A 53703-nucleotide genomic window follows, 5' to 3' on the forward strand; every position below is an offset into this window, starting at 1 on the left:
CGCGTTGTGCGGGCGACCCGTGCGTCGCCCGCACGGCCAGCGAGAGCTTCGCTCTCGCCCTGCTCACGTCACGCGCCACCACCGCGCGGTGCGGGGCGGTTGCGGTCACAATTTGCCAACGAACGAGATGCTGTTGCCGTCGCGGTAGCCGTCGATTCTGAACGGATCGAGACGCTGTCCTCGTCAGCCCAAACAGCCCAGAACGACCTAAACGGCCACCGTTTACTTCAGGGGAGCCGCCGAAGCCGAAGGTATGACGATGGACACCTACACTCTCGTCGTCCGGGAGACCAGCACACACGACGGTATCGACGCCGACGTGATCGACGAGGACGGCCTCGTCGAAGAGAGCACCCAAGTCACTTACAGCGACTACGACGTGATGGCCGAACGCGACAACGGTGGGCCCGAACGAATCGAGGAGGAGTTTACTGTCGACGCCCGGAGCATCGATATCCAGCTCGAACGCGACGAGCGGACGTTCGTGTTCCGCGCCATCGCGGACAACGAGGACGTCGCCCGGATCGAGGTGTCCGACTCGGTCTGGAACCTCGCGCACACCTGAGCCGCGGCTCAGATCCGACCCGTCGTCCCGCTCAGACGCCCTGCCCCATCAGGTGGCTCCGGAGCACGTCCGGCGCCTTTGTCGCTGCTTCGGTGTTGACGACGACCACCTCGTCGTCGGCGCCGATGGTGCCGTCCTCGGCGAGCGCCCAGAGCCCCGCCGCGGCGACGCCGCCAGCCAGTCCGATTTCTACCGTCTCCGTCGAGGCCACCGCAACCGCGCTCTCCAGTGCCTCGTCGTCCTCGACCGTGAGCGCGGCGCCGCCGGTCTCCCGGATCGCCGCGAGCGCGAGGTCGCCACCCGGCGGGTCCGCGACTTCCAGTTCGCCGACGATGGTGTCGGGGGTCTCCCACGGCTCGGTCTCGTCGGCGCCGTGTTCGAACGCCGCCGCGATGGGTGCACAGCCGGCAGCCTGCACGGCGTAGACGGGTGGCAGGTCGTCGATGAGCCCCAGCTCCACACACTCGCGCAGGCCATCGACGACGCCGACAACCAGTTCGCCCGTACTGGCTGGGAGGACGAGCGCATCGGGCGTCTCCCAGTCTCGATCCGCGAGAACCTCGTAGGCGACGGTCTTCAGCCCGTCGTGGCGGTAGGGGGAGGAAAACGCCCCCAGATCGACGTAGTCCGACTGCAGTTCGCTCTCGAGCGCGTCGACGGCGTCGCCGAGCCGTCCCGGGACGACCTTCATCTCGCCGCCGTGGACGTTCACCATCGCCTTGTTCGAGAACGGCGAGCGCGTCGGGACGAACGCGTAGGAGCGCAGGTCCACCTGCCCGGCGTAGGCGGCCATCGACTGGCCAGCGTTGCCCGGGGAGGCGCAGGCGATGAGTTCGGCGCCCGCGGCGTCGGCAGCCGTCACCGCGGCGGAGAGCCCGCGATCCAGTACCGAGCCAGTCGGATTCCGTGCCTCGTCCTTGATTTCGACGCCCGCGACGCCGAGTTCGTCGGCGAGTCGGGGGGCATCAACGCTCGGCGTGCCACCCTCTGCCGCGGAGAGCGCCGAGTCGGCGTCGAACGGGAGTACGGCGTCGCGGTCCCACGCGCGCCGGCCCGTGCGGACCGATTCGGGGTTGACGGCGTCGAGGTCGTACTCCGGCACTCGGGGTGCGCCGCAGTCCGGGCACGGCCCCGCGCCGGAGATGGCTTCGGGGTCGGCGTCATCAACGGCAAGACTGGCGTCGCAGTCGGTGCAGGCGAGTCCGACGAACGCGTCGCTGAACATGGCCCGAGGATAGAGCGCGGTCGGGAAGGGCCTGCCGGAACGCGGCGGACGCGGGGCTTTTCAGTCGGTCGGGAGAACGACGGACGATGCCCTCCCGTGACGCGCCGCCGTCGCCCCGGCAAGCGGTCGTCGCCGCCGTTCAGTGGGCGCTGGCGCTCGGCTTCGTCGTGGACAGCGCCGTCGACCTCCTCACGGGCTACTCCGCGTTGACGGGCCTGACGGGCAGTGGCGCCCTCCCACCGTCGGACCAGTGGCTCTACGCCGCGCCGGCAGCGGCGCTCGTCGGCGCCGTACTCGGCTATCGCTGGCTCACCGAGGGGTTCGGATCGCGCTCGGTGTCGGCCCATCGACGCCGCGTGCGGTTCGTCGTTGCCTTCCTCGCCGCCGTGCTGGTCGGGAGCCTCGGCCTGCTCGTCACGGCGGCCTGGCTCGGTCCGCTCGGAACGGCGCAAGGGCTCGTCGTCGGCGCCGCGTTCGATCTCGCGCCGCTGGCCGTCGCCGGTGTCGCCGGCTACCGCCCCGAGTGGCTCCCGTCGCCGCGGACTCCGGCAGGCCTTTAGCCGAACCGGGCCAACCGTCTGGCTATGTCAGGCGTGCGCGTGGCTGGCGTGGGGCTCACCCACTTCGGCTCGCACCCAGAACGGACCGGCCGGGACCTGTTCGCGGAGGCGGCACTCGCCGCCAAGGAGGACGCCGGCGTCCCGCTCTCGGATGTCGAACAGTTGAACGTCGGCAACTTCGCCGGCCCGCTTTCGGAGGGGCAGGGCCATCTGGCCCCCCTGCTCGCGGAGGCTGCGGGACTGACCTGCCCGGCGACACGCTACGAGGAGGCGTGCGCTTCGGCGGGCGTCGCCGTCCGGGAGGGCGTCCGGACCGTCCGCTCGGGGGAGGCAGACGTGGTGCTCGCCGGCGGTGTCGAGCGGATGACCAACCACGACACCCCCGAGGTGACGGAGTCGCTCGCTATCGCCGCCGACGAACTGTTCGAGGTCCGCGCTGGCGTCACGTTCCCCGCTGCCTACGCGCTGATGGCGACGGCCTACGCCGACGCCTACGGTGTCGACGAGGACGACCTCAAAACGGACCTCGCCAACGTCGCCTCGAAGAACCACGACAACGCCATCCCCAACGAGTACGCGCAGTACCAGCGGGAACTCACCGTCGAGCAGGCGCTGGACGCGCCGCCCGTCGCCGAACCGCTGGCGCTGTTCGACTGCTGTCCGATCACCGACGGCGCCTCGGCCATCTTCCTCGTGAGCGAGGAGTACGCCGCCGAACACGATCTCGACGCCGGTGTCTCCGTCGTCGGCACCGGACAGGGCGCGGACCGCATGGCGCTGCAGGACCGCGAGCATCTCGCTCGCACGCCAGCGGCCGACGACGCAGCCGCGATGGCCTACGACGACGCGGGCATCGACGCCGCCGACGTGGACGTGGCGGAGGTCCACGACTGCTTCACCATTGCGGAGGTGCTGGCTATCGAGTCGCTGGGGTTCTACGACCCCGGCGAGGGCCTCGGCGCCGCCCGACGCGGCGAGACCCGCGCGGACGGCGACCTACCGATCAATCTCTCCGGCGGCCTGAAGGCGAAGGGCCACCCGGTCGGCGCCACGGGTGGCTCACAGATCGCGGAGATGACCCGACTGCTCCGGGGTGACCACCCCAACAGCGACAAAGTCGACGACGCCGAGGTCGGCGTCACCCACAACGCGGGTGGGACGGTCGCCTCCGCAGTCGTTCACGTGCTGGAGGTGGCGGAATGAGCGACGCTGGCTTCGACGAGTGGCTCCACGCGTTCGTGGCCGACGACGGCTACTACGTCGAGTGCGCGAACGGGCATGGCTACCTGCCGCCGCGGCGTATCTGCCCGGACTGTGGCTCGACCGAGTTCACCGAGGAGTCCCTGCCCGAGTCGGGCGTCGTCGAGACGATTACGACTGTCCACGTCCCGGCGCCGGCGTTCAAGGCCGACGCGCCCTACGACACCGCAGTCGTCGACTTCGGCCCGGCGCGGATTACGGGGATCGTGGTCGACGCCGAACCGGGAAGCATCGAGATCGGCGACGCGGTGGAGGCCGACGTGGGTGCGAGCGAGACGACCGGGAAGGACGTGTTGGTTCTCAGATCGGTATAAGGGGTTTCTAGCGGGCAATTCCCGCTCGGTCGGATGGAAGTACCTATCAGTCCCCGAACTGATTCGTGACTCACGATGCCTTCCCCCCTGCGTGTTCTCGTGATGACCGCTTTCGGCCCGGCAGTGGCGTCGGACGGGAGTGGGGAGCTCGGGCGCTGGATCGACGGCTATGGGGAGTTCGAACGCGAGGTGTCGGTTCCTGGGGCGCCGACAGCGATCAGGGTCACCGACCACGGCGTCGGCGTCACCGCGACCGGGATGGGACCGACCCACGCCGCCGCGAGCACTACCGCCTACCTTCTCTCCGACGCCGTGAACCCCGAAACGACGTACTTCCTCACGGCCGGGGTCGCTGGCGTTTCGCCCCACGCGGGAACGGTCGGCTCCGTCGTGCTCGCGGACCACATCGTCAACTGGGACGCCAAGAAGCGATACGGCAAGGGGACGAGCGTGGAGCCGTGGGGTTTCGGCCCGGCTCACGCCTACGAACTCGACCGCGGGCTCGTCGACGCCGCGGAGGACGCGGCTCGTGGGGTCGATCTCGAGGACACCCCGGATGCACGAGCCCATCGCGAACGGTACACCGCTGCTCCCGCGGTCGATGCTCCAGCTATTGAGAGGGGCACTTCCGTCGCTGGTGCCGACTTCTGGTACGGCCATACGCTGGCGAACGAGGTTGACTCCCTCGTCGATTACCACGGGGCGGGGAGCTACGCGACGACTGAGTGTGAGGGGTTCGGGAGTGCCGTCGCATGTGACCGGTTTCAGGCGCTGGACCGCTACCTCAGCGTTCGCGCGGCGTCGAACTTCGACCGCCCGCCTCAGGACGAGGACGCGGCCGGCGAGTGGCGTCTCAAGGGGCCTGCCTTCCGGAACGCGTACCGCGTCGGGCGCGTAATCGCCGACGAGATCGCCAAGAACTGGGCAGATTGGCGGGACGGGCCGCCCGATCGGTGACCGACCCGGAGGCCGATGGAGGATGTTGTGAGAAGTTTGGGCTCTTTCTTGTGGAGCGTGGCTCCGGTGGTGAGTGTGAATCGCCGGAGGAACAGCTCCGCGGCAGTATCTCGATGCTTAGTCACTTGTGACCGCACCACGATCCCCCCGCGGCGGCAGTGGCGCGAGACAGTCGTCGCTCCGTCGACGACTCAGCGCGAGGGGTGAGCGACCGTACGGGAGCGAACCGGCTGGGGAGGGTCGAGGCCGTGCGGGGCGGTGCGGTCCACGTGGCCAAGCTCACTCCGCGGTACCGTTCGCGGCTGAAGAAACAGTTCCCAAACTCACACCGAGAAAGCCGGCGTACTCCCCGAAAACGACCCAGAGACGCGACTACTCCTCGTCTTCGTCGTCGCCCTCATCTTCGTCCTCCTCGTCCGTTTCTTCACTCGCCTCATCCTCCACCTCGTTCGGATCGTACTCCCGGATCACCGAGAAGTCGTCCGGAAGCTCACCCTCCAGCAGATACGTCAACAGCGCGTCGGCACGTTCGACGTGGGGCAGCAGCTTCGCGCGGTCGAACACGAGTAGCTCCGCACCCGCCGCCCGGGCCAACTCCTCGCCCTGCTCCACCGGCGTCAGTTCGGTCTCCCGACCCCAGACGATGGTCGTTGGTACGTCGAGATCCGCGAGCGTGCCGCCGAGGTCAAGGTCGCTGTCGAGATCGCCCGCGAGGAACGCCGCGGGGGCGAAGCGCGCGTTCTCCTGGTGGGCGGTCTGCCACTCGTACTCCGCCCACTCCGCCTCGGGGCCGGCGGGGTCGGCGTAGCCGTGGTCGGCGTTGAAGTACTCGATAGCTGGCTCGGAGGTGACGAGGTTGAACAGGGTCTCGCCCACGAGCGGCGTGCGCACGAGTTCGCGCACCCACGCGCCGCCACCGGGCCCGGTGCTGGTCGTCGGGCAGACGAGCACGAACCGCGAGACGTCGACGTGCCGCGCGGCCGCGACGGCGTAGGACGCCGAGAGCGAGGAGGCGAGGACTGCAGGGCCTTCCCCGTCGTCGGCCGCGTCGCCGGCATCCGACCCGCCGGCGGCGTCGCCGAACTCGCCGAGGAACGACTCGACGAACGCCTCGTACAGCGCGGCCGAGTAGCGGATCGGCGGCCGGTCCGAGCGGCCGTAGCCCGGGAGGTCCGGGGCGATCACGTGGTACTCCTCAGCGAGCTCGTCAAACACCGCGCGCCACTCGCCAGAGGAGCCAGCGGCGTTGAGGCCGTGGAGCAGGACGAGGTCCGGGTCATCCGGGTCGCCCGCCTCGGTGTAGGCGACGTTCATGCCGCGCCAGCGGTAGGTGCGCTGCATTCCGTCGAGCGCGGGCGGGAGGTCGCCGGCGTCACGCCGGAGGGCGGCGTTGGTGACCGCGGCGGCGCCGATACCGAGGGTCGCGAAACTCAGGGCGCGTCGGAGGTTCATTCAGTTCGACCAACGGGTCCCGGGGGCTTAACTCCACAGTTCCGCGCCACCACATCGCCGCCACCGGGGCGTTTTTGACGCGTCGAAACCAAGCGTTCGGTATGCTGAGCGACGCGATGGAGGACTACCTCAAAGCGATCTACGTCCTCCAGCGTGAGGAGGGTGCGCCCGTCTCGACCTCCGCGGTCGCGGACTACCTCGACAAGACCCCGCCGACGGTCACCAGCATGATGGAGAAACTGGCCGACCGGGGGCTGATCGACCGCGAGAAGTACCGCGGCGTCGAACTCACCGAGGAGGGCCGGACCGTCGCGCTCGAAGTGATCCGGCACCACCGCCTGCTGGAGGCGTACCTCGCGGAGCACCTCGACTTCGACTGGTCGGAGGTCCACGACGAGGCCGACACGCTCGAACACCACATCAGCGAGGCCCTCGAACGCCGGATGGCCGAGGCGCTGGGCGACCCGGCGGTCGACCCGCACGGCGACCCGATCCCCGCCGAGAGCCTCGATCCCGTCGACGAGGAGGCCGGCGACCGCCTGAGCGGTTTCGCGGAGGGCGACCGCGTCGTCGTCTCCAGAGTTCCCCACCGGGATCAGGCCGAACTCGACTACCTCGCGGAGGCGGGGCTGATGCCCGGCACCGCGGTCGAAGTCGTCGACGTGGCGCCGTTCGGGATGGTGACGGTCCGCCTCGAGGACGGCGACGAGCAGAGCCTGCCAGAGGACGTGGCCGACGCCATCCGGGTCCGGCAGGCCATGGACGAGGTCGCCTGAGCCGTGCCCGGCGCGCTGCTCCCCCTGCAGTCGGGGCTCGACGCCGTCGTCTCCCGGTACGCCGAGCACGGGCCGCTGGCGGCCGCCTTCCTCGCGAACCTCCTCGCCACGTTCGGTGATAAGGGGCAACTGGTCGTCATCACGCTCGCGACGCGCTATGACGCCAAGGCGGTCTTCTTCGGCGCGATGGGCGCGTTCACGGTCTGGTCCGCGCTGGAGGTCGCGTTCGGCCAGTACGTCGTCGCGATACTTCCCGCCGGAGTGGTGACGATGGTCGCCGGCGGCCTGTTCCTCCTGTTCGGGCTCTGGACGGCCCGCTCGGCCGTCAAGGGCCTTCGGAACGGCGAGCGCTCCGGCGCCGTGGCCGTCGGCGCCGGCCTCGACGTGGGGCTCTCGGGCTGGCTGATACCGGACGCGCTACTCGCCCGCGCCGGCCGCTACAGCGGCCTCCTGACGGGCTTTCTGTTCGTGCTGTTCGCGGAGTTCGGCGACAAGACCCAACTGCTGACGATCAACCTCGCGGCAACGTTCCCCGACGCGCCCGTCTCGGTGTTCGTCGGCGTGCTCGGGGCGCTGGCGCTCCGGACCGGCGTCGACGCCGTCGTCGGCGGCAAAGTCGAGGCGGTGCTCCCGACCGCGTACATCGAGGCCGGGGCCGCCGTCGTGTTCCTCGCGTTCGGCCTCGTGGTGCTCGGGGCGCCCGCTACCGTCCTCTACGTCGCCATCGCGGCCCTGATCGTCGCTGCGGGCGTCGGTCTCGCCCGCCGACGCTGAACCGGGCGGTTTTTCGCGGTTTCGCCCCTTCATCGGGTCGTGTTCGATGTCGTTCCGACGCTGCTGGCCGGCGCGGTGTTCGGGCTGGCGCTGGCGGCGCCGCCCGGGCCGATGAACGCCGTCATCGCCGAGGAGAGCGTGCTCCGCGGCTGGACGGCCGGGCTGAAAGCCGGCCTCGGCGCGGGGCTTGCGGACTTCGTCTTCTTCCTGCTGGCGCTCGGCGGCGCCGTCCGTATCGTCGACCAGTCGACGCTGCTGAAGGGCGTGCTGTTCGGCGTCGGCGGGCTGTTGATGCTCTACTTCGCCTACGGCGCCGCGAAGGGAGTACAGGCCACGTTCGCGCCGGACTCCGTGGACGCGGAAGTCAAGACGGCTGGGGGTAGTGACGACGCCCCCGAGTCGCCCGCTAGCGTCGATGTCGGGGGACGCAGTCCATCGGGCAGTCAGCCGCTGGCTGATGATCTCGGCGAGTCGACGGGCTTCCGTCGTGCGTTCGCGCTCGCGCTCACAAACCCCTACCAGATCCTCTTCTGGCTGACCGTCGGCGTCGGCCTGCTCGATCCCGGGCAACTGGACGTGCTGGCGGTACTGCCCGTCGTCGGCGCCGACCTCGCCGGCTTGCTGGTGGTCGAAACGGGGAGCGCCGCACTGATCGTCGGCCTGTTCGGCGGCATCGGCCTCTGGCTGGCGTGTTTCCCGGCCGCGCTGGTGCAGGCCGGGCGCCGGACGGAGTCGTTCGCACCCGCGGTCGCGGCCGCCAGCACACTCGTGCTCGGGGGGTTCGGCGTGACCTACCTCGTCGAGGCGTGGCGGCTGCTGGGCTGAGTCGGGCGTCGCGAACCGCTTTTCACCCCGCGGCGTGACCCCAACTGCATGTTCGACAAATCGACGTGGATCCGCCTCCCGCGGAACGTCGTCGTCGGCCACGGCGCGCTCGACGACCTCGGGGCCGCCGTCGACGAACTCTACCTCTCGGGCAGCCCCCTGATCGTCACCAGCCCCTCGCCCGACGACATCGTCGGCGATCAGGTCCGGAGTCAGCTCCCGTCGCCGGAGACGGTCATCGTCGCCGAGGCCGGCTTCGATCAGGTCCAGAACGTCATCGACGCCGCGCAGTCGATGGACGCGGGCTACATCGTCGGCCTCGGCGGCGGCAAACCCATCGACACCGCGAAGATGGCCAGCGACGAACTCGACGTGGGGTTCGTCTCGGTCCCCACGGCCGCGAGCCACGACGGCATCGTCTCGGGCCGCGGGTCGATCCCGGAGGGGGACACGCGCCACTCTGTCGCCGCGGAGCCGCCGCTGGCGGTCGTCGCCGACACTGAGGTCATCGCCGACGCGCCGTGGGAGCTGACGACCGCGGGCTGTGCGGACATCATCTCGAACTACACCGCGGTCGCGGACTGGCAGCTCGCCCGCCGGCTCAAGGGCGTCGAGTACTCGGAGTATGGGGGCGCGTTGGCCCGGATGACTGCGGAGATGCTCGTCGACAACGCCGACCTGATCCGGCCGGGACTGGAAGAGTCGGCGTGGATCGTCGTGAAGGCGCTCGTCTCCTCGGGCGTCGCGATGTCCATCGCCGGCTCCTCGCGGCCCGCATCGGGCGCGGAGCACCTGTTCTCCCACCAACTCGACCGGATTGCCCCGGGGCGCGCACTTCACGGCCACCAGGTCGGCGTCGGGTCGATCATGACCGCCTACCTCCACGACGGGCCGGACGGGATGTGGCAGAACATCCACGCCGCGCTGGACAGCCTCGACGCGCCGACGACGGCCGAGGATCTGGGCGTGACCGAGGGTGAACTGTTGGACGCGCTCACCTCCGCCCACGAGATCCGGGACCGCTACACGGTGCTCGGCGACGGCATCACGGAGAAGGCGGCGCGGGAAGTGGCGGAGACCACCGGCGTCATCTGATCCGACCTTTTGCTGCGCTCCCTTCGGTCGCTGGCAAAAGCTCGATCAAAAGCCTTCGTCACCCCCTCCGAGAGAGCGACGCTCTCTCGTGCTCCCGCTCACTCCGTTCGCGGGAACTCCGGGGGTTCCTCGGCCTCGCCTCCGGCGAGTGGAACCGACGACCGCTATCCGAACGACGAGCAAACCGCTCGTCGGTGTGAGTACCGCCGCGCGACCTGTCCTGGGTCGCGCGGCGAAAGTGGTCGGGTGGGCCGGTGGCGCCAGTCCGCCGCGCCGTGGGGGCCACCCCGTCGCGGCGGGAGTCGGCCCGTCCGACCGAAGACGGGTGCGTCGCCATCACCCGTACCTTAACTGTGGAGCCAGTCCCTCTAAAACCCTTGCACTCTGAGACGACGACGGGACGGGGTCGATATCCGTCAGAGGCCGAGCGCGCGCTCGATCCGCTCGCGGCGGTCGACGAGCCGTTCGGCGCTCCGGTCGCGGGGTCGCTCCCGCTCCACGTCGACGACTTCCTCGACCGTTCCGGGCTGGCCGCCGATCACGGCCACGCGGTCCGACAGATACACCGCCTCCTCGATGTCGTGGGTGACCAGCACCACCGTGATCTCCCGGTCGTGCCAGATGTCCAGCAGGAACTCCTGCTGTTCGCGCTTGGTGAGCGCGTCGAGCGCGGAGAACGGCTCGTCGAGCAGCATCACCGTCGGGTCGTAGGCGAGCCCCCGGGCAAGCGAGACGCGCTGGGCCATCCCGCCCGAGAGTTCGCTCGGGCGCGCGTCGCCGAAGCCGTCGAGGCCCACACGGGAGACGAGTTCGTCGACGCGCGCCTGTGCCTGTTCGCTTGCCGGGTTGGTTCCATCTGGGAGGCCGACCGCGATGTTCTCCCGAACCGAGAGCCACGGCAGCAGCCGAGGCTCCTGAAACACCATGCCGACGTTACCGGCGTGCTCCCCTCGCACGTCGACGCCGTCGACGGCTGCGCCGCCGTCGAAATCCGCTTCGAGGCCGGCGAGCACGCGGAGGAGCGTGCTCTTCCCACAGCCGGAGTGACCGACGACCGAGAGGAACTCGCCCTCGGCCACGCTCAGGTCGATGTCCCGGAGCGCAACCGTGTCGCCGTACGCCTTCGAGAGCCCGTCGACGGACACTGCCGGCTCACCAGTCGACGACATAGTTCTCCACCTCCTTGACGCCGAGATCCGAGAGGTTCCCGAACAGCGCGAACAGCAGGATGGCGCCGACGATCAGGTCCGGTCGGGACATCACTCGCCCGTCGTTCATCAGGTAGCCGATCCCCTGACTCGCCGCGATGAGTTCGGCGGCGACGACGAACATCCACGCGAGGCCGACGCCGCTGCGGATGCCGACGAACAGGCTCGGGAGCGCGCCGGGCAGCACCACCTTCCGGAGCGTTTCGATCCGCCCGAGGTCGTACACGTCCGCGACCTCCCGGAGGTCGTCGTCGACGTCCCTGATCCCCGTCGAGAGGTTCAGGTAGACCGGGAAGAACGCGCCCACGGCGATCAGCAGCACCTTCGCCGGTTCGCCGATGCCGAACCAGAGCAGGAACAGTGGCACCCACGCCAGCGAGGGGACGTTCTTCGTGCTCTGGAACAGCGGGTCGAGCAGGTCGTTCGCGAGCGTCGAGAGCCCGGTCAGCGTGCCGAACACGACGGCGACGCTCATGCCGACGAGACAGCCAAACACGACGCGCTGGACCGTAATGGCGACGTGCCCGGTGAGTTCGCCCGCAAGCGTCATCGCGTACAGCGTCTCGACGACCGAGAGCGGTTTCGGGAGTTGATACGGCGGGAACACGCCCGTCACGACCAGCAGGTGCCAGCCGACGACGATCAGCGCGGGCACGACGACGCCCAGCCCCCATCGCACTCGGCCGAGCGACGGGAGCGACCGCGGCGCCGACTCCTCGAACGCCGCGCCCATCACTCGATCACCGGCGCGGCCGTCTCGCTGTCGATCAGTTCGCCGATGGCGGCCTGCAGGTCGACGTCCTCACTCACGATACCTTTCTCGTGCAGGATCGGCGCCAGATCCGAGAGCAGGCTCCGGTGCTGCTCGCCCGGTAGCGGCGTCGAGAGGTCGGTCCGCTCGGTGAACACCTTCCGGGCGACCGGCTCGGACATCTCGGAGGCCTCCGCGAGGATGGAGACAGTCTCGTCGGGGTTGTCGATGGCCCACTCCCGGCCACGCTCGTAGGCGCGCAGCACGCGCTTGCTGTCTTCGGGGTGGTCCTGCAGGAACGACTCCTGTGCGTTGAGGAAGCCGTAGGTGTTGAACGACGGCTTGCGGAAGAACAGGTCAACATCGTACTCCAGTTCGAGTTCCGCCATGTGCGGGTCGAGGCCGGCCCAGGCGTCGACGTCGCCCTGCACGAGGGCGTCCTGTCCCTCCGGGTGCTGGAGGTGGACGATATCCACCTCGGATTCGCTCACGCCCGCGGCGTCGAGGGCCTGCAGGAGGAAGAAGTGCGGGTCGGTGCCGCGCGTGGCGGCGACGGACTTCCCGACCAGATCCTCCACCTTGCTGATCCCCGAGTCACTGTTCGCGACCAGGGCGGTCCACTCCGGCCGGGAGTAGATGTACGGCGTCCGGATCGGGATACCGTTCGCTCGGGCCATCAGCGCCGCGATACCCGCGGTCGACGCGAACTCGGCCTCGCCGCTCTGGGCGTACTGGTTCGCCTCGTTGCTCCCGAGGCTGAGTACCCAGTTGACGTCGGCGTCGCTGTCGCTGAACTCCTCTTCGACCCACCCCTTCTCGCGTAGCACGAGGCTCACGGGGTTGTAGTAGGCGTAATCGACGGTCACTGTCCGCGAGCTGCTCGACGCGCCGCCGAGACAGCCGGCCGCGAAGGCGGCAGCGGCTGTTCCGGCGGCGGCCACGAACTCGCGACGGTTGCTGTAGTCCATACCCTCTCTACCGGCAGGACTGCGAAAAGGAGGGGCCTCGTGACAGGCGTTGCCGAAAGCTATCACCGCCCGTGACGCCCGGTATTGGGTCTGAAACGCCGATTTCCCGGACTCCCAGCCTACACGCCTCCTGCCCGCCGGTAGCGACCCGCCGAGAGGCTCCACGGAGGCTGCAACAATTGCCGCAACCACGGTGGCTTGTCGGCACAGCCGAAGTGACTGATGTCGTCTGTGAGGGACCACAGCGCCCAAATTTGCCACTTCCGGTCAAGGGAGGAGCCTACTCGAGGTTTCGGACGCGTTCCGCCAGTGCGGCGGCCGTATCGTCGTCGATTGGCCCTCGGTCGAGTGCGAGCGAGACGCCGTCGTCCGTGGCGCGCGGGACCAGATGGACGTGCGCATGCCGGACCGACCCGACCAGCGGCCCCGAGGTGTAGAAGAGGCTGAATCCTTCCGGATCGAGCACCGCCCGGAGGTCGGCCACGATGGCGTCGATGGCGGCGAACACCGCGGCCGCCCCGCCGTCAGCCGTACCCAGTAGCTCCTCGCGGTGCTGTTTCGGGAGGACGACCGTGTGGCCCTCGCGCGCCGGGTTCTCGTCGAGGAACGCCACTGTGTGGGCGTCCTCGTAGAGCACGTGCACGTCGCGTTCGCCGGCGGCGATGGCACAGAACTCACACTCGGGCATACGTCCACAGACGGAGGCCGGCGGCAAATAGCTCCGCCCGAACCCGGAACCGCCTTGTCGCTCCGGACACGACGATGAGTCATGCTCGGACCCCTCCGCTCTCGGGCCCGCGAGCGTCCGCGAGCGACCGTTGCCGTGCTCTCCGTGGTCGGCTACGCGCTGGTGATCGGGACGTTCGCTGGGGCGATTCCGGCGAGTGTCTTCCCCGACCTCACGAACGCGCAAGTGAATCTGTTCTCCCACGCCATCGCGGCGATCAACACGACCGCGACAGTGCTGCTGCTGCTCGGCTGGAAGTGGATCCGTGCGGGCGAGGTGGAGAAACACCGGAAGGCGATGGGCGCCGCCTTCTCGCTGATCATGGTCTTTCTGGTGCTGTACCTCTCGAAGATCGGCGGCGGCGGGACAAAGGAGCTCGTCGGCGCGCCCGACCCCATCTACTACGCCTACCTGCTGATGCTGGCGATCCACATCATCCTCTCGGTGGTGGCGGTCCCGGTCGTACTGTACGCGCTGGTGCTGGGGCTGACCCACAGCCCCAGGGAACTCCGACTCGAGACGCCCCACAAGAAGGTGGGCCGCGTCGCCGCCGGGTCGTGGATCCTCTCGCTCTCGATGGGGGTGCTGACCTACGTGATCCTCAACTGGATCTACGGCTACGAGTTCACGGCCGGCACCGGGATGTAGGCGCCGGCGGGGCGTCGACGCCCCGTACGCGCTTGCTGTCGAGCAGCCGGGACCGAACCGTTCAACCCCGGGCGAACGGAACGCGGGGTATGGGCGAGCCACTCGAACCACGTCGCGACCAGGCGGTCGAAGTGATCGACCGGCTGGCCGAGGAGTACCCCGAATCCACCATCTCGCTGCAGTTCGGGACCAAACTCGAACTCCTGATCGCCGTCGTGCTGTCGGCGCAGTGTACCGACGAGCGCGTCAACGAGGTGACCGAAGACCTGTTCGAGAAGTACGAGTCCGCCGAGGAGTTCGCCGCGGCCGACGAGGAGGAGTTGGCCGAGGACATCTACGGCATCACCTTCCACAACAGCAAGGCCGGCTACCTCAAGAGCATCGGCGAGGACATCGTCGAGAAACACGACGGCGAGGTGCCGGACACGATGGACGAACTCACGGAGCTTTCGGGCGTCGGCCGGAAGACGGCGAACGTCGTGCTCCAGCACGCCCACGATGTCGTTGAGGGTATCGTCGTCGACACGCACGTCCAGCGACTCACGCGCCGACTGGGACTGACCGAGGTGGAGCGACCCGAGGCCATCGAACAGGACCTGCTCGACGTGATTCCTGGAGATCACTGGCAGCAGGTCACCCATCTGTTCATCGACCACGGGCGCGCCGTCTGTACGGCCCGGAACCCCGACTGTGGGGACTGCGTGCTGGCGGACATCTGTCCCTCCGAGAAGGGTGACAGCGAGGTCGACCTGGCGAGCGGCGAAGCGTGGTAGTCGGCTCCCGTTGCTGACTGCGCCGGCTCAGAGATACGTCGTCACGTACTGGTAGATCCCCAGCCCGTACGCGAGCAGCCAGAGGATTAGGTAGCCGAACACGCCGACGCGGAGGCGGCGACGCCACGCGCCCATGTTCTCGTGGAGGGCGCCGATGTCGGCGTCCGGGTCAGGGTCGCGGTAGAGTTCGGCCTGGCGTTTTGCCTGGAAGATACGGACGATGCCCGTGAGCGCGAGTGCCAGCAGCGCGTACGCCTGCAGGCCGAGGAAGGCGTGCAGCGCCGACACCCCGCTCATCTGCTGGAACAGCCGCGGCATCATCCACAGCACCATCGGCGCCGTCGTGAGCAGCAGCCCCGTCCCCACGAACGTCAGGTGGTGGACCAGCCGATCCCACGTCATCACTTCCGTCTCGATGGCGTACCACGCGCCGTAGAGGAAGAAGGGCAGACTCACCGTGACCGACAGCGCCGCGAGCCCCGCGGCGGTCGACTCCGAGATCATCTCCTCCACCTTCGCGGCTGATGGGCCTAAAGGGTCCGACTCCGGCGCGCCGCTCGCGAAGCGCTTAACGGCGCGCCACACCTACGCCGACTATGACCGACCCCGTCGAGGACGACGCTGCCGGGGTGCACGAGCGCGCCGACGGGAGCGGCGACGCCGCCGACTCGACCGACCTCGAACAGCTCCGCGAGCAGGTCGAACAGACGTACGACTTCGAGGAGTTCGGCCCCGCCGACATGGCGGAGATGGAGCGCGAGGAGTGGGAGGCGGTGTTCGATCCCGACACGTGGATCACCGGCGCGGCCCTCATCGACCGGGTCGAACGCGACCTCGAAACCCGGATCGCTACCCGCGAGGTGTTCGCGCGCCTCGAACGCCACCCCGGCCCCGACGGGGACCGGCTGCTGGCCTACTCCGACGAGGGGTACGCCATCATCGACCCCAACGGGAGCGTCGAGGGCGAGGGCACCGTGCTCCGGGACGTGGAGCCGACGGTTGCGCTCTGCTCGATGGAGGAGTACGAGCCACCGGAGCCACCCGAGAACCCGACGCTGCCGGACCCCGAGGACGTGGAGGCCGGGTCGGGCGAACTCGGCAACACGATACTCCAACTGATCGCGGGCGCCCAGATCCTGGCGGGGATCGGGCTGCTGGGCGCGTGGGTGTTCCTTGACCTGCAGCCCGACGTGGCGCAAGGCGATGTCGTCGCGCCGGCGGTCGGGATCGGCTTCCTGCTCATCGGCGTGTTCCTGTTCGTCGTCGTCGCGAACGCGCGGCTCTCGGATCGCTTCCGAGCCGAGGAGTACCGGGATCGGCTCCGCGCGGTCGAGGAGGCTGGCGAGCGCCCGGAGTTCGTCCCACAGTTGAGCAACGACGGCGACGACCGCCGCGGCGAGTGAGCCCCGCGGGAGCCAAGAACCGTCGCCGTCAGGTCGGGCGACGATGGGGCGTCGGGAGGCGGTGAAACGGTGGGTTTAAGCGCCGGCCGTCCCACCTTTTGGCCGTATGAAGAGGCGGGATTTTCTCCGAGCGACCGGCGGCTCAGGCGGGGCCGTCGCCATCGGTTCGGGGGTCGCAGCCGGGCAGGAAGGAACCGGCACGACCACCAGTACCGGGGGCGGCGGTAGCGGGCCGACCGAGACGGTAACGGTCGGTCCTGGTGGCAGCCTCGTGTTCGAGCCCGCGGAGCTCACAATCGCGGTGGGTACGACAGTGAACTTCGTCTGGGACAGCAACATGCACAACGTCGTTCCCCAGAGCCAGCCCGAGGGCGCGAACTGGGAGGGCGAAGGTGAGCAGGGGACCACGTTCGATGCTGGTCACGAGTACTCCCACACGTTCGAGACCACGGGCACCTACGAGTACGTCTGTACGCCCCACGAGTCCGCGGGGATGACCGGCACCATCGAGGTCGTCGAGGAGCTTCAGTCCGGCGGCGGTGAGCGGGAACTCCACGACATCGGCGCGCCGATCCACCCCCACTGGGTGGGGGTCGGAACGATCCTGATGATGTTCGTCAGCCTCGTGTTCACGTTCTACATCCTCAAGTACGGCGAGTCGCCCAACACCGGCAACACCGGGGGTGGTGAGTGATGTCGACTTCGGGATCCACCTACGGCGACATCCACCGCTACGAACCGGCGCGTGAGAGCACGGCGGCGGCCATCGCTATCGTGCTGCTGGCGCTACTCGAGATCGTCTTCGTGTTCATGTTCTCCTGGGGACTGGTCTCCGGATGGGCGCTGACCGCCGACGGGAACATGTTCCTCGGCGGCCTGCTGGCCGTGGTGTTCATCGACCTGGCGTTCGTCCTCGCCATCTACCGGAAGGAGTTCCTCCCGGACGTGATGGTCGTCAAGAAGCGCCGCCGGAAGTGGGAGGACCTCTACGTCCGCGGCGACCAGGCCGACGGCGAGCAGGTCGAGTCCGCCGACGTCTGGGACCAGGTCAAGCGCGCGGTCTACCCCTACTACAAACGATAACCAATGAGCCTCAAAGAGAAAGACGAACACGACCACCTCGGCTGGATGAAGGGGAAACAGCTCTCCCCCATCGAGAAGGGGTATCTGTTCACCCTCATCTGGCTCGACAAGCGGTTCCGGGTCGTCGACTACCTGGAGCTTCTGGAGACGCTCTACTACCGAGTGAACCTCCAGATGCCCAAGAGCCACACCGAGCAGTACAACCTCGACAACAAGTTCTGGTACTGGTACCCGCTGTACGCGCTGGGGTCGTTCTCGACGCTCGCGTACGTCGTCGCCGCGATTTCGGGCGCGTTACTGGGGTTCTACTACACCCCATCGGCGGCCGCCGCCGCGGACACCGGGACCGTCGCCTACTCCCAGATCACGTTCATCATGCAGGACCTCCAGTTCGGCTTCATGCTGCGCTCGATCCACCGCTGGTCGGCGCAGGTGATGACCGCCGCGGTGTTCCTCCACATGCTCCGGGTCTACTTCACCGGCGCGTACAAGGAGCCCCGCGAGCTGAACTGGCTGCTCGGCATCGTCCTGATCAGCCTCACGATGGGCTTCGGGTACACGGGCTACTTGCTGCCGTGGGACCAGCTCGCCTACTGGGCGGGCCAGATCGGCGTCGAGATGTCGCTGTCGATCCCGCTGATCGGCGAGTGGGTCGCCCAGCTGGTGTTCGGCGGCTTCTCGCTTGGCGCCCCGACGCTCCAGCGCATGTACATCCTGCACGTGTTCCTGCTCCCGTTCGTGGTCACGACGCTGATCGCGATCCACATCGCCATCGTCTGGATCCAGGGCATCGCGGAACCTCACTAACACAATGAGCGACGATAACCAACACGACGCACGCACCGACGGCGGGACGGGGATCGTTCCGCCCGACGACGACACACCCACGTGGAGCGAGCGAAAGAGCCGCCGCTCGGGGCTCCCCCGCCTCACCTACGAGTACTTCGAGCGGGCTCGCCGCGAGGACCAGAACCTCCGTGAGGAGTCCACGTACGTCGAGCGCGACGTGCTCGCCTTCCCGACATGGCCCCACGAGCTGATCCGGAACCTCGCGCTGACCAGCTTCTTCGTCGGCATGCTGCTGCTGCTGTCGGCGACGCTCCCACCCCACATCGGCAACCCGGCGAACCCGAGTTCGACGCCGTCGATCATCCTGCCCGACTGGTACCTCTACTGGTCGTTCGGCCTGCTGAAGCTCAACGACCTGAACCCGGCGCTCTCGCTGGTCGGCGGGCAGAAGCTGATGGCCGACCGAACGTTCGGCGTGCTCGCGAACGTCGTCGTCGTCGGCGCCATCGCCATGGTGCCGTTCCTCAACAAGGGGAGCGCTCGACGCCCCGTCGAGCAGCCGTTCTGGGCGGCCATCGGGATGGGCGGCGTCACGTTCGCGCTGACGCTCTCGCTGCTCTCGATCAAGAACCTGATGCCGATGGACGTGCACCTGCTGTTCGACCTGACGTTCCTCGCACCCATCGTCATCGGCTGTCTAACCTACGCGGTGCTGAAGACGATGCGCGAGGGGTACATGTACGACCTCAACCGCCGCTACTACCGGCTGCGGCCGCCGAAATAGGCCGTGGCCGACGACGACCGCCACAGGAACGGCCGCGAGGGGCGCGACGTGGAGGTGCCCATGCGGCTGTACAAGACCGTCACCGTCTTCTCGACGCTGATCGCCGTGTTCGCGGTCGTGTTCGGCTTTCTCCTCCTCGACGCCGCCGCGCTCGGCACGGGGCTGATTCGACAGGCCGTGCGCTCGCTGCTCGGCCTGCTCTCGCTGTCGCCGTCGGACTCGCTGCTGTCGGCGATGTTCGCCGTCGCGGGACTCGCCTCCATCGCCGTCGGCGCCGGCGTCTACGTGCTCGGCACCCGGTTCCAGGCCGCGGAGATGGGCGAGGGCGGGGACTGACCCCAACCTCTCTTACCGGGGTCCTCCCTCGCTTCGCTCGCGGATGCTCTCGCGTCGACGCCTCCCCGCCCGGATGGGAAACGCTGAAGAGGGTTCGCAGCCCACTTTCGCGTAATGGCCGACGAGTTCATGAAGGGGTTCGGACTGTTCAGCGTCGCCAGCTTCCTCTGGCTGATCTCCGCGAGTTGGTACCGGACACCCAGCTTCGAGAGCACCCGACAGCTGATCGCCGCACCGCCCGAGGATCCCGGCACGATGTTCGACTCGCTGGGCATCTTCCTCGGTGACCTGATGTTCTGGACCGCAATCCTGGGCGCGTTCACGTTCTGGGTCGTGGTCCCCGCCGGGCGGCAGGCCCGGAGCGCGCTGGTCGTCGACGAGTAGTTCTCCGGCGACGGGAGTCGCCACCCGTTCTCTCACACTCCCGAGCGGCGCCGCTATCCGTTCGTTCGTTCTCTGTCGACCGTACTGCTCCCGGCTCCGATTCCTCCCCCGCGGCGACGATCTGCCGTCACGGCACGGCTCTCTGCTGGCCCGAAGCGTAGCGGCTCCGCTGCTAGTCCAGCAAACCACAGTCTATTCAGCGGCGAGCCCAGCCCTCAGTGACAGGCGAGGCTGTCCACCGACCCAGCGGAACCGCAGACACGCCACGCGGAGCGCAGGCTCGCAGCACGCTCGGGCATCGACGGCTACGGCGCCGCGGCTATGGAGTCGAGACTGTCGGGAGAAAACGTCGGAGCGAAGCGGCCTCAGACGATGGCGTCCCACTGGTCCTGGATGACCCAGAACACGGAGATGTAGAGCGCGTACAGCAGCGTGAGCAGCGACGCGGCGATGGCGGCTTTCGGGCGTTCCATCCCGAGGTTGTTACGCAGTTCCACCATCCGGGCCTCGAACTCGAAGAAGTCCGAGACCAGGGTGCCGGTGGCGAGCACGGAGATCACCATCCCCGCGTGGGGTTCGACGATCATATAGAGGAAGCAGGACAGCACCAGCAGCGCCGAGACGACGACGTGTGGCGCGTAGCGGCTCAGCGAGTCGGCGTCCTGCTCGGCTGCGCGCTCGTGGCGGCTGTGTCGTAGGTGTCGCGTCACGAAACTGACGAGCAACAGCGCCAGGATCACGTAGGGCAACTCCCCAGCGACCGATTCGAGCGCCCCGACAGGGACGGCGAACTGCAGTGGGGTCATATACTCCCACATCGGTACAGGACGGTTTAGTGCTTTTCCAATTCCCCGCGGCTACTCGGTCAGCGGCCGGAGACAGGTGACCGTCCCGACGCGTTCGACAGCCACTGGCTCACCCGGCGCGATCTGGGCTTCCTCGGCGCCGTCGACGTACAGCGACACCGCGCCCTCGTCGCGCTCGACGGAGAGCGACAGCGGCCCGGGCACGACCCACGGGCTGGCGCGGGTCGAGAACGGCGAGACGGGAACGACCGAGAGCCCAGCACCCGGCGCAATCACCGGGCCGCCGGCCGCGCGCCCGTAGCCCGCCGACCCAAGCGGCGTGGAGACGACGACGCCGTCGGCGCGCACCTCGAACAGGCGCTCGGCCGCGGCATCGAGCGCGTACTCGGAGATGCGCGCTGGCTCGCTGGTCATCAGCGTCACGTCGAACACGCCGCGGGCGACCTGTTCGCCCTCGACCGACACCTCGAGAACGGGGTGGGAGACGGATCGGTAGTCACCGGCTGCGAGCGCGTCGGCGGCCACCGCGAGCGCGTCGCGGGGGGTACCGTAGCGGTCGTCGATGCCCACGGGGAGGATCGGCGCCGAGGCGTCGGCGAGCGCCTGATCGGCGATGGCGTCGGCGCCGACGGCGACGACCGCCTCCGCCTCGGCGTCCGACTCGACCGCCTCAAGCCGTCCGAGATCCGGGTCGGGGGTGCCGCCGCGCACGCGGACCCGACTGATCGGCGTCGGCTGCGTCATGGTCGCCCGTCTGACGGCGCGGGTAAAAACAGCCGTGGTCCCGCGCTACTCGAAGTCGTACGGCCAGCCGCCGGTCTTCTTCATCCCGATGGCCTGATCCTCCTGCTCGAGGTACGCCGCCACTGTCTCGGGTTCGGTGTGGGGGATCTCCACGTCGTCGCCGGCCACGTCGACGACGAGTTCGGTCAACAGGATCGACTGCTCGCGCAGGGTTCGACCCTCCAGTTTATCGAGCGTGTCGGCGCTGGTGTGGCCCCACCCCCGCCCCTCGGTATCGGACTTGCTGGAGACCATGTAGCCCGGGACGCCCCAGCGGACGAACGGCCAGTGGTCGGAGTGGGGCACCATCCGCGGGACCGTCGCGATGGGGTGGTCGAGACGCTCGCTCACGCGGTCGGCGGCGGCGTCGAGTTCGTCGAAGCGGTGGGTCGTGAGTTCGAGCGTGCGCCCGCCCATGTTGGAGTCGACGTTGACGATGGCCTTGATGGCGTCCAGATCCGCGCGCTCGGCCTCGCGCTCGGAGCCGACGAGGCCGACCTCCTCGGCGCCGTAGCCGATGCACTTCACGCGCGTGTCGAGTTCGTCCTCGCGGGCCGCGAGCGCCGTCGCGACTTCCACGATGGTCGCAGTACCCGCGCCGTTGTCCCGGGCGCCCTCCGCGATGTCGTGGGCGTCGACGTGGCTCGAGAGGATCACGTACTCCTCGGTGTCGGGGCCGAGTTCGGCGACCGCGTTGCCCGACTCGGTCTCGGGGGTCTCACACTCCACCGCGACGGTGACCTCCTCGCCGTCGAAGCGCCGGGCGAGGCGCGCGCCGGTCTCCGAGGAGACGCCGACCGCGGGGATGTCGCCGATGGGGCCGCCGTCACTGCCGCCGACACTTCCCGTGGGCGGGAGTTGGCCGGGGACGTGGTTGGCGTAGACGAACGCCGCGGCGCCGCCCTCGACGGCGTAGTGGTACTTCTCGGTCCGGTGGATGTAGCGGTCGAAGTAGTCCGGCACGTCCGAGGTCGCGAGGACGATCTTCCCCTCCACGTCGGCGTTCTCGAAGTCCTCGGGGAGGCCGGCGCCGAGGTCGATCAGTTCCACGCTCACTTCGCCGGCGGGCCCGCGTGGGAGTGCGATGGACTCCTCGACGGTCTCGGGCATCGAGACGTAGCTGTCGCCCCGGACCCAGCCCTGCAGGTCGAACGTCTCCACGCGGGCGTCGCGGGCGCCGGCGGCGGCGAGCGCGTCGCGAGTGGCTTCGAGGCCCTCCATCTCGCCCGGCTGACCAGCCATGCGGTTGCCGATGTCGACGAGCGTCTCGAGGTGGTCCCAGCCGGCGTCGCTCCTGAACGTTTCCGCGATCCAGTCTGCCATGCAATCGCACACGTGGGCGGGCAGTTACCCCCTGTTGGCTCCGGCCGGGTTCGCCGGTTCCGGCGGCACCGGAGCTTTGGGGTGGCCGGTCGAACGGCCGGTATGGACACCACCGTCGTCGGCGGCGGCCTCGCCGGACTGGTCGCGGCCCGCCGACTCGCCGAGGCCGGCCACGACGTGACGCTGTTCGAGGAGCGCGCGGAACTCGGGGGCCGGGTCAGGAGCCGAACTGTGGAGGGGTTCACCTGTGACCGCGGCTTTCAGGTGCTATTCGACGCCTACCCGGCCGTCCAGCGTGAACTCGACCTCGACGCGCTCTCGCTCCGGTCGTTCGCTCCGGGCGGCGTGATCTGCCGTCCCCGGGAGCGCTCGACACTGTCGGACCCGCTTCGCGATCCGAGTGCACTCCTTCCGTCGGCGCTCTCCCCGGAGGTCACGTTGGCGGACAAACTCCGGACGCTCCGGCCCCGATTCCGACTCACTCGGGGCGACTGGCCCGACTTCGACACGCCGGACCGGTCGATCCGCGAGTACCTCCGCGAAGCGGGCTTCTCCGAGAAGTTCGTCGAGAATTTCGCGGCCCCGCTGTACGGCGGGATCACGCTGGACCGTTCGATTTCCACCTCCGCAAACGTCTTCGAGTACACGTTCCGTGCGATGTCGCTCGGCAGTATCGTCGTCCCGGCGGAGGGAATGGCGGCGATTCCGGCCCAGTTGGCCGAGCGCGCCCGGTCGGCGGGCGTCGACGTGCGGACCGGTGTCGCTGTCGAGGACCTCGACGTGGAGGGCCAGCGCGTGAGGCTGGCCACCGAGGCCGGCGACCGGGCGTTCGACGCTGCCGTCGTCGCCACCGATCCGCCGACCGCCCGCGAACTTACTGGCGTCGAGTCGATTCCGACCGAGGGCGCCGGGGTCGTGACCCAGCACTACCGGCTTCCAGGGCCGGAACTGGACGCCGGCACGCGGATCATGCTGAACGCAGGGAGTGAGGCGCCGAACACCGTCGCCCAACTCTCTGCGGTGGCACCGGAGTACGGCGACGGGAGCAACGACGTGCTGCTCGCGGCATCGTTCGTCGACGACGGCGCACAGGACCGGCCGGCAGAGAAACTCGCAGCCCAGACTCGTGAGGCGCTCGCGTCGTGGTACCCCGAGCGGAACGTCTCTGGCCTCGAAGTGCTCGCGACCGACCGGATCCCGTTCGCGCAGTTCGCCCAGCCACCCGGGAGTCACGCCCGACTGCCCGATGCTGACGACCCTACTGGACCGGTGGTCCTCGCCGGTGACTACACGCGCTGGTCGTCGATTCAGGGGGCGCTGGAGAGCGGCCGGCGTGCAGCGACGGCGCTGACCGCCGCGTTCGACGGCTGAGCCCCCGACGGGTCGGGCGGTTTATGTGCCACCCCGCCTACACCTCGGCCATGAGCGACGCGCTGGCGGACAAACGCACTGCGAGTCGGTTCCGCATTCTCGCGGAGATCGCGGACCGCCAGCCGGCGGTGAGTCAGGGGGAGATCGCCGACGCCGTCGGCGTCACCAGTCAGGCGGTCAGCGAGTACATCCGCGAACTGGTCGACGACGGCCTCGTCGAGAAGGAGGGGCGCTCGCGCTACCGCGTCACCAAGGAGGGGGTCGACTGGCTGTTCCGCGAGGCCAAGTCGCTGCGCCGCTACGTCGACCACGTCACCGACGACGTGCTCGAGAGCCTCCAGGAGGACGCCGCCATCGCCGTCGAGGACATCGAGTCCGGCGAGGCGGTCTCGCTCTCGCTGCAGAACGGGATGCTCCACGCCACGCCCGGCGAAGCGGGCCCCGCGACCGGCGTGGCGACGACCGGCGCCGAGGCCGGCACCGACGTGGGCGTCACGGGCTTCGAGGGCGTCATCGACATGGCGCCCGGAACGGTCGTCGTGTATCAGATTCCGCCGGTCCGGGCAGGTGGAAGCCGCGGCGTCGACGAGTCGGCGCTCGCGGATCTCTGTGCGGAGGCGGACCTGACCCTCGCCAGCGGCGTCGAGGCCGTCGTCGCGCTCCGGTCGGTCGACCACCCGCCGGCCGTCGCCGCCGCCGCGGGCGAAGTCGCCGCCGAGGCTGCCCGCGGTGGGCAGGATGTCGTGGTCGCCGTCACCAGAGACGAGGTCGGCCGCGTGACCGACGCGCTCCGGGACGGCGACACCGAGTACGTCGTCGAGGGGAGCTAACTCACTCGACCTGCAGGTCCTCGCCGCCGTCGCCTTCCTCCCACTCGATTTCGAACTCCACCTCGACCTCCTCAGACGCGCCGCGGTCGTCGCGCTCGACGCTGACCTCGAACTCCGCCTGCGCCGGAGGACTGAGGGTGACGCTCTCCTCGCCCGCGCTCAGGTGGATGTCGTCGCCCGCGGCCAGCGAGTCGGCGACGGCGTGGAGGTAGTCGGCGATCTCCTCGCGACTCCGGACGCTCTCGGTGTGTAGGGGTCGTTGGTGGCTCATCACACGATATTACGGTCCGGTCGAGATAAGCCTGCTGCCGGGTTAATCGGCGTACTCCTTTGCGGTGGCGTAGGCGTCCTGCAACTGCTGGAACTCCTCCTGGCTCCCACCCTGATCGGGGTGGACCTCCTTGACCTGCTCGCGGTAGGCCGTCTTGACGGCGTCCTCGTCGGCATCGCGGGCGAGGCCCAGCGTGTCGAACGCGTCGTCGACGGCCTTCCCCCGCGGCGCGCGTGCCTCGGTTCCGCGGCGTTCTCTGGACCGGCGACGGCCACCTGTTCGGCGTCCGCTGGTGCGACTGCCGCTGGGCCGCCCAACGTCGAAGGGGAGACGGCGGGCCAGCGTGGCGATCCGGAGTTCGTGCTCACAGAGGATGACGAACGTGTCGGTGTCGTCGAGGCGGAGGAACGCCCGCGGGTCGAACGTGATGGCCACGTCGCGTTCGGGGAGGTAGAACGCGACCTGCGTGTAGCCGACCTCGTAGTCCTCGTAGAACGGCTCGCCGATCTCCTCGAAGAACGCCCGGATCGCCGCGCGCTGGCGGCGGGCGCCGCCGACGCGCCGGCCGCTTGGCTCCGGGTCGGGGATGTAGCGCTCGCCGAGCGCGAACACCGCGGCGACGACGACCGAGGCGGCGACGCCGAGCAACAGCCCGGAAACCAACCACTGCGGCAGGGCGGGGAGCACGCGCGCGTCTTAGGGCGGCAGCACCTTCAACGCCGCGCCGACCCCACCTGCCTCACCGGGACCCGAACGACCTTTGCGATTGCCTGTCAACCCCCCGTCGTGACGACCTACGACATCGAGCGGTACCTCAACATCCGGAGCGCGTACGGCGGCTCCTTCGGCCCCGACGGCGAGGGGCTGGCGTTCCTGATGAACACCACCGGCACCGCACAGGTCTGGACCGTCGACGGCCCCGGCGAGTGGCCCGTCCAGCGCACGTTCTACGACGACCGCGTGACGTTCGTCGACTACTCCCCCGAGCGTGAGGAGGTCGCGTTCGGCAAGGACCAGGGCGGCAACGAGCGCGCCCAACTGTTCACGCTGGACACCGAGTCCGGCGAGATCACCAACCGTACACAGCGCCCCGGCGCCAAACACCGCTGGGGTGGCTGGGACAGCGAGGGCGAGCGCTTCGCCTTTGCCTCGAACCGCCGGGACAACACCGTCTTCGACATCTACGTCCAGGACCGCGACGGCGTGGGTAGCGACGCCGAACTGGTCCACGAGGGTGAGGGCTGGCTCAGCCTCTCTGGCTGGTCGCCCGAGGACGACCGACTGCTCGTCCACGAGGCCCACTCCAGTTTCGACCACGACGTGCACGTCCTCGACGTGAGCGACGGCGGCATCAGCCACGTCACGCCCCACGAGGGGCGCGCCCGCTTCAGCAGCGTCGAGTGGGGGCCCGAGGGTGAGTCGCTGTACATGGTCACTGACCACGACTCCGACACGCTCCAACTCGAACGGCTCGACCTCTCTGAGGGCGAGTTCACCGTCGTCGAGGATGGCAACGAGGAGCAGAGCTCCTCTGGCAGCCGGACGCAGTCCGGCGACGGCGAGTGGAACGTCGACGGCGTCTCCATCCACGAGGAGAGTCGCCGAGTGCTCTACAGCCGGAACGTCGACGGCTACACGGATCTGACGGTGGGTGAGTTGGTCGACGCCGACCGGATCGACCCCGGTGAGTCGGCCTCCTTCCCCGATGGCGTGCTCGGCGGCACCTCGTGGGGCCCCGACGGCGACAAATACGCCCTCACGGTTACTGCGAGCACCGAGAACACGAACGTCCACGTCGCCGACGCGCTCACCGGCGAGAGCGAGCGCTGGACGAACGCCGCGACGGCGGGTATCCCGCGGGAGACGTTCGTCGCGCCCCAGCTGGTCCACGTCCCCAGCTTCGACGGCCGGGAGATTCCCGGCTTCTTTTCGGTGCCCGAAGACACCGAGGGCGAACTGCCGGTCATCGTCGACATCCACGGCGGCCCGGAGAGCCAGCGCCGCCCCTCGTTCCGGACGGTCAAGCAGTACTTCCTCAACAACGGCTACGCGGTGTTCGAGCCGAACGTCCGGGGCTCCTCGGGCTACGGCAAGGAGTACGCCAGCCTCGACGACGTGCGCAACCGGATGGACTCGGTGAAGGACCTCAAAGCGGGCGTCGAGTGGCTACAGGACCACCCCGACGCCGACGCGGATCGCATCGTCGCCTACGGCGGCTCCTACGGCGGGTTCATGGTGCTCTCGGCGCTGACGGAGTACCCCGACCTCTGGGCTGCGGGCGTCGACGTGGTGGGCATCGCGAACTTCGTCACGTTCCTCGAAAACACCAGCGACTGGCGCCGCTCGCTGCGGGAAGCGGAGTACGGCAGCCTCGACGAGGACCGGGAGTTCATGCAGGAGATATCGCCGACCAACAACATCGAGAACATCGCGGCGCCGTTGATGGTGCTTCACGGGGAGAACGACCCGCGCGTGCCCGTGAGCGAGGCCGAACAGATCGTCGAGGACGCCCGTGAGCAGGGCGTGCCGGTCCGGAAGCTCGTCTTCCCCGACGAGGGCCACGGCTTCTCCAAACTCGATAACCGCATCGAGGCGTACTCCGCGGTGGTGGACTTCCTCGACGATCACGTCTAAATCGTCGGAGAACCCTCACAACTCCCGACACATCAGGGAAATGATTAAGTCGGTGTCGGTGACTTATCCGCCCAGACATGCTCGAGGACGGACTCTCCTCCCACTGAACGGGGACAACGCGCTGGCTCGCATCATCATCGGAGGACTGCTCGGGTTCGGAAGCATCTTGATAATCCCGGCGTTCGCGCTGATGGGCTATCTGGTCTGGGTGCTCGGCGGCGCCGCCCGCGGCGAGGCGGAGCCACCCGCCTTCGAGAACTGGGGCGAGATGATCGTCGACGGCCTGAAGGCGACGGCGGTGTCGTTGATCTATGGCATCATTCCGTTCGTACTGATCATCGTGAGTATCTTCGTGGCCGGCAGTGGGAGCACCACTGGAAGTGATTCGGCTGCGGGATTGCTCGGCGGAGTCGGCCTTCTCGGATTCCTCGTGAGTTTGGTGGCGATGTTCCTTCTCTACTACCTCATTCCGGCGGCGCTAACCAACATGGCGCTGGAAAACGAGTTTAGTGCGGCCTTCGACTTCGGTACGATCAAGCAGGTGATCTTCTCGGGGGATTACTTGATAGCGTGGCTGATCCCATTCGTGCTCGCAGCGGGGGTCCAGATTCTCCTTTCGGCGGTGAGTCTCGTTCTTGTGTTGTCGGTCGTCGGTATCCTCGCGCTTCCACTCGTTATCCTCATCGGCCCGTTCATCCAGTTCTACGTGCAGGTTGCCGCGTTCTATATGTTCGGCGTTGCCTTCGGGCGGGTCGTTGATACCGATAGCGCCGTTAGCGGTGATTACGGAACCATTTCGGCGTAATTCAATTCTCAATTTCCCCGCTCAGTGTCGTCATGCTTGCGAACTCGTCAAGGCAGAGGTAAATTACTATGAGGTATCAGAATAGCCTCTCTTCCGAAACTGCTCGCTAGAGCGAAACGGCCTGTCACCGTCGTACAGAAGCCCCTAACATGAACCTCTGATAGAAGGTATGCCAAACATTTATGTGCTGACTGGCATATCGTTTCTGAACATGAGTTCTGATGATAAAGTTCCTGAATTCACCCGTCAGGAGCTCCGGGAAGCCGACACTTTCGTTGAGGGTGATTACAGCGGGGTCAATCCTCGTGGATTCTATCGAAAACTGAAAAGGCGGCTTGAAGAGGTTCAGTCAGACTACGGTTTTAAATACAATACACAGGGCCACCAAGACACCGACCTTACCATCGATAAGGAAAATGTCGGGACGAAGACCGGGACGATTACTGGCCGATTGAAAGCGTACTCAGATTGGGAGCCACTTGGGTTCAGTATGTTGAGCTATCGGCCCTATGCTGGATACGGAATCATCAGTATTCTGCTCGGTGTGATATTCCTAATCCAGATATCGGCCAATCTCGGTGTCGGGGTTCTCGGGCTCGCTCTTGTTGGGGCAGGAATCTATGGCTACAGGCAAACCGAACGAGGAGAGTTCCCGATTACGGAACGAAGCGAAATCCGCACTCTTCTGACCGGCGAGGTTAGCGAACGGAAGGTGACTGACGATGGTGTCCAAAAAACGAACATGCACGCTGAGATGTCCGTCGTATTCGCTGGTGAAACGTTCGTGCGGGTAGACACCGCGAAGCTACGTGACCTGCATTGGTCACTTCGTCGGGAACTCATAGAGGAGGTAAAGCGCTGGAATAACGATATCGCCAAGGACCCAAATAACCGGGTAGACGTGTCAAGTGGTCTGATCTGGCACCTTCGCGGTGTTGTGGACCGGAGTCTTCAGGATCACCGAAACGAGATTGACAGCATTCAGAGTCGATGGTGGAATGCCGGGTTTGAGAAGCGCGTCGCGTTCAACGAGAAAGTGAAAGAGCAACTCAGCGAGGGAAACCGAGAAAAACTCGAAACTCACGAGGAGAACGTCATCCTCGAACTGGAAGACCTCGCCGAAGACCTAGACATCTTCATCGAGCGAGAGGGGTACGATGAAGTAGAGCACATTCAGAGCGCTCAAGATCGTAGCCCAGAACTCGAAGCCGGCGATCAGTAACGCCCGACTTCTTCCCGGGCTAGCCACCTCCGTTCTTCCTCCACACCATCTCGTGAAGTAGCGTCTACGAGAGCGGACGCGGCAAGGACTATTCTTCGGCTCTCCGATCACCGTCTCACGCCGCTTCCACGACTACGGGGTCGGCCGCGAAAACTCCCGATCGCTGACCGCGTTCGGTAACGACGATCAGCGCGGCACCCAGCAAGTAGAACGCCGGAGCACGTTGACGACTATGACGCCGACGCGCTACTTCGTGAGGTTCTCCACACGCCCCCACAGTCCGGACAGGTCGTGAGCCGGCCGTCCGTCCGGTGGTGTTCAAGGCAATCTGCACATTCGTACAGTTTTGGATCGGTATCAACGTCGGTTCGCCAGCTGATAGGTGACATACGTTGTCACATAGCGTATAACCTATTCAATCCTTCGCCGATCTGCATCTTCGGCGCCCGTACGGACCCGTTAGAGTGAAACCGCCGCCCGGCGAAAGGCCGGCTTATGAGCGCAGATACGGAGCAACGGACCATCCGCTGTCTGGTCGCCAAAGTCGGCCTCGACGGCCACGACCGCGGCGCACACGTCATCGCGCGGGCGTTCCGGGACGCCGGCTTCGAAGTGATCTACTCGGGGCTCCACCGGGCGCCCGAGGAGATCGTGCAGGCGGCGGTCCAGGAGGACGTCGACGTGCTGGGGATCTCCATCCTTTCGGGTGCCCACAACACGCTCGTCCCCAAGGTGATCGAGGGGCTCAAAGAGTACGACGCGTTCGAGGACACCCTGATCCTCGTGGGCGGGATCATCCCCGACGACGACCAGGAGACGCTGCTGTCGGAGGGCGTCGCCGCGGTGTTCGGCCCCGGCACGCCGATGGAGGACACCGTCGAGTTCGTCCGCGAGAACGCGCCCGAGCGATGAGCGCGGCCGCGGAGCGCGAACTGGTCGAGGAGCTACTGGCGGGCAAACACCGCGCGCTCGCCCGGGTCATCTCGAAGGTCGAGGACCGCGAACCCGGCTACCGGGACATCGTCTCGGCGCTCCACGAGCACACCGGCCACGCCGACGTGATCGGGATCACTGGCTCGCCCGGCGCCGGGAAGTCGACGCTCGTCGATAAGCTCGCGGCCCACTACCGCGACCGCGGGGAGACCGTGGGCGTCATCGCCGTCGACCCCTCCTCGCCGTACACCGGCGGCGCCGTGCTCGGCGACCGCATCCGGATGGCGAGCAACGTGGGCGACATGGACGTGTTCTTCCGCTCGATGTCCGCCCGCGGCACGTTGGGTGGCCTCTCGACCGCTACGGCCGACGCGGTCAAAGCTCTCGACGCGTTCGGGAAGGATCGGATCATCATCGAGACGGTGGGCGCCGGCCAGAACGAGGTCGACATCGTCCGGACCGCCGACACCGTGGTCGTGCTGGTCCAGCCCGGATCCGGCGACGACGTACAGATGCTCAAAGCCGGCATCCTCGAAATCGGCGACCTGTTCGTCGTGAACAAGGCCGATATGGATGGCGCCAGCCGCACTGTCGCCGACTTAGAGGAGATGCTCCACATGGAGCGCGATCCGACCGCGAAACTCGACACCGGCGGCTTCGACAAACCCGATCATCCGGACCATCCCGACGGCGAGAAGATCGGCGGCGATACGGACACTGAAGAGGCCGACGAAGCGGTCTGGGAGCCCATGGTGCTCGAAACGATCGCCAAGAGCGGCGAGGGCGTCGTCGAACTCATCGAGACGCTTGACGCCCACGCCCAGTGGCTCGACGAGACAGGCCGGCGCGAGGTCAAGGCCCGCCAGCGCTACGCGGCGGAGATCCGTCAACTGCTCCGGGCGGACGCCGCGGACCTGATCGACGAGGAACTCGACCGCCGGGGTGGCGTCGAGGCGATGGCCGAGCGGGTGCAGAACCGCGATACAGACCCCTACACGGCCGCTTCCGATGTTCTCGGAGCTATCGAGGACTGCGTCGAGCAGCAGCGCGAGTAGCTCTTTTCCGGTTTCTCACTCCCCCGCGCGGCGTCGATGAGTGCTACTCCGCTGCGTCGGGTTTTGGGCCGGCCTCCGGCGTCGCAACACGCTCGCGGAGCCAGTCGACGCCCTCCCGAACCTCCTCGGGGTCGGTGCCGGTGACTTTCAGCCGATTGTTCCCCTCGCTGGAGGGGTAGCTCCCGACCACGAGGTCGAACGCCTCGCGGAACGCGCCGAGTGTGTCGGTCAGCGACGCCTCGGGCGCCGTCGTTTCGAGGCTCTCGCTCACGGCGTCGCCGCCGAACTCCGCGGCGACGGTTTCGAACATCGACTCGAACTCCGCCGGCGGGCCAGGGAGTACGTAGACGTTCTCGAGCACACAGCCGGGGCAGAGCCCCTCGGGGTTCAGGAGCGGGCGGGCGCCCTCGGGCGTCGCGCCCCACGCCTCGAAGTCGAGGTCGACATCCGCGGGATCGAGATCCGCGAGGTCGACGGCTTCGTAGGCGGCCATGCTCTCGAGCAGGTCCTGACGGACCTCTGGGCCGAGCACCAGCTCGCGGTCGAATGCCCGGGCGACGGCGTCCATCGTCACGTCATCGTGGGTGCCGCCGAGGCCGCCACCGACGACGACGGCGTCGAACTGTGCGCTCCAGTCGGCGACGTATTCAGCGATCAGTGCGGCGTCGTCGGGGATGGTGAGCATCCGGACGACGCTCGCCCCCCGTTCGTTCAGCCGACGGGCGAGTCGCTCGGCGTTGGTGTTGCGCGTGTCGCCGGCGAGAATCTCGTCGCCGACGGTGACGATGGCCACATCCATACCGGTAGAAGGTGGGCGACGCCCGTGAGTCGTTCGGCTCCGGGCGCGCGGGTGGTCCGTCGGATCAGCGTACGGCGTCGATTGGGCCTCAGAAGCCGGGGTCTTCCAGCGCGCCGCCGTACTCGTCGGCGACGAAGTAGCGGATGTAGTTGCCGTAGACCCGGTCGGTCAGGTCCTCGGCGACGTGTTCGAACACGACTTCGCCGTCCTCGTCGACGACGTAGATCGCGCTGATGCCGGTGACGCCGCCGAGGTCGGTCTGCTCGGTGCCGCTGTACTGCTCGGCGACCGCACCGTCGGGGTCCGCCAGCAGCGGGAAGCGGTAGTCGAAGCGCTCCTTCATCGCCGCCACGTCGGCGTCGTCGCTGGTGACAACGGGGAGCACGTCGACGTCGTGGTTGAACTGTAGATCCTCGTAAACCCGACTGAACGTCGCGATCTGTTCGGCACAGAAGCTACACCAGTGACCGCGGTTGATCGAGACCACGGTTGGACCGTCCGCGAGCGTCTCCGACAGGGAGACGGTCGCGCCGTTGGTGGTCTCTAACTCGAACTCGGGCGCCTGACTGCCTTCCAGACTCATGCAAATAGGTAATCGGGAAGTGCGAAGAAATAACTCACGGTAGTAACACGTCGTTGGTAGCGGCGTATATCTCCGCAACTTTGCCGCAGAACGCCGGAGCTTTGAGGTGGCACGGCCCAGCCACGGTCATGGCGTGGTACTTGCTGCTGCTTGCGGGGCTGTTCGAGATCGGGTGGGCCATCGGACTGGAGTACTCTGACGGGCTCTCGCGGCCGATCCCGACCGTCGGCACCGTGCTCGCGCTGATCGTGAGCATGCTCCTGCTGGCGAAGGCCGTCGAGGAGCTCCCGGTCGGCACCGCCTACGCAGTTTGGACCGGCATCGGCGCCGTCGGGACGGCGCTGCTGGGGATCGCGCTGTTCGACGAGCCAGCGACGGCCTCGCGGCTGACGTTCATCGGCGTCATCGTCGTCGGTATCGTCGGTCTCCACTCCGTATCGGCCTAAAAAGGGCCAGTGCGGTCGCGAGCGCGAGCGCTCAGTAGGATTTCGCGAAGTACGCCGTCTCGTCGGCGTCGTCGCCACAGACCGCACACTCGGCGTCACCCTCCAGTACGTTCTCGTGGTGTTTCTCCTCGTCCTCGGGGAACGGCACCATCACGATTTCCGCGGACATCTGGTCGGAAATCGCGTCCTCACAGTCCTCCTCGCCACACCACGGCGTGCGGACGTAGCCACCGTGCTGGCCGAGGGTGCCGAGGATGCCCGCGCGGTCGTCGGCGTCGCGGACGTTCTCCTCGATGTTCTCCTCGGCGCTCGCGAACAGTTTCGCGTAGACGGTGTCCAGTTCGTCCTGGACCGCGTCGGCGACGTTCTCGCGGTCGAGCGTGACCTCCTCGCCGTCGGGCCGGTGGATCGCCGTGATCTCGCCGTCCTCGACCTCGTGGGGGCCGATCTCGAAGCGCACGGGGACGCCCTTCAGCTCCCACTCGTTGAACTTGAACCCGGGGTTGCGCTCGTCGCGGTCGTCGAGTTCGACACGGACGCCGGCGTCCTCGAGGTCGTCGACGACGTCCTCCGCGTAGTCCAGCACCTCGTCTTTGGTGTCGGACTGCCAGATGGGGACGACAACGACCTGCTCGGGCGCGAGCGTCGGGGGTAGCACCAGCCCCTGCTCGTCGGAGTGGGTCATGATCAGCGCGCCCAGCGAGCGCCACGAGAAGCCCCACGAGGTCGTGTGGGCGACCCGTTCCTCCTCGTCCTCGTCGTAGTAGGTGATGTCGAACGCGTCCGCAAACGACTGGCCGAGGTGGTGGGAGGTGGCGCCCTGTACCGACTTCCCGTCGGGCATCAGCGCCTCGACGGTCGTGGTCGTGTCGGCGCCGGGGAACTTGTCGTGATCGGGCTTCTGGCCGCGCATCACGGGGATGGCCAGCACGTCCTCGTACACTTCCTCGTACTGGTTGAGGCGGGTGAGGGTCTCGTCCCACGCCTCCTCGTCGGTCTCGTGGGCGGTGTGGCCCTCCTGCCAGAGGAACTCCTTGGTGCGGAAGAACGGCTTCGTCTCCGTCGCCTCCCAGCGAACCACGGAGGCCCACTGATTCACTCGCAGGGGCAGGTCGCGGTGGCTACGGATCCACTGGGACATGTAGGGCGCGATGATGGACTCGGAGGTGGGCCGGACTGCGAGGCGCTCCTCCAGTTCATCGTGGCCGCCGTGGGTGACCCACGCGACTTCGGGGTCGAACCCCTCGACGATGTCCTTCTCCCGTTCGAGATACGACTCGGGGATGAACATGGGGAAGTAGGCGTTCTGGACGCCGGTCTGCTTGAACCGGGCGTCGAGTTCGCCCTGCACCCGCTCCCAGAGGCCGTATGCGCGGGGGCGGGCGACGATGAACCCCGACATCCCCTCGGGGCCGTAGTTCGTGAGGCCGGCCTTCCGGCAGACCTCGGCGTACCAGTCGCCGGTGGCGTACTCCTTGGACTCGGTGATCCCGAGCGTCTGGTCGTCGTCGCTCATACCGCGACGAAGTGGTGGTTGCGGCTTAAAACGTCCGAAGGTGTGTGCTCCTGCCCCGCGCTCACGTGGTGGCGTCGTGGCTCACACTGATGGCGTCACGCCGGTTTCGAGGCTGACCTCCTGCGGTTCGCCGTCGCTGTAGACGAACCGGCCGCGGAACGTCCCGCCATCGAGGACGTTTGGAAGCCACTCGCGGTCGGTCTGCCACATCTCGTCGAACGGGATGTCGTCGACGGGGAACCACCGTGGGTCGGCCTCCTCTGTCTCCTCGGGCGTGCCCGCGTACTCGGTCGCGCGGAACACGTGGATGACGGCGTCCCAGTCATCAGACCGATAGACGAACACGCCGACCTTCTCGGGGTCCAGTACGTCGATACCGACCTCCTCGCGCACCTCGCGGATCACGCACTCTCGGACTGTCTCGCCGGGTTCGACTTTCCCGCCGGGGCCGACCCATTGGCCGCTGCCGACGCCGCGTTTCTTGTGGATGAGCAGCGCCTCGTCGGCGTCTGGACCGCCGTCGTCGTCCGGCTGAACGTTGCCGGCCGCACCCCTGAGGAGGTGACAGAGCGTCGCCGCCGGCAGGTCGCCGATGGGGTCGTCCTCGAACACAATCGGCCGTTCGTCGGTGCGCGAAAAAGCGTGTCGGCCGGCGGAACGGACCCGCTTTGGGAAGGTTTTTACCACCGCGCGGAAATATCTCCGGGTAAGCGGGTTCTCGCTGTACTTTCCCGCGCGGCCATACCGGAGAGAATCACCGCCACTTCCGCGTCGGCAGTTTCCGATCGCTCGACGCGGAGCGTCTTCGACACATGAGTCAAGTAGATACGCAACTCGAGGAGTTGAAAAGTGAGATCGAAGCCGAGATCCCCAGTACGATCTCCATCACCGACGTGAAGTACGAGGGCCCGGAGCTCGTCGTCTACACTCGGGACCCCAAGGAGTTCGCCGGCGACGGCAACCTGGTCCGCCAACTCGCGTCGAAACTGCGCAAGCGCATCACGGTCCGCCCCGATCCGGAAGTGCTCTCCCGGCCCAGAGAGGCCCGTGAGAAAGTCCGGGACGTGATCCCGGAGGAGGCCGGCGTCGCCGATCTGGACTTCCACGAGGACACCGGCGAGGTCGTCATCGAGGCCGAGAAGCCCGGCATGGTGATCGGCCGCCACGGCTCCACGCTCCGGGAGATCACCCGGGAAGTCGGCTGGACCCCCGAAGTCGTCCGAACGCCGCCCATCGAGTCCTCGACGGTTTCGAACGTCAGGAACTTCCTGAAGCAGGAGCGCCAGGAGCGTCGCGAGATCCTCGAGCGCGTCGGCCGGCAGATCCACCGCGAGGAGATGCAGGACGAGCAGTGGGTCCGGATCACCACGCTCGGCTGCTGTCGCGAGGTCGGGCGCGCGGCGTTCATCGTCAACACCGCCGAGACCCGGATCCTCGTCGACTGCGGCGACAAGCCCGGCGCCGAGGGTGAGGTGCCGTACCTCCAGATCCCCGAGGCGCTGGGCGCCGGCGCCCAGAACCTCGACGCCGTCGTGCTGACTCACGCCCACCTCGACCACTCGGCGCTGATCCCGCTGCTGTTCAAGTACGGCTACGACGGCCCCATCTACTGCACGGAGCCGACCCGTGACCTGATGGGCCTGCTCACGCTCGACTACCTCGACGTGGCGTCGAAGGAGGGGCGCACGCCGCCCTACGAGTCCGCGCAGGTGCGCGAGGCCATCAAGCACTGCATCCCGCTGGAGTACGGCGACGTGACCGACATCGCGCCGGACGTGAAGCTCACGTTCCACAACGCGGGCCACATCCTCGGCTCGGCCGTCTCGCACTTCCACATCGGCGACGGCCTCTACAACGTCGCGTTCTCGGGTGACATCCACTACGAGGACACCCGCCTGTTCAACGGCGCCGTCAACGACTTCCCCAGAGTGGAGGCGCTGGTGATGGAGTCGACCTACGGCGGGCGGAACGACTACCAGACCGATCAGGAGGACTCCGAGGAGGCGCTGATCGAGGCGATCAACAACGTCCACGACAAGGGCGGGAAGGTGCTGATCCCGGCGTTCGCCGTGGGTCGGTCACAGGAGATCATGCTCGTCATCGAGGAGGCGATGCGCAGCGGCAAGATCCCGGAGATGCCCGTCCACCTCGACGGGATGATCTGGGAGGCGACGGCGATCCACACGACCTACCCCGAGTACCTGCGTGACGAACTGCAGGACCGCATCTTCCACGAGGACGAGAACCCCTTCCTCGCCGACCAGTTCAACCATATCGACGGCGGCGAGGAGGAGCGACAGGAGGTCGTCGACGAGGGGCCGTCGATCATCCTCTCGACCTCCGGGATGGTCACCGGCGGGCCGATCATGTCCTGGCTCCGCCACCTCGGTAGCGACCCGGACTCGACACTCACCTTCGTCGGCTATCAGGCACAGGGAACGCTGGGCCGACGCATCCAGAACGGCTGGGACGAGATACCCGTCTCGGACTTCGGCTCCGGCCGCGACGGCCGCGGGTCGAAACTGACTCTGGAGATGGACGTCGAAACCGTCGACGGTTTCTCCGGCCACGCCGACCGCGAGGGCCTGATGAACTTCGTGCGCAACATGAGCCCCCGGCCGGAGAAGGTGCTCTGTGTCCACGGCGACGAGAGCTCCGTGCAGGATTTCTCCTCGGCGCTCTACCACGAGTTCAACATGCGCACGTTCGCGCCGAAGAACCTCGAGACGTTCCGATTTAAGTAGCGTCTCGCCGTCGTTCCTGCCTGAAGACATTTACCGGCTGGCCCGGAACTGCCGTCGATGCCCTCCACCGACCGCCGCGCACTGCTCGCGGGCGTCGCCGGCCTCGTCGGCGTCGCAGGCTGCCTCAACGGCGAAACGCCGACGGCGACCACGGCAACGGACCCGGAGACCGGCCACCTCGAAACCGACCCGCCAGCCGCGGGTCGACTCACCCTCGATCCCGTTCCTCCGACCGAGGCTGACGAACCACTGACAGTCCTGCCTGACGACCTCCGGCGGTGGATCCGGCAGGCGGCCGACGGTACGACAGTCCGCGGGCACGCCGGCAGTTACGTCTACCCGATCCAGCAGAGCTACGAGCCGATCCCCCCGCTGACGGCGTTCGACCGGGTACGGATCGACGACCCCGATAGCGGGGACAGTGGGAGTTACGACGTCGACGCCGACGGCGGCGTCTACTACGAACGGGCCGTCGGTGCCGAGGCGGTGTCGCCCCCGGCGGACGCCGAGGTTACCCCCGTCTCGGAACTCCCGAACGAACGCCGCGAACTCGCGCTGGCCGCAATCGGCGCCGAGAACGGCGGTGCCCCACGTGTCGAACCGCAGACCGCGCTGGGGTCGTGGGTCCGAACTGAGTTCTTCGGCGGCTACTACAGTCACGAGGGGACGACGTACCGCGGTCACGAGGTCCAGCAGACCGACGTGGCGTTCTTCGCGACCGAAGTCTGGTACGTGCTCTCGCTGTCACCCACGGAGACAGAGGCGGCGACGACGCTCACTCCCGCTGCGCCAGAGGAGCGAGCGCGGATGATCATCGACGACCTTCGAAGCGAACACGAGACGGTCGAACGGATGGAGCGCGACGTCGAGGGTCTGAACGCCGGCGCCGCCGAGACGTTGGCTGCGGCGCATCCCTACCTCCTGACCCACGATGCGGTCTATCAGGTGACGTTCGTCTATTAATCGTCGGCGACGACTTCTGCCGGATCGACCACGTCGCCGGAGAGTTCGTCGACGCCGACTTGCTCGCAGTGCTCCACCAGCGGGCACGCCTCCGGGCCGTCGAGACAGGCCGGTTCCCGGGCCGTGCAGTACTCCCGGCCGAACTGGATCATCGCGGTGTGCCCAAACCCACATTTCTCGGGTGGGACAGCGGCCTCCATCGCCTGCCGAACCTGCTCGTGGTCGGCGTCCGCAGGCGCGAGGCCCATCCGGCGCGCGATGCGGTGGACGTGGGTGTCGACCGGAAAAACGCCGTTCCGCCCGCCCGAGAACAGCAGCACGCAGTCGGCCGTCTTCGGGCCGACGCCCTTCATCTCCAGAAGGGTCTCGCGCACCTCGTCGGGGTCGCCGGACTTGACGAACGCGTCGAAGCCGTCGGCGCCCGACGCGGCTGACGCTGCCGCGTCGTCTTCGCCGCCGTACTCCTCGACGATGCGGCCGGCGAGGCGGATGATGGTCTCGGATTTCTGGTTGTAGAGTCAGAAAGTGACGAACAGCGTTATAATAATAGGGTGAGATGGTTTTGGTATGAGTGATGGTAAGGACTGGGAACGAGTTGGACTTCGAGTCCATCCTGACCAGTTATCGAGATGGGAGGCGGTGTGTACTCCTGAAGACCCGAGTAAGCCTGATGATGCGATTGTGAACGAGTTGCCGCATCTGTATAATACGAAGTCGAATTTGATTCGGACGGCTGTGTCTGAGTTGATTAATCGGGAGACGGGTGAGTTGGGAGATGATGGGAGCGCACAGTCTGCAGAGATTTCGGCGGATACCAGAGCGGTTGAGGAGAAAGTCGATAGGGTGTATACGGAGACTCGGGAGATTCGTGATTTGGTGGAAGATGTGAAGAAGCAACAGTCGGAGGTGTTGACGGAGGCGGTGCGGACTCGGGATGATTTGGTGAGTGAGGTGTATGAGGTGTTGCCGAGGATTTCGGGGAGTCGGAAAGAGTTTATCGAGATGATGGAGGAGAAAGTGGGTGATGTTTTCGACCTCGAATATACTGACCCGCATCGGGCCGACGAGTTAGGATTTTGGTTGGATGTGATGGCGTATTTCGAGGATGAGTCGGATGGTGTGGTTCTCGACAGTCTCGAAAAGTTAGTAGAGGATGTGGATGAGGTTTCGAAAGCAACCATCGACGGGAAGCGGTTCTATTTCAAACTATGAGTGAGGAAATTGAACTCGATATTGACGATGACGAACAGCCTACTTTTGAACAGCTGAAGAAGGTCTATATCCAGTCGCAGATGAAGAAGGGGAAGGCGGATAAGACCGAGAACGGTTACAAGTATTCGTTAGGTCGGTTTGAAGATTTTCTCGAAGAGACGGGACTCGATTATACGGATATCGATAAAGAGACGAATCTCGCTCCCGACCTTGATTCGATGGATGCGATGGCGTTGTCGGGCGACAATATGCTCGATTACTTCATCATCTGGCTACGGGACGATGCGGGCTACGCTAAATCGACCGTCATCACGACATACAATTATGTGCAACCGTTCATCAAGTTCCTACTCTCTGAGGGTCTCATCGAGTACGATGCGCCTGATAACACGACGCTTTCTGAGTATGTAGAATATGGCACGACGGCGCAAAAGGAAGAGTGGGGTGATGATTATGTTGCGGTGGATGAGGAACAGTTTGAACACATCTACGAGAACGCTCCTGCTCCTGTTTTTCGTAATCGCTTAATATTGTCTCTTGGGTGGGAGACGGGTATGCGGAGGTCGGAGGTGGCGGCTTTGAAATTGGGTGATATTAATCTGGATGAGAAGCATATCGATATCCCTGCGATAAAGTCTAAAGATAGGAGGTCTGTGTGGTTTGGGGAGAAGGTGCGGACGAATCTTGATATCTGGATTAATTCGAAACGAGATGGGTATTACAACAGCGACAGCGATTATCTGTTCGTGTCGAACGACAGTCGGTCTAAGGAAGGTCTTTCTCCAAAGCGGGTTTCTAAGATATTTCAGAAGGCGGCTGAAGATTTGCCTGACCAAGATTACATCGTGACGAAGAGTGGGCAAGAACGAGCCAAGTATAGTTTCCACAGTCTCCGTCACGGATTCGCTGAACGCTTTATCACTAACATCGGAGGGGAAGCGGGAATCTATGAGTTGAAAGAGATTATGGGTCACGCTTCGGTTAGCACGACAGAAGTGTATCTCACGACTTCTAAGGACGAATATCTACACGAACAGATGCGTCAGAACGCTCCGAGGATATAGCTAAACTATCCGAGAGCTGGCAGCTATTATATCATCTCCAATCGTATATTTTCGTGTGAGCGGAGACAATAACCCAGACCCAAAAAACGAAACTGACGGGGAGGGCAAGACCGAGGAAGAATCGGATGACAACACCACCGAGGATGGCAATTCTACGGGGAAGAATAAACTCCGTTTCCGAGCCTACGACTTAGAAGTCGAGGCTGAAAGCGAAGAAGCGTCCTTTGGTGAGATGGCGGATGTTCTCACCACCGAGTTCGACAAGATTCGGAAGGACGCTCTAATCGGAGAATACGAGGAGATTGAAAGGGAGAATCTCCACAGCGTCATCCTCGGTGGTGGTGATTAAGGGATGCCGTTAGTACTCAGGGATAGGGTCGGGCTGTTCGGGTTGTTCCCGTTATTCTTCCTGAACTTAGCCGTCAGCACCGCCGCCGTAATCCTCTACAGGATTGTGCCTATCGTGGCGCTCGCCCTCGCCTGGGCGTACCTGTATGTCCTGCTGTTACAAACTCGGATTATGGCGGTTCTCGTAGTTACGGGATTCGTGACTACTCCGATTATTGCACGCTTCACAGATGCGTTCACACCCGATGTAGCGGTGTACTCGATGGGTGTGTTGGCGGCGTCGGTCGTTGCCGCTCATCTGGTCGCAGTCGTGATTTCAGCACTAACGGGATTCAGAATATGAAACGACGAACATACCTTTCGACAGTAGGAGCATCGGTCGCACTACCGCTCGGAGTCGGCAGTAGTGTCTTCAACGAACTACAAGAACCAGACCGCCTCACTCCCGACGAGTTCCGACAGCAGATTCCCGAACAGATAGGGAATTACGAAGGCGGAATCGTACACGAAGGCGAGACGAACAATTCGGGAAAACTCCTCATCGCCATATATCAAGACACGGAGTGGCCTGTCGGGATACAGTACATCGAGCAGAACGACCCACAGATTATAGCGATGATGTACTGCACACACCACTATCCAGATTCACTCTCTGAAGGGGTGACTCGTCTTTCTCGATTCTTCTCGAAAGTGGATGTGGAATATGAACAGCTGAGGGACGGCTACCTCGAATACATCACCTACGAGTTTAGTGATGGGTATCGAGTTAGGACAGAATACGACCTTCGAGACAACGGTAAAAAGCATAGAGCGTGGGTCAACGGAGACCTCCTCACCTTCGATGACCAAATCGAACGGAACGAGCTGGTTAACGAAGAGGTGCAATCCCGACTATGAAACGGAGACAGTACATCCAATCGGTCGGTGGTATCGCACTCACGCCCACGCTGTCGCTCGCTCGCACGGATACGAGCGGGCACATCACGCCTGAGCAGTACAAGCGGCGAGTTCCTGATTCAATCAAAGGGATTGAATTAGAACTCAAAGAACACGATATAGAATCCCTCGGGAAGCATATCTTCTCGCTTTACTCTAAACACCCACTACACCCAACTATCACATACACAGAACACCCACCCGATACAGAGGGTAGGTCGCAGGTTATTGTCGATTTTGGTCGCTTACGATATGGGTTTGAGACTGTTTCAGGTGCGGTTCGATTTCTCCGACAAGTTATGACTCGGGTTGAGTATGAGAGGCGGGTTCGTGGAGAAGATGCTGGATATGCGTATGAATCGTATACGGTCGATGATTGGACGCTGACTGTACAGCTAGATAGGGACGACGAAGGTAGTACTGTAGTTATTGACGGCGAGCGAGTCGGATTTGAATCTCGGAAAGAGCGGTACAGAGTCGTCAAGCAACTAGTTCAGGAGAGAATATGAAACGACGCAACTACCTCACCACGGTCGGTGGTATCGCTCTCACACCAGCACTATCACTAGGTAAGACAGAAAGCGAAACCGAACCCAATCCCGAAATCGAACACCCTGCCTTAGAACCACTTGAAGAAGTGCGGTTGGCTCCCGAGGAATACAAACGACTATTGCCAACCGTTATCGGCGTGGAAGACGGCACGCTCGAAGTCTCACACAACGAATTCAAACTCGGTGTCGGGAAACTCATCCGTTCATACTACAGCCACGACCCGACTCTGAGAGTTACCTACACCGAAAAAGCTGAAAACCAAGTCCGAGCGAAAGCAGGCGGTCTCTTCTTTTACCCCGACTATCTAAATCACGCTGCATCGTTCCTGTCTCTATTCGATAAAAGAGTCGAGTACAGACGCAAAAAGACGGAGAGATTCGTCTTCCACACTTACACGATAGACGGGTGGAGAGCTACGGTGAGAGACGAACTCGGGCCAACCGAAGAACACTCTTTCGCTGTAATCGACAACGACGGAATCTCGTTCAAAAGTCGAGAAGAGAAGCGACAGCACATCGCCCAAGAAGTCACAGAAAGGATATTTCGATGAAACGGAGACAATACATCGGAACGGTCGGTAGTATCGCTCTTACCCCGATAGCGACCACTACAGAAGTCCGTGCATCATCTGATGAAGAAGAGAGCCTTACAGTAAACGAGATAAAAGAAGCATCAAACGCTTTTGTCAAACGCTACGATGTAGGGACAGTAATCTCGGTCGTTATACCTGATGAGGTAGACGCTCTCAGTATAGGCGTTAGTATCGAAACTAACGGCGACCAGTTCGACCATCGCTACCTCGACTCAGCGAAAGACCCAACCGAATCTCGGGACGATAAGAACATCTGGCACTTTTTACACCAGTATCGAGACGCATCCCATACTGTCTCCATCAATCGACGGGGACAGGAAAGCATCGAGGTCGAGAAGACTGAACAGAATATTCTCGGAAATCCAGGGATAGAATTCACTCACGATACGAGAAAGGTTGCCGACACGAATTTCGCCACGATTCAAATTCTGCCTGAATCAGGCGTCCAAATCGGCTTCGACCTCGACAACGACTACGACTGGCTCTCCTTCGAGACCTACGACGAAGAAACTGGAGAGTGGGTCGAACATCGATGGGAACAGAAATACATCGAGAAATTTGACGAGTCTCGATGGGTCAATATGTGCGGGTGTGACCGTCCGATGCCGACAGTACTCCGTTCTCGGGGACGGCTCAAACTGTTCGGAGTCAAGAACGGCGAGAAAGAACACATCCCAATAATCCGTCGAAGACAACGATGAATCGGAGAGAATACCTACAGTCAGTCGGAGCGGTGGGAGTAGTTCCCTACGCCGACCTGTCCTCGGTAAGCGATGAGTCGATAGATGCGTTCTGCTATATCAAACGGTACGAGGCGGGCACAGTCCTCTCTCTATCCGTTCCATCGGGTCGAGGTGACTATCTCTCCATCCACGGTTGGACTGCCAATAACGACCACATAGTACACTCTCCACGCCTTGACGAGCCAAACGAATCGGATGGAGACGACGATGTGTATCACTTCTTCAACCAAGAACCAATCGAGGACTTCGAAATCTCAATTACCGAAGACGGTTTTATGGAGACAGTCGAGACCCGAGACCGATGTATCGGGTACAACCCACACCACACCTTTCTCGATGGTGTTGAATATCTTGGAGAAATTGACCTGTTACGGATAGGCGTGAGCGATACATCCGCTCACATCTTGTACGACCTCGACAGCGACTACGATGCGATACTCTGGAAGACTTACGATGAAGAACGAGGAGAGTGGGTACAACATCCCGATGACGCTCAAGATGCAATAGAGGGCGACTCGCTTTGCCCGCCTGAGACAAAATCTCCTGGATTTCTGCGGAGTAAGCGATTGCGAGCCAAAGGAATCGTCGGACAGTCAATCAAACCCATCCCCATCATCCGAGACCGTCAGCGATAATCATCTACTGTTTTTATACAATATAACCCAGGTTATATGTAGGGAAGAGCGAAGCTTAGCTCGACATGGGACGCTATCCAAATTGTCCATCGTGTGGAAAAGATATCAAAGTGAACAAAATCTACCGCCTGGAAGCAGACGGGTTTGTCTACCATAGTTGCTATAAGTGTGACAACATCTTCGAAGTGACGCCCGCATAGCCAGAGAGCACAGGTCTGCTCAGGGATGACAGAGAACGCTTCTACTTTCCGAATTTGTACGATAGAAGTTTAGAACTCGTAGAATTTAGCAATTAGAGAGCGTGTGAGCGTTACGGGCGTTGGATGAATCTGATAGTGTTGAGTGTAGGGTGAACGAGATTATTATCGAGAAAACCAACTTTTAGAACGGGAACGATGCGAGTACATCGACCGAATCAATCATAAGCGGCACTACATCCGACACAAAATCTGGTACTGGGTCTGGGAGACTATCTGGTACTGCGTCGGGTAAACTCGGCATATTAGGCACATCTGGCATATTTGGCATATCTGGAGCACTCGGTACTTCTGGAATTTCTGGAGTTGATTGTAGCAACTTCATACTATCTTGTTTAATATTCAACACTAAATATATGTCGGAGTTTTTAGAAAATACTGAGATAGATGACGGTTCCAATCGCAAACAGCCCGATGAAATACAGGACGATGTTAACGAACGGGTTTGCTGAGGTCGTCACACCAGCTGCATAGCGAGTTTTCTTCATCGGGGAAAACGGTTGGATTCCAGATTTCGTGAGCCAGTCCCCGATTAGGTGAAACACGATAGCGATAACGACGAACGCTCCAACAATCAGAGCGAGCCAGCCTCGACTAATCGATATCATCTCTACGAGAATACTCGGGAGTTTCGGCATCAGTAGATACACGCCAACTCCGAAGACGATAGCCAACACTACCGCTCCGAATAGCGTGTGCGTGATTCCTCGGTGTTTCACAAAGGGAAGCGACCAGTCGATATCAGGGTAAGTAGCGAGACCGATGCAGACGAAGAATCCGATGGCGGCCACGACATACATCTTGATGTAGAGGAGACCGAACAGTATCGGAGCGAAAAGCAACATAGCGAGTCCCTGATGACCTTTTCCGTACATAATTCTCGAAGTAGTTTAGTGGAGTTGGATTTCTTTGAAAGTCCAGTAGTCAGCGTGAGAGTGTTCTAATCGGGCGAGAATCTCTTTATCTCGCAATTGTTCGAGAACGGAATACACGCTCATCTTCTTCATATCAAGGTAGTCTGCAATCTGCGAGACCGTCGCCGTCCCGACCTTGTGCAAGTACAAGACAATCAGTTTCGCAGAAGACGATTCAACTCGTGTAAGAATATCTGTAATTGTTGACATAACAATACAATTATACAACGCTGTTGGACGCCCAAATATATTTCGGAGTTTATCTCCGCACAATTAACCCTTTAGGGATAAAATATAAAGAATATGATACTATGGCACAATCAGCCAAGACGCCTGCAAAGGCGAAACAGTTACTCGAATCGGATATCGAACAAGCAACCCCAGAAGGCTACGAAGGCTCAGAAGACTACGGACGAACAGGCGAAGAACGAAAATTCGACGGTTGGATTGGTGATATCGGTGAAGCGTTCTTTCATAGGCTCGTCAAACACCAAACTGATTTTGAAGTCGAACATCTCGGTGGCAAAACCGAACCTGATTTTCTGCTCGACGGCGTGTCCGTCGATGTAAAAACTCGAACCGTAATCGGGGACAACAAACGAGACCTTCTCGTTCCCAACGATATCGAAGACTACCCACACGACTTGTATATTCTCCTGCGATGCGTATATGTAGGCGATTGGGAAGACCTCCCTCGCTACGAACGAGACCTCTACGGACTCGAACTCATCGGCATCTGGCAAGGAGAAACAGTCGTTGAAGTTTGCGAACCTTTCAATCCAGAGTGGGTGCAAGGCCGTCCGTCCCAGAACTACCGAGGAACGGTGAAGTGCGAATACGACACGAAAGACGGAGACGACTGGATGGATTTAGGAGACCTCGTTCGACTAGTCCGAGACAAGAAGTCCGACGATTGAATATCCCTATTTTCTGCTTTTAGAATAACAGTATAGTATAGTATTTACTAGAATAGCTAATTAGCTATTTTCTTAGCTATTAGCTATTTGTTAGTATAGTAGTATAGTGGTGTTTTGAAAAAGAGTCTATCCAAGAATCGGGTCGTGGGAGAAGTGATAATCGTCATCCACGGTCTCGTCTCTTCGTTCGAGTTCTTCAATCAAGATATCGTGTAACTCGTCTTCACGATAATCGTCTTCGAGCTGGTCGATAACATCGATTATCTCGTTAGCATCGAAATCCGAAGGTCGTTCAATAATCTGTTCGGCCACACTCTGCATATCTAAGTTGGTAAGTGACATAGTGTAAATAATTCTATATCTTGTAGGGTTAGTAAACCATCGACGGTTAGATTATTTCACAAAAATTCTTCTGGGGATAACCCTTTTAACCCCTCACCACATATAACAATATGTAGATATGTCAGATAACTCAAACTCTACGACAGTAGTACAAGACAGCAAGAAAGCCAACCTCAACGATTCGGGGCAGACGACGATTCCGAAGCGATGGAGAGATGAAATTGCAGAGAAGTTCGACTGTGATGTTGAAGCGGTCGAGATGAAGTTCATCCTCGAAGATGGCGAGCCTAAGTTCGTTCTCGAACCACGGATGCTCGTCTCTCCATCTCAGGTTGCAGACGCAGAACAGGCAGAGAAGTAACTCACGGAATTAGAAAATTAATAGAAATTATGACACAATCACATAAGCATACGCACGCACGGTTTAAAAAAGTATCGGAAGTTAGACAAGTCTATCCAAGATTGGGTGTAGTCGCCCGTGGAGGTGATGGCTACTAACGACGAAGCAGTTAGCGTCTCAGTTTCGATGCCTCAGTCGGAGTACGAACGGGCAGACGAGATTGCTGACCAGATGGGTATCTCGACCTCGAAGTGTATTCGAGAAGGACACCACCTTCAGCCAGGCGGCCTCGAAGAGCAAATTTCCCAACTCGAAGATACTATTGAGAGTCTCGCAAACGAAATCGAGGAGAAGCAGTCAAAACTCGATGCAAAACGAGCGAGACTCGAACACTTGAAAAAGAAGCTCGAAGAGCGGGAGGAAGAAGAAGAGGAAGACGAAGCACGGTTGCAGTCCGCTATCAACCGCATCGCTTCATACTTCGCTCTCGACCCGAACCAAGAGCAGCTCAACTTCGACAAACTCACAGAATCCGATGTGGAGACAATTATCCGACTTGACGATGAAGTGACGACTGTCGAAGAAGTGTACGATATGGCACGCTCTCGTGCCGATGAAGTGGAACCGACCGACTACCTCGATGACGAGTTTGTACGACTCAACGGAGGTGATGAATCAAACGACCTAACAGAAAACCTTGACCTATAATTATGATTGACCAACTAATCGATACAGAACCAGAACGGAACGAAGGACTTGTAAAGTCCCTCAGAGCACAGCTTGAAGATTGGAACACTATTACATACAGTTACGACTCTGACGAACGGACGCAGACAATCGAGATTGATTGGGATGCGTGCGTTGCGATGGAGAAAGACCTCGATAAACTCTTCCAGCGAGACCCAACAGGCGCACTCTTCAACTTAGAGATTGCGGCGGAAGAACATCTTGAAGCACACCCAGAGTTCGACGGAGAAGAAGTTACACAGTACATCCGATTCACCAGCGATGATGCAGACGGGAAACGGATTGATGAAACGATGAGTGACGATGTGGGCACCCTCGTCCACATCACAGCGTCCGTTGACCAAGTATACCCGAAACACGATGTGATGACGCACGCCATCTTCCGATGCGTTAAGTGTGGTACTCGGAACGAACGGTCACAGAAGGTCGTCACCGACCAGCTCCGACACCCAAGTATCTGTGTGAACGAAGAGTGCAACAACTCTGCCAACTCCAACTTCGTCCTCCTCGAAGAACAGTCAACGGTCAAAGACCACCAAATCATCAAACTCTCTGATGAGGCAACTGCTGACCGACAGGGCGAAGAGATTGATGCTCACTTATTCCATCCCTTCCTCGACAGCGTAGAGGTCGGGGAGAGCGTCACAATCACGGCCATCCCACAACGCTACAGAGACAATCAGAACGACCTTACCCAGGAGCGGGAACTGGTCGTCCTCGGAATCGACAACGAACGAGAATCCTATAGCCTCTCGGAAGAGGAACGAGAACGCTTCCAGAAGATTGTGGATTCAGGAAACGCAGAACAAGTCTTACACAACTCCCTCGCCCCACACATCGTCGGTGAAGATATCCGAGACGCAAAACAAGGCGTCCTGTACGCTACTGTATCTGGCAACATCTCATGGATGGACCGACCAGACCTCAACATCCCACTTATCGGAGACCCTGCCGTTGGAAAGACGCAGATTCTCGATTTCGTTGAGGATGCAGTTTCACAGTCGATGCTCTCTGAAGGTGGAGCAACCAGTAAAGCAGGATTGCTCGGGATGGCGATGAAGGACGAACGAACAGGGAAGTGGTACGCTCACGCTGGTCCGTACTTTAGATACCGAGATGTGATGGTTGACGAACTCGCTGATATGAAGACCGAGGATATCTCTAAACTGAAGAGTGCCCTCGAATCTCAGAGTCACACCATCACGATGGGAGATGTTCGGAAGCAGAAATTCACGACCGACGGTTCGTTCCTTGCAGCATCGAACCCTATCGACGGGAAGTTTGATGAACACGAACCGCTCGATGAACAGTACGATTTCGACCCTGCTGTTCTATCTCGATTCGACCTCATCTACATCATCCAAGACTCTCAAGATGAAGATGCCGACCGAGAGAAAGCGATGGCCGTGATGAACCGCTACCAAGAAGCAGCTGCTGAAGACCCTGACCACGACCGCCTCAGCAAATCCGAGTTCGGGAAATTCGTTGAATTCCTCAAGGAGAAAGAACCTGCACCTCCAGGTGAAGAAGAAGCAGAACACATCGCAGATAAATTCGCTGAACTCCGAGAAGATAACTCGGACAACATCGACCTGCGTAATATTGAAACAGTCAACCGTATCGCAGCCGTATCCGCCCGCCTAAACGGACACGACCAAATCCAAAAAGAAGACCTCTCCAAAGGCTTCGAGATGTTCGTCGGCTCCGTCAACCAACTAGCCGACGCTAATATTGACAAATCGATGCTCTGGTCTGGACGGTCAGAAGAACAGACAGAAGCGATGGAGAAAGTCGTTGATGCTGTTGAAGCCCTCCATCATACAGAAGATGATGAACCAACTCGGGGAGAAGTGGAACGACGAGTCGTGATGAATAACCAGCTCGACCAGCAGACAATTCAGTGGGCTGTTGATAAGCGGCTTGAAGATGATACGCTGTATGAAGATGATGAAGGTGTACTCCACACAACTAAGAAGTAACTATTATTAACCATATTATCAATTGACAATTTTATTAATAATTGACAATTTTTACTATGTAGTGTTTTACTCTAGCTTCAAAATCAACTAATCTTCTTTATTCTATTCGACCTATCTTATCTCGTAACTCGCTATCTATCCTATCGTCGGTCTTCTCTCTTCTCTCCTAATCCTGTATTCTCCTGTTCTTCTTGAGTCTGTGTTCCCCTATTTTCTGCATCCTTATTCTCCTTCTCTGCTCTATCATATCTCGTCTCTGTTCTCTCCCCTCTACTCGGGTCTTATCCTGTCTATTAGTGTCGTAACTGAATTCACAGTCTCCGAATCGTTACAATCGGGTGCAAATAATTGTAGTTTGTTTGAAAGGATTAGTAGGGTTGGAGTTGCTATATTATACTATGAACATCACGAAACGAGAAGAAGATATCTTAGAATCGTTGTACAAAGAAGACGGCCCGCTGAGTACTACTGAACTCAAATCTTCGACGGGAATCGGAACAAAAGCGATTGGATACTCAGTCAGAGAGAAGCTCGAACCTGAAGGTCTCGTCTCTTACGAGTATGAAGAATCGAACGGTACGGAAGTCCGAGTCCACGAGCTAACCGAAGAAGGCGAGTCGAAGATTCAGCGAGGACTTATCGGAGATGTGTTTGGTAAGTCGTCTGAAAGTGACCCTGAGAAAGTAGCACTCAAGGCTCAGGTAGACGAGATGGAAGACCGCCTGGAGAAAGTCGAGAACAAGACGCAAGCCAACAAGCAAATCCTCGACGGCTTACAAACTCGTCTCGATAAAGCGGTCGAATATATTGAGAAACACGATACTCGTCTCAACGGTCTACGATGGGCGTTAGAAGATTCTTCGTTGATGCTCTCCATCGAAGAGTATGTGGAGAAAGTTCGAGAGAACAGCGAATAATAATTTTTAGTCGGGATAGGCGTAGTCGATGAGCCATCCGACGATTCGGAACGGGAGGAGGAAGAACCATAGTGATATTTTCCAGATGATGATGAACGGGTAGAGGAGTATCATCACAGGGAGTTTGAAGATTTTGAACAGGAGGGCGAGTCCGATGCCGCCGATGACGACTAGAGCGAGAATCCCGAGTATGAGTTCCATCGATGGGAGATACTCGCTAAGGATATCTGCGAGCGTGTATTCTTCACTGCCGCCTGCAATAACAGTTGAACTCCCATCATCTCTAACGACGGCCACCGACCGATGATAATTCGAATCGTGGGATATCTTAGTCTCATAAACGAGGTCTCCCGTGCTTGTGTTGTAGAGGCGGTAGATGAGCGTGGGTGTATCCGTGGAAAGATTCGTTCCCTGCCGAGTCTCGAAGTTGTGGAGGTATCCTGAATCGTATTCAAGCGTGGAGAGTCGGTGTGAGGTCTCGTTAGATGGATTGGCTGTGTGGAGTACTGTTTCGTTTGAGTTAGCGGTCGTGCCGTACTTTCTCAATTCATCGCCAACAGAGGCGTAGACTTTGCTTCCATCTGATGCAGCTGCTCGAAGGTTATAATCTGGTTCTACATACGACCATGTGGTGTTCCCGTTCTTGCGGAATTCGAGATACGATTCGCCTCCAGTCTGATAGACATACCCTTGACTTGTATACTGAATTCGAGTAACTGATTCCTTGAAGTTATCAGTCTGATTCGTCCCATCGTAGATGAAGGTCGTATTGAGGTCAGGGCTGTAAGCGGCTTGTTGGAGTTGACCGTCTTGGAGACCCATCGAGTACGCCTTTACAGGCGTCATCTCGTATGTGTACATCTCCGTCATCGAATCCGACTCGAAATTGAATTTGTAGGTTCTGTCGGGTGTGTTAAAGTAGAAGGTCGAATTATTAGCTTGAGCAAATCGTCCGAGTTGGTCGGTTGTGAGATTGAGTTTGTGTGATTCTGTAATTCCGCCAGAGAAGTTGATAGCGTATGCTCTGACAGTATTGTTATCTCCTATTGTGAGAGCGTAGATTTTGTCAGCGGATTCGTCGGTGGCGACTGTAATTGCTGATTCGTTTCCTGTTCCAGAAGCGTTGAGTGCTGTTGCCCAAGCGGTCTCGTTTGTTTGCGGGTCTACGGCGTAGACTGTATCTTTGACGGGCGTTCCGTTCTTATCTTCGAAGGCAGTAAAGACGAGAAGGTCTGCGGCTTCGTCTGGAGGGCTACTATCTGCTGCTGTTACATCGCCTACGAACATCGTCGGGCCGACCGTGCCGACGAGTAAGAGTGCGATGATAGATAAGGCGAGTAATTTCGAGAAATTTACCATACGAAAAATACTCTTCTCCGCATCTAAAAATATGTCGGAGTTTTAACAAGAAGTCCGAAGCCGACCTGTGCTCTCTGAAGAGTTAGAATCCTTGTCGGGCTTTGCGAGCTGAGTAGAGAGCGAGCAAGAGTAAGAATAAGAAACTACTGCCGCCACCGATTCCGTAGAGGATTATATTCATATTCGAGCTTAATCCATCGGAACTTCCGCCACCACCGATAATAGTACTCCCACCATCAGAATCGTTCGTTGTGTTCGTTGAATCTGTTTTTTCAGAGAGTCTGAACGATATCTGAGTCGTGTTGTTTTCTGAGATTGAGATTGATTTGGACTCAGTAAAATACCCAGGCTTGCTAATCGTTACTGTATATGATTCTCCTGCAGTTAACTCGGTCTCGACTGGGGCTGTCGTATTCGAAGCTGAGTATACTGATTCGCCCGCAGAATCGTTAATTTGGACAGACAAGTTTTCGAGTTCAGTACTGTTTTTGTCTTTTACGCTGGTGATGTTGAGATATCCTGTTCCGACATATTCCATAGAGAATTTTTCCGTGTTTGTCCGTGCGTGGTAGATGGTTGTGTCGTTGACTCGCTGTTCTCTCAACCCGAGGCCGTCTACCTTGATATCGTATGTCCCGCCGTATGCGTCGATATAATTATGCCCAAACTCAGCAGAGTCGTTTTGGTAGATTTTAGCTCCTGATTGGTCGTAGATAGATATCTGATATGAGTGGTTATATTCATATACAGTCGCTTTATTGATAGTCACATCAAATTCTCCGAGAGAAGTGAAGGTCAGGTTAGCTATCCAGCCGTTGCGAAAAAAATCGTGAGTTAAATTTTGAGAGTTTTTAGTTACCTCTGTAACGACCGTTCCAGTGTCCGTGTCGAACTCGACGAAGGTTTCGTTGATATCACCCTGAGCGGATGATTCTGGCTTGATTTGAGCGTTGAGGACAATCGTTCCGTTTGGTTTGACGACTGCTCTCTGCACATAGCTTGGGTGAGTATATTGAATCTCGTAGACGGAATCACCTGTAGAGCGGTCTACGATATGCATATCATAGGGGTCGTCTGTTCTGTTGGTATACACGCTGACGACGACATA

63 protein-coding genes and 1 pseudogene (1 of these 64 only partly in view) are annotated in these 53703 nt (G+C 62.2%); 42 read left to right on the plus strand and 22 right to left on the minus strand.

Annotated elements, in window-relative coordinates:
* The first annotated feature begins 253 nt into the window (after positions 1 to 253).
* A complete protein-coding gene (locus tag J2753_RS06920) occupies positions 254 to 565 on the plus strand; it encodes a hypothetical protein (RefSeq protein WP_209491211.1) in 312 nt (103 codons plus the stop codon).
* 31 nt (positions 566 to 596) lie between these two features.
* Here J2753_RS06920 and J2753_RS06925 read toward each other — a convergent pair whose 3' ends face one another.
* Entirely contained in the window at positions 597 to 1790 is a 1194-nt protein-coding gene (locus tag J2753_RS06925; RefSeq protein WP_209491212.1) for a pyridoxal-phosphate dependent enzyme, read from the minus strand.
* 86 nt (positions 1791 to 1876) lie between these two features.
* Here J2753_RS06925 and J2753_RS06930 point away from each other — a divergent pair, with 86 nt between their 5' ends.
* The 4 genes from J2753_RS06930 (at position 1877) to J2753_RS06945 (ending at position 4881) form a co-directional block, all read left to right on the plus strand.
* Positions 1877 to 2350, plus strand: a complete 474-nt coding sequence (locus J2753_RS06930) for a hypothetical protein (RefSeq protein ID WP_209491213.1) — start codon at positions 1877 to 1879, stop codon at positions 2348 to 2350.
* Positions 2351 to 2374: 24 nt separating this feature from the next.
* Complete coding sequence (locus J2753_RS06935; protein WP_209491214.1) at positions 2375 to 3553, plus strand: thiolase domain-containing protein; 1179 nt, start codon at positions 2375 to 2377, stop codon at positions 3551 to 3553.
* Entirely contained in the window at positions 3550 to 3924 is a 375-nt protein-coding gene (locus J2753_RS06940; protein WP_209491215.1) for a Zn-ribbon domain-containing OB-fold protein, read from the plus strand. The genes J2753_RS06935 and J2753_RS06940 overlap by 4 nt, the downstream gene beginning before the upstream one ends.
* Before the next feature lie 75 nt (positions 3925 to 3999).
* Positions 4000 to 4881, plus strand: coding sequence for a phosphorylase family protein (locus J2753_RS06945; protein ID WP_281064187.1), 882 nt, complete (start codon positions 4000 to 4002; stop codon positions 4879 to 4881).
* Positions 4882 to 5253: 372 nt separating this feature from the next.
* On the opposite strand, the gene J2753_RS06950 is transcribed toward J2753_RS06945, so the two are convergent.
* Positions 5254 to 6333: an alpha/beta fold hydrolase gene (locus J2753_RS06950; protein ID WP_209491217.1), complete on the minus strand. Its 1080-nt coding sequence runs from the start codon at positions 6331 to 6333 to the stop codon at positions 5254 to 5256.
* Positions 6334 to 6434: 101 nt separating this feature from the next.
* Here J2753_RS06950 and J2753_RS06955 point away from each other — a divergent pair, with 101 nt between their 5' ends.
* Genes J2753_RS06955 through J2753_RS06970 form a run of 4 tightly spaced genes read left to right on the plus strand, consistent with a single transcriptional unit; the run spans position 6435 to position 9803 of the window.
* The gene (locus tag J2753_RS06955; protein WP_209491218.1) at positions 6435 to 7109 is read left to right on the plus strand and encodes a metal-dependent transcriptional regulator; all 675 of its coding nucleotides are present in this window, start codon (positions 6435 to 6437) and stop codon (positions 7107 to 7109) included.
* A 3-nt stretch (positions 7110 to 7112) separates the two neighbouring features.
* A complete protein-coding gene (locus J2753_RS06960) occupies positions 7113 to 7883 on the plus strand; it encodes a TMEM165/GDT1 family protein (RefSeq protein WP_209491219.1) in 771 nt (256 codons plus the stop codon).
* Positions 7884 to 7922: 39 nt separating this feature from the next.
* Entirely contained in the window at positions 7923 to 8708 is a 786-nt protein-coding gene (locus J2753_RS06965) for a LysE family translocator (protein WP_209491220.1), read from the plus strand.
* A gap of 48 nt (positions 8709 to 8756) precedes the next feature.
* A complete protein-coding gene (locus tag J2753_RS06970; protein ID WP_209491221.1) occupies positions 8757 to 9803 on the plus strand; it encodes an NAD(P)-dependent glycerol-1-phosphate dehydrogenase in 1047 nt (348 codons plus the stop codon).
* 416 nt (positions 9804 to 10219) lie between these two features.
* Here the strand turns inward: J2753_RS06970 and J2753_RS06975 are convergent, their stop codons facing one another.
* From J2753_RS06975 to J2753_RS06990, 4 genes are all read right to left on the minus strand, one after another.
* Positions 10220 to 10972, minus strand: coding sequence for an ABC transporter ATP-binding protein (locus J2753_RS06975; RefSeq protein WP_209491222.1), 753 nt, complete (start codon positions 10970 to 10972; stop codon positions 10220 to 10222).
* Positions 10956 to 11744: an ABC transporter permease gene (locus J2753_RS06980; protein ID WP_209491223.1), complete on the minus strand. Its 789-nt coding sequence runs from the start codon at positions 11742 to 11744 to the stop codon at positions 10956 to 10958. Before J2753_RS06980 ends, J2753_RS06975 begins: the two co-directional genes overlap by 17 nt.
* Positions 11744 to 12730 carry an aliphatic sulfonate ABC transporter substrate-binding protein gene (locus J2753_RS06985; protein ID WP_209491224.1) on the minus strand — a complete coding sequence of 329 codons (987 nt, stop codon included), beginning with the start codon at positions 12728 to 12730 and terminating at the stop codon, positions 11744 to 11746. The genes J2753_RS06980 and J2753_RS06985 overlap by 1 nt, the downstream gene beginning before the upstream one ends.
* Before the next feature lie 280 nt (positions 12731 to 13010).
* Positions 13011 to 13418 carry an HIT family protein gene (locus J2753_RS06990; RefSeq protein ID WP_209491225.1) on the minus strand — a complete coding sequence of 136 codons (408 nt, stop codon included), beginning with the start codon at positions 13416 to 13418 and terminating at the stop codon, positions 13011 to 13013.
* Between the two features lie 81 nt (positions 13419 to 13499).
* Here J2753_RS06990 and J2753_RS06995 point away from each other — a divergent pair, with 81 nt between their 5' ends.
* Together J2753_RS06995 and nth are read left to right on the plus strand one after the other, a co-directional pair.
* The gene (locus tag J2753_RS06995; RefSeq protein WP_209491226.1) at positions 13500 to 14105 is read left to right on the plus strand and encodes a DUF420 domain-containing protein; all 606 of its coding nucleotides are present in this window, start codon (positions 13500 to 13502) and stop codon (positions 14103 to 14105) included.
* 89 nt (positions 14106 to 14194) lie between these two features.
* Positions 14195 to 14878, plus strand: coding sequence for an endonuclease III (gene nth, locus J2753_RS07000; RefSeq protein WP_209491227.1), 684 nt, complete (start codon positions 14195 to 14197; stop codon positions 14876 to 14878).
* 27 nt (positions 14879 to 14905) lie between these two features.
* Here nth and J2753_RS07005 read toward each other — a convergent pair whose 3' ends face one another.
* Positions 14906 to 15382, minus strand: a complete 477-nt coding sequence (locus J2753_RS07005) for a DUF7321 family protein (protein WP_209491228.1) — start codon at positions 15380 to 15382, stop codon at positions 14906 to 14908.
* A gap of 92 nt (positions 15383 to 15474) precedes the next feature.
* Here J2753_RS07005 and J2753_RS07010 point away from each other — a divergent pair, with 92 nt between their 5' ends.
* The 7 genes from J2753_RS07010 to J2753_RS07040 all read left to right on the plus strand — a co-directional run bounded on the left by J2753_RS07010 (position 15475) and on the right by J2753_RS07040 (position 19657).
* Positions 15475 to 16281, plus strand: coding sequence for a DUF7319 domain-containing protein (locus J2753_RS07010; RefSeq protein ID WP_209491229.1), 807 nt, complete (start codon positions 15475 to 15477; stop codon positions 16279 to 16281).
* 106 nt (positions 16282 to 16387) lie between these two features.
* Complete coding sequence (locus J2753_RS07015) at positions 16388 to 16975, plus strand: plastocyanin/azurin family copper-binding protein (protein ID WP_209491230.1); 588 nt, start codon at positions 16388 to 16390, stop codon at positions 16973 to 16975.
* Complete coding sequence (locus J2753_RS07020; protein ID WP_209491231.1) at positions 16975 to 17364, plus strand: DUF7318 family protein; 390 nt, start codon at positions 16975 to 16977, stop codon at positions 17362 to 17364. Before J2753_RS07015 ends, J2753_RS07020 begins: the two co-directional genes overlap by 1 nt.
* 3 nt (positions 17365 to 17367) lie before the next feature.
* Complete coding sequence (locus J2753_RS07025; protein ID WP_209491232.1) at positions 17368 to 18171, plus strand: cytochrome b; 804 nt, start codon at positions 17368 to 17370, stop codon at positions 18169 to 18171.
* 4 nt (positions 18172 to 18175) lie between these two features.
* Positions 18176 to 18937, plus strand: coding sequence for a cytochrome bc complex cytochrome b subunit (locus tag J2753_RS07030; protein WP_209491233.1), 762 nt, complete (start codon positions 18176 to 18178; stop codon positions 18935 to 18937).
* A 60-nt stretch (positions 18938 to 18997) separates the two neighbouring features.
* On the plus strand, positions 18998 to 19273 hold the full coding sequence (locus tag J2753_RS07035) for a DUF7315 family membrane protein (RefSeq protein ID WP_245334555.1): 276 nt from the start codon (positions 18998 to 19000) through the stop codon (positions 19271 to 19273).
* A gap of 114 nt (positions 19274 to 19387) precedes the next feature.
* Positions 19388 to 19657 carry a DUF7314 family protein gene (locus tag J2753_RS07040; RefSeq protein ID WP_209491235.1) on the plus strand — a complete coding sequence of 90 codons (270 nt, stop codon included), beginning with the start codon at positions 19388 to 19390 and terminating at the stop codon, positions 19655 to 19657.
* 365 nt (positions 19658 to 20022) lie between these two features.
* On the opposite strand, the gene J2753_RS07045 is transcribed toward J2753_RS07040, so the two are convergent.
* From J2753_RS07045 to J2753_RS07055, 3 genes are read right to left on the minus strand one after another with little or no spacing between them, the layout of a single operon-like run.
* On the minus strand, positions 20023 to 20463 hold the full coding sequence (locus J2753_RS07045; protein WP_209491236.1) for a DUF7313 family protein: 441 nt from the start codon (positions 20461 to 20463) through the stop codon (positions 20023 to 20025).
* Between the two features lie 51 nt (positions 20464 to 20514).
* Positions 20515 to 21207, minus strand: a complete 693-nt coding sequence (locus tag J2753_RS07050) for an NAD(+)/NADH kinase (RefSeq protein WP_209491237.1) — start codon at positions 21205 to 21207, stop codon at positions 20515 to 20517.
* Between the two features lie 45 nt (positions 21208 to 21252).
* Complete coding sequence (locus tag J2753_RS07055) at positions 21253 to 22569, minus strand: M28 family peptidase (protein WP_209491238.1); 1317 nt, start codon at positions 22567 to 22569, stop codon at positions 21253 to 21255.
* A 102-nt stretch (positions 22570 to 22671) separates the two neighbouring features.
* On the opposite strand from J2753_RS07055, the gene J2753_RS07060 reads away from it, so the two are divergent.
* Both J2753_RS07060 and J2753_RS07065 read left to right on the plus strand, forming a co-directional pair.
* A complete protein-coding gene (locus J2753_RS07060) occupies positions 22672 to 23940 on the plus strand; it encodes an NAD(P)/FAD-dependent oxidoreductase (RefSeq protein ID WP_209491239.1) in 1269 nt (422 codons plus the stop codon).
* 50 nt (positions 23941 to 23990) lie between these two features.
* Positions 23991 to 24770, plus strand: coding sequence for a DUF7839 domain-containing protein (locus J2753_RS07065; protein WP_209491240.1), 780 nt, complete (start codon positions 23991 to 23993; stop codon positions 24768 to 24770).
* Position 24771: 1 nt separating this feature from the next.
* Here J2753_RS07065 and J2753_RS07070 read toward each other — a convergent pair whose 3' ends face one another.
* Complete coding sequence (locus J2753_RS07070) at positions 24772 to 25041, minus strand: amphi-Trp domain-containing protein (protein WP_209491241.1); 270 nt, start codon at positions 25039 to 25041, stop codon at positions 24772 to 24774.
* Positions 25042 to 25083: 42 nt separating this feature from the next.
* Positions 25084 to 25728, minus strand: coding sequence for a J domain-containing protein (locus J2753_RS07075; protein ID WP_209491242.1), 645 nt, complete (start codon positions 25726 to 25728; stop codon positions 25084 to 25086).
* A gap of 99 nt (positions 25729 to 25827) precedes the next feature.
* Between J2753_RS07075 and J2753_RS07080 the strand changes: the two genes are divergently transcribed.
* The 3 genes from J2753_RS07080 to J2753_RS07090 all read left to right on the plus strand — a co-directional run bounded on the left by J2753_RS07080 (position 25828) and on the right by J2753_RS07090 (position 29702).
* Positions 25828 to 27675: a S9 family peptidase gene (locus J2753_RS07080; RefSeq protein ID WP_209491243.1), complete on the plus strand. Its 1848-nt coding sequence runs from the start codon at positions 25828 to 25830 to the stop codon at positions 27673 to 27675.
* Between the two features lie 190 nt (positions 27676 to 27865).
* Positions 27866 to 28480: a DUF4013 domain-containing protein gene (locus J2753_RS07085; RefSeq protein ID WP_245334539.1), complete on the plus strand. Its 615-nt coding sequence runs from the start codon at positions 27866 to 27868 to the stop codon at positions 28478 to 28480.
* 211 nt (positions 28481 to 28691) lie between these two features.
* Positions 28692 to 29702, plus strand: coding sequence for a hypothetical protein (locus J2753_RS07090; protein WP_209491244.1), 1011 nt, complete (start codon positions 28692 to 28694; stop codon positions 29700 to 29702).
* Positions 29703 to 29932: 230 nt separating this feature from the next.
* On the opposite strand, the gene J2753_RS14775 is transcribed toward J2753_RS07090, so the two are convergent.
* Positions 29933 to 30091 carry a DUF7129 domain-containing putative zinc-binding protein gene (locus J2753_RS14775; protein ID WP_449271803.1) on the minus strand — a complete coding sequence of 53 codons (159 nt, stop codon included), beginning with the start codon at positions 30089 to 30091 and terminating at the stop codon, positions 29933 to 29935.
* A gap of 106 nt (positions 30092 to 30197) precedes the next feature.
* Here J2753_RS14775 and J2753_RS07095 point away from each other — a divergent pair, with 106 nt between their 5' ends.
* Entirely contained in the window at positions 30198 to 30614 is a 417-nt protein-coding gene (locus J2753_RS07095) for a cobalamin B12-binding domain-containing protein (RefSeq protein ID WP_209491245.1), read from the plus strand.
* The gene (meaB, locus tag J2753_RS07100) at positions 30611 to 31690 is read left to right on the plus strand and encodes a methylmalonyl Co-A mutase-associated GTPase MeaB (protein ID WP_209491246.1); all 1080 of its coding nucleotides are present in this window, start codon (positions 30611 to 30613) and stop codon (positions 31688 to 31690) included. The genes J2753_RS07095 and meaB overlap by 4 nt, the downstream gene beginning before the upstream one ends.
* A 43-nt stretch (positions 31691 to 31733) precedes the next feature.
* Here the strand turns inward: meaB and J2753_RS07105 are convergent, their stop codons facing one another.
* Positions 31734 to 32489: a competence/damage-inducible protein A gene (locus J2753_RS07105; protein ID WP_209491247.1), complete on the minus strand. Its 756-nt coding sequence runs from the start codon at positions 32487 to 32489 to the stop codon at positions 31734 to 31736.
* An 88-nt stretch (positions 32490 to 32577) separates the two neighbouring features.
* Entirely contained in the window at positions 32578 to 33072 is a 495-nt protein-coding gene (locus J2753_RS07110; RefSeq protein WP_209491248.1) for a peroxiredoxin family protein, read from the minus strand.
* Between the two features lie 128 nt (positions 33073 to 33200).
* Between J2753_RS07110 and J2753_RS07115 the strand changes: the two genes are divergently transcribed.
* Complete coding sequence (locus J2753_RS07115) at positions 33201 to 33518, plus strand: DMT family transporter (protein ID WP_209491249.1); 318 nt, start codon at positions 33201 to 33203, stop codon at positions 33516 to 33518.
* 31 nt (positions 33519 to 33549) lie between these two features.
* Here the strand turns inward: J2753_RS07115 and proS are convergent, their stop codons facing one another.
* Together proS and J2753_RS07125 are read right to left on the minus strand one after the other, a co-directional pair.
* Positions 33550 to 35034, minus strand: a complete 1485-nt coding sequence (gene proS / locus J2753_RS07120) for a proline--tRNA ligase (RefSeq protein WP_209491250.1) — start codon at positions 35032 to 35034, stop codon at positions 33550 to 33552.
* Positions 35035 to 35115: 81 nt separating this feature from the next.
* The gene (locus tag J2753_RS07125) at positions 35116 to 35646 is read right to left on the minus strand and encodes an 8-oxo-dGTP diphosphatase (RefSeq protein ID WP_209491251.1); all 531 of its coding nucleotides are present in this window, start codon (positions 35644 to 35646) and stop codon (positions 35116 to 35118) included.
* Between the two features lie 200 nt (positions 35647 to 35846).
* Here J2753_RS07125 and J2753_RS07130 point away from each other — a divergent pair, with 200 nt between their 5' ends.
* Together J2753_RS07130 and J2753_RS07135 are read left to right on the plus strand one after the other, a co-directional pair.
* Positions 35847 to 37778, plus strand: a complete 1932-nt coding sequence (locus tag J2753_RS07130; protein ID WP_209491252.1) for a beta-CASP ribonuclease aCPSF1 — start codon at positions 35847 to 35849, stop codon at positions 37776 to 37778.
* Positions 37779 to 37835: 57 nt separating this feature from the next.
* Entirely contained in the window at positions 37836 to 38741 is a 906-nt protein-coding gene (locus J2753_RS07135; RefSeq protein ID WP_209491253.1) for a hypothetical protein, read from the plus strand.
* On the opposite strand, the pseudogene J2753_RS07140 reads toward J2753_RS07135, so the two are convergent.
* Positions 38738 to 39259: pseudogene (locus J2753_RS07140) on the minus strand (endonuclease III domain-containing protein); the annotation flags it as partial. The gene J2753_RS07135 and the pseudogene J2753_RS07140 overlap by 4 nt on opposite strands.
* 49 nt (positions 39260 to 39308) lie before the next feature.
* Here J2753_RS07140 and J2753_RS07145 point away from each other — a divergent pair.
* Genes J2753_RS07145 through J2753_RS07185 form a run of 9 tightly spaced genes read left to right on the plus strand, consistent with a single transcriptional unit; the run spans position 39309 to position 44823 of the window.
* A complete protein-coding gene (locus tag J2753_RS07145) occupies positions 39309 to 39953 on the plus strand; it encodes a hypothetical protein (protein ID WP_209491254.1) in 645 nt (214 codons plus the stop codon).
* Positions 39950 to 41017: a tyrosine-type recombinase/integrase gene (locus tag J2753_RS07150; protein WP_209491255.1), complete on the plus strand. Its 1068-nt coding sequence runs from the start codon at positions 39950 to 39952 to the stop codon at positions 41015 to 41017. Before J2753_RS07145 ends, J2753_RS07150 begins: the two co-directional genes overlap by 4 nt.
* Before the next feature lie 55 nt (positions 41018 to 41072).
* Entirely contained in the window at positions 41073 to 41366 is a 294-nt protein-coding gene (locus J2753_RS07155) for a hypothetical protein (RefSeq protein WP_209491256.1), read from the plus strand.
* Between the two features lie 3 nt (positions 41367 to 41369).
* A complete protein-coding gene (locus J2753_RS07160; protein WP_209491257.1) occupies positions 41370 to 41708 on the plus strand; it encodes a hypothetical protein in 339 nt (112 codons plus the stop codon).
* Positions 41705 to 42262: a hypothetical protein gene (locus J2753_RS07165; protein WP_209491258.1), complete on the plus strand. Its 558-nt coding sequence runs from the start codon at positions 41705 to 41707 to the stop codon at positions 42260 to 42262. The genes J2753_RS07160 and J2753_RS07165 overlap by 4 nt, the downstream gene beginning before the upstream one ends.
* On the plus strand, positions 42259 to 42810 hold the full coding sequence (locus tag J2753_RS07170) for a hypothetical protein (protein ID WP_209491259.1): 552 nt from the start codon (positions 42259 to 42261) through the stop codon (positions 42808 to 42810). Before J2753_RS07165 ends, J2753_RS07170 begins: the two co-directional genes overlap by 4 nt.
* The gene (locus J2753_RS07175; RefSeq protein WP_209491260.1) at positions 42807 to 43403 is read left to right on the plus strand and encodes a hypothetical protein; all 597 of its coding nucleotides are present in this window, start codon (positions 42807 to 42809) and stop codon (positions 43401 to 43403) included. Before J2753_RS07170 ends, J2753_RS07175 begins: the two co-directional genes overlap by 4 nt.
* Complete coding sequence (locus J2753_RS07180) at positions 43400 to 44146, plus strand: hypothetical protein (protein ID WP_209491261.1); 747 nt, start codon at positions 43400 to 43402, stop codon at positions 44144 to 44146. The genes J2753_RS07175 and J2753_RS07180 overlap by 4 nt, the downstream gene beginning before the upstream one ends.
* On the plus strand, positions 44143 to 44823 hold the full coding sequence (locus J2753_RS07185; protein ID WP_209491262.1) for a hypothetical protein: 681 nt from the start codon (positions 44143 to 44145) through the stop codon (positions 44821 to 44823). The genes J2753_RS07180 and J2753_RS07185 overlap by 4 nt, the downstream gene beginning before the upstream one ends.
* Before the next feature lie 625 nt (positions 44824 to 45448).
* Here the strand turns inward: J2753_RS07185 and J2753_RS07190 are convergent.
* Positions 45449 to 45955, minus strand: coding sequence for a metal-dependent hydrolase (locus tag J2753_RS07190; protein WP_281064188.1), 507 nt, complete (start codon positions 45953 to 45955; stop codon positions 45449 to 45451).
* Positions 45956 to 46305: 350 nt separating this feature from the next.
* Here J2753_RS07190 and J2753_RS07195 point away from each other — a divergent pair, with 350 nt between their 5' ends.
* Positions 46306 to 46911: a hypothetical protein gene (locus J2753_RS07195; RefSeq protein WP_209491264.1), complete on the plus strand. Its 606-nt coding sequence runs from the start codon at positions 46306 to 46308 to the stop codon at positions 46909 to 46911.
* A gap of 126 nt (positions 46912 to 47037) precedes the next feature.
* On the opposite strand, the gene J2753_RS07200 is transcribed toward J2753_RS07195, so the two are convergent.
* Complete coding sequence (locus tag J2753_RS07200) at positions 47038 to 47232, minus strand: hypothetical protein (RefSeq protein ID WP_209491265.1); 195 nt, start codon at positions 47230 to 47232, stop codon at positions 47038 to 47040.
* 139 nt (positions 47233 to 47371) lie between these two features.
* Here J2753_RS07200 and J2753_RS07205 point away from each other — a divergent pair, with 139 nt between their 5' ends.
* The 4 genes from J2753_RS07205 (at position 47372) to J2753_RS07220 (ending at position 51236) form a co-directional block, all read left to right on the plus strand.
* Positions 47372 to 47614 (plus strand): hypothetical protein, encoded by a 243-nt coding sequence (locus J2753_RS07205; protein WP_209491266.1) that lies wholly within the window; start codon positions 47372 to 47374, stop codon positions 47612 to 47614.
* 126 nt (positions 47615 to 47740) lie between these two features.
* Positions 47741 to 48301, plus strand: a complete 561-nt coding sequence (locus J2753_RS07210) for a hypothetical protein (protein WP_209491267.1) — start codon at positions 47741 to 47743, stop codon at positions 48299 to 48301.
* Positions 48302 to 48303: 2 nt separating this feature from the next.
* A complete protein-coding gene (locus tag J2753_RS07215) occupies positions 48304 to 50319 on the plus strand; it encodes a minichromosome maintenance protein MCM (protein WP_209491268.1) in 2016 nt (671 codons plus the stop codon).
* Positions 50320 to 50717: 398 nt separating this feature from the next.
* Positions 50718 to 51236, plus strand: a complete 519-nt coding sequence (locus J2753_RS07220; RefSeq protein WP_209491269.1) for a hypothetical protein — start codon at positions 50718 to 50720, stop codon at positions 51234 to 51236.
* 6 nt (positions 51237 to 51242) lie between these two features.
* Here J2753_RS07220 and J2753_RS07225 read toward each other — a convergent pair whose 3' ends face one another.
* Both J2753_RS07225 and J2753_RS07230 read right to left on the minus strand, forming a co-directional pair.
* Positions 51243 to 52595 carry a hypothetical protein gene (locus tag J2753_RS07225; RefSeq protein ID WP_209491270.1) on the minus strand — a complete coding sequence of 451 codons (1353 nt, stop codon included), beginning with the start codon at positions 52593 to 52595 and terminating at the stop codon, positions 51243 to 51245.
* Between the two features lie 82 nt (positions 52596 to 52677).
* A protein-coding gene (locus J2753_RS07230; protein ID WP_209491271.1) for a PEGA domain-containing protein crosses the window boundary here: on the minus strand, positions 52678 to 53703 show its 3' portion. Its footprint extends 660 nt past the window's final position; 1026 of the gene's 1686 nt are visible here — the last part of the coding sequence; its start codon lies beyond the right edge, outside the window; its stop codon occupies positions 52678 to 52680.

The organism is Halolamina salifodinae (assembly GCF_017874235.1).
GTDB classification, from domain to species: Archaea; Halobacteriota; Halobacteria; order Halobacteriales; family Haloferacaceae; genus Halolamina; species Halolamina salifodinae.

Coding starts and splice junctions, on each gene's coding strand:
- J2753_RS06920 (WP_209491211.1), top strand. CDS start 254: ATGACGATGGACACCTACACTCTCGTCGTCCGGGAGACCAGCACACAC.
- J2753_RS06925 (WP_209491212.1), bottom strand. CDS start 1,790: ATGTTCAGCGACGCGTTCGTCGGACTCGCCTGCACCGACTGCGACGCC.
- J2753_RS06930 (WP_209491213.1), top strand. CDS start 1,877: ATGCCCTCCCGTGACGCGCCGCCGTCGCCCCGGCAAGCGGTCGTCGCC.
- J2753_RS06935 (WP_209491214.1), top strand. CDS start 2,375: ATGTCAGGCGTGCGCGTGGCTGGCGTGGGGCTCACCCACTTCGGCTCG.
- J2753_RS06940 (WP_209491215.1), top strand. CDS start 3,550: ATGAGCGACGCTGGCTTCGACGAGTGGCTCCACGCGTTCGTGGCCGAC.
- J2753_RS06945 (WP_281064187.1), top strand. CDS start 4,000: ATGCCTTCCCCCCTGCGTGTTCTCGTGATGACCGCTTTCGGCCCGGCA.
- J2753_RS06950 (WP_209491217.1), bottom strand. CDS start 6,333: ATGAACCTCCGACGCGCCCTGAGTTTCGCGACCCTCGGTATCGGCGCC.
- J2753_RS06955 (WP_209491218.1), top strand. CDS start 6,435: ATGCTGAGCGACGCGATGGAGGACTACCTCAAAGCGATCTACGTCCTC.
- J2753_RS06970 (WP_209491221.1), top strand. CDS start 8,757: ATGTTCGACAAATCGACGTGGATCCGCCTCCCGCGGAACGTCGTCGTC.
- J2753_RS06975 (WP_209491222.1), bottom strand. CDS start 10,972: ATGTCGTCGACTGGTGAGCCGGCAGTGTCCGTCGACGGGCTCTCGAAG.
- J2753_RS06980 (WP_209491223.1), bottom strand. CDS start 11,744: ATGGGCGCGGCGTTCGAGGAGTCGGCGCCGCGGTCGCTCCCGTCGCTC.
- J2753_RS06985 (WP_209491224.1), bottom strand. CDS start 12,730: ATGGACTACAGCAACCGTCGCGAGTTCGTGGCCGCCGCCGGAACAGCC.
- J2753_RS06990 (WP_209491225.1), bottom strand. CDS start 13,418: ATGCCCGAGTGTGAGTTCTGTGCCATCGCCGCCGGCGAACGCGACGTG.
- J2753_RS06995 (WP_209491226.1), top strand. CDS start 13,500: ATGCTCGGACCCCTCCGCTCTCGGGCCCGCGAGCGTCCGCGAGCGACC.
- nth (WP_209491227.1), top strand. CDS start 14,195: ATGGGCGAGCCACTCGAACCACGTCGCGACCAGGCGGTCGAAGTGATC.
- J2753_RS07005 (WP_209491228.1), bottom strand. CDS start 15,382: ATGATCTCGGAGTCGACCGCCGCGGGGCTCGCGGCGCTGTCGGTCACG.
- J2753_RS07010 (WP_209491229.1), top strand. CDS start 15,475: ATGACCGACCCCGTCGAGGACGACGCTGCCGGGGTGCACGAGCGCGCC.
- J2753_RS07015 (WP_209491230.1), top strand. CDS start 16,388: ATGAAGAGGCGGGATTTTCTCCGAGCGACCGGCGGCTCAGGCGGGGCC.
- J2753_RS07020 (WP_209491231.1), top strand. CDS start 16,975: ATGTCGACTTCGGGATCCACCTACGGCGACATCCACCGCTACGAACCG.
- J2753_RS07025 (WP_209491232.1), top strand. CDS start 17,368: ATGAGCCTCAAAGAGAAAGACGAACACGACCACCTCGGCTGGATGAAG.
- J2753_RS07030 (WP_209491233.1), top strand. CDS start 18,176: ATGAGCGACGATAACCAACACGACGCACGCACCGACGGCGGGACGGGG.
- J2753_RS07035 (WP_245334555.1), top strand. CDS start 18,998: ATGCGGCTGTACAAGACCGTCACCGTCTTCTCGACGCTGATCGCCGTG.
- J2753_RS07040 (WP_209491235.1), top strand. CDS start 19,388: ATGGCCGACGAGTTCATGAAGGGGTTCGGACTGTTCAGCGTCGCCAGC.
- J2753_RS07045 (WP_209491236.1), bottom strand. CDS start 20,463: ATGACCCCACTGCAGTTCGCCGTCCCTGTCGGGGCGCTCGAATCGGTC.
- J2753_RS07050 (WP_209491237.1), bottom strand. CDS start 21,207: ATGACGCAGCCGACGCCGATCAGTCGGGTCCGCGTGCGCGGCGGCACC.
- J2753_RS07055 (WP_209491238.1), bottom strand. CDS start 22,569: ATGGCAGACTGGATCGCGGAAACGTTCAGGAGCGACGCCGGCTGGGAC.
- J2753_RS07060 (WP_209491239.1), top strand. CDS start 22,672: ATGGACACCACCGTCGTCGGCGGCGGCCTCGCCGGACTGGTCGCGGCC.
- J2753_RS07065 (WP_209491240.1), top strand. CDS start 23,991: ATGAGCGACGCGCTGGCGGACAAACGCACTGCGAGTCGGTTCCGCATT.
- J2753_RS07070 (WP_209491241.1), bottom strand. CDS start 25,041: ATGAGCCACCAACGACCCCTACACACCGAGAGCGTCCGGAGTCGCGAG.
- J2753_RS07085 (WP_245334539.1), top strand. CDS start 27,866: ATGGGCTATCTGGTCTGGGTGCTCGGCGGCGCCGCCCGCGGCGAGGCG.
- J2753_RS07090 (WP_209491244.1), top strand. CDS start 28,692: ATGAGTTCTGATGATAAAGTTCCTGAATTCACCCGTCAGGAGCTCCGG.
- J2753_RS14775 (WP_449271803.1), bottom strand. CDS start 30,091: ATGTCACCTATCAGCTGGCGAACCGACGTTGATACCGATCCAAAACTG.
- J2753_RS07095 (WP_209491245.1), top strand. CDS start 30,198: ATGAGCGCAGATACGGAGCAACGGACCATCCGCTGTCTGGTCGCCAAA.
- meaB (WP_209491246.1), top strand. CDS start 30,611: ATGAGCGCGGCCGCGGAGCGCGAACTGGTCGAGGAGCTACTGGCGGGC.
- J2753_RS07105 (WP_209491247.1), bottom strand. CDS start 32,489: ATGGATGTGGCCATCGTCACCGTCGGCGACGAGATTCTCGCCGGCGAC.
- J2753_RS07110 (WP_209491248.1), bottom strand. CDS start 33,072: ATGAGTCTGGAAGGCAGTCAGGCGCCCGAGTTCGAGTTAGAGACCACC.
- J2753_RS07115 (WP_209491249.1), top strand. CDS start 33,201: ATGGCGTGGTACTTGCTGCTGCTTGCGGGGCTGTTCGAGATCGGGTGG.
- proS (WP_209491250.1), bottom strand. CDS start 35,034: ATGAGCGACGACGACCAGACGCTCGGGATCACCGAGTCCAAGGAGTAC.
- J2753_RS07130 (WP_209491252.1), top strand. CDS start 35,847: ATGAGTCAAGTAGATACGCAACTCGAGGAGTTGAAAAGTGAGATCGAA.
- J2753_RS07135 (WP_209491253.1), top strand. CDS start 37,836: ATGCCCTCCACCGACCGCCGCGCACTGCTCGCGGGCGTCGCCGGCCTC.
- J2753_RS07145 (WP_209491254.1), top strand. CDS start 39,309: ATGAGTGATGGTAAGGACTGGGAACGAGTTGGACTTCGAGTCCATCCT.
- J2753_RS07150 (WP_209491255.1), top strand. CDS start 39,950: ATGAGTGAGGAAATTGAACTCGATATTGACGATGACGAACAGCCTACT.
- J2753_RS07160 (WP_209491257.1), top strand. CDS start 41,370: ATGCCGTTAGTACTCAGGGATAGGGTCGGGCTGTTCGGGTTGTTCCCG.
- J2753_RS07165 (WP_209491258.1), top strand. CDS start 41,705: ATGAAACGACGAACATACCTTTCGACAGTAGGAGCATCGGTCGCACTA.
- J2753_RS07170 (WP_209491259.1), top strand. CDS start 42,259: ATGAAACGGAGACAGTACATCCAATCGGTCGGTGGTATCGCACTCACG.
- J2753_RS07175 (WP_209491260.1), top strand. CDS start 42,807: ATGAAACGACGCAACTACCTCACCACGGTCGGTGGTATCGCTCTCACA.
- J2753_RS07180 (WP_209491261.1), top strand. CDS start 43,400: ATGAAACGGAGACAATACATCGGAACGGTCGGTAGTATCGCTCTTACC.
- J2753_RS07185 (WP_209491262.1), top strand. CDS start 44,143: ATGAATCGGAGAGAATACCTACAGTCAGTCGGAGCGGTGGGAGTAGTT.
- J2753_RS07190 (WP_281064188.1), bottom strand. CDS start 45,955: ATGTACGGAAAAGGTCATCAGGGACTCGCTATGTTGCTTTTCGCTCCG.
- J2753_RS07195 (WP_209491264.1), top strand. CDS start 46,306: ATGGCACAATCAGCCAAGACGCCTGCAAAGGCGAAACAGTTACTCGAA.
- J2753_RS07200 (WP_209491265.1), bottom strand. CDS start 47,232: ATGCAGAGTGTGGCCGAACAGATTATTGAACGACCTTCGGATTTCGAT.
- J2753_RS07205 (WP_209491266.1), top strand. CDS start 47,372: ATGTCAGATAACTCAAACTCTACGACAGTAGTACAAGACAGCAAGAAA.
- J2753_RS07210 (WP_209491267.1), top strand. CDS start 47,741: ATGGCTACTAACGACGAAGCAGTTAGCGTCTCAGTTTCGATGCCTCAG.
- J2753_RS07215 (WP_209491268.1), top strand. CDS start 48,304: ATGATTGACCAACTAATCGATACAGAACCAGAACGGAACGAAGGACTT.
- J2753_RS07220 (WP_209491269.1), top strand. CDS start 50,718: ATGAACATCACGAAACGAGAAGAAGATATCTTAGAATCGTTGTACAAA.
- J2753_RS07225 (WP_209491270.1), bottom strand. CDS start 52,595: ATGGTAAATTTCTCGAAATTACTCGCCTTATCTATCATCGCACTCTTA.